Source organism: Mycobacterium montefiorense, assembly GCF_003112775.1.
In the GTDB taxonomy this organism is placed as follows: domain Bacteria; phylum Actinomycetota; class Actinomycetes; order Mycobacteriales; family Mycobacteriaceae; genus Mycobacterium; species Mycobacterium montefiorense.
Genome location: NZ_BFCH01000028.1, coordinates 1 through 56072, shown reverse-complemented (window position 1 = coordinate 56072; position 56072 = coordinate 1). Strand labels below are relative to the sequence as shown.

At 65.0% G+C, this 56072-nt stretch carries 55 protein-coding genes, 4 tRNA genes and 4 pseudogenes (1 of these 63 running past the window's edge); 24 read left to right on the top strand and 39 right to left on the bottom strand.

Annotated features, from left to right (window positions below; all coding sequences use genetic code 11):
• Together DB708_RS22835 and DB708_RS22830 are read left to right on the top strand one after the other, a co-directional pair.
• Positions 1-689: the 3' portion of an acyl-CoA dehydrogenase family protein gene (locus DB708_RS22835; protein ID WP_108925756.1), read on the top strand. Its footprint begins 133 nt before the window's first position; the window shows 689 of its 822 coding nt (coding positions 134-822); the start codon falls outside the window, past its left edge; it ends in the stop codon at positions 687-689.
• A 35-nt stretch (positions 690-724) separates the two neighbouring features.
• Complete coding sequence (locus tag DB708_RS22830; RefSeq protein WP_108925755.1) at positions 725-1039, top strand: DUF4190 domain-containing protein; 315 nt, start codon at positions 725-727, stop codon at positions 1037-1039.
• Here DB708_RS22830 and DB708_RS28345 read toward each other — a convergent pair.
• Together DB708_RS28345 and DB708_RS28340 are read right to left on the bottom strand one after the other, a co-directional pair.
• A pseudogene (locus tag DB708_RS28345) lies at positions 1036-1497 on the bottom strand (acyl-CoA dehydrogenase family protein); the annotation flags it as partial. The gene DB708_RS22830 and the pseudogene DB708_RS28345 overlap by 4 nt on opposite strands.
• A 60-nt stretch (positions 1498-1557) precedes the next feature.
• A pseudogene (locus DB708_RS28340) lies at positions 1558-2247 on the bottom strand (acyl-CoA dehydrogenase family protein); the annotation flags it as partial.
• A gap of 205 nt (positions 2248-2452) precedes the next feature.
• On the opposite strand from DB708_RS28340, the gene DB708_RS22820 reads away from it, so the two are divergent.
• Positions 2453-3103, top strand: a complete 651-nt coding sequence (locus DB708_RS22820) for a TetR/AcrR family transcriptional regulator (RefSeq protein WP_108925753.1) — start codon at positions 2453-2455, stop codon at positions 3101-3103.
• 270 nt (positions 3104-3373) lie between these two features.
• Complete coding sequence (locus DB708_RS22815; RefSeq protein ID WP_108925752.1) at positions 3374-4213, top strand: mycofactocin-coupled SDR family oxidoreductase; 840 nt, start codon at positions 3374-3376, stop codon at positions 4211-4213.
• 3 nt (positions 4214-4216) lie between these two features.
• Here DB708_RS22815 and DB708_RS22810 read toward each other — a convergent pair whose 3' ends face one another.
• Together DB708_RS22810 and DB708_RS22805 are read right to left on the bottom strand one after the other, a co-directional pair.
• The gene (locus DB708_RS22810; RefSeq protein WP_108925862.1) at positions 4217-4633 is read right to left on the bottom strand and encodes a DUF5313 domain-containing protein; all 417 of its coding nucleotides are present in this window, start codon (positions 4631-4633) and stop codon (positions 4217-4219) included.
• A 15-nt stretch (positions 4634-4648) separates the two neighbouring features.
• Positions 4649-5134: pseudogene (locus DB708_RS22805) on the bottom strand (MarR family winged helix-turn-helix transcriptional regulator); the annotation flags it as partial.
• 116 nt (positions 5135-5250) lie between these two features.
• On the opposite strand from DB708_RS22805, the gene DB708_RS22800 reads away from it, so the two are divergent.
• Together DB708_RS22800 and DB708_RS22795 are read left to right on the top strand one after the other, a co-directional pair.
• Entirely contained in the window at positions 5251-6090 is an 840-nt protein-coding gene (locus tag DB708_RS22800; RefSeq protein WP_108925751.1) for an SDR family NAD(P)-dependent oxidoreductase, read from the top strand.
• Positions 6091-6160: 70 nt separating this feature from the next.
• Entirely contained in the window at positions 6161-6721 is a 561-nt protein-coding gene (locus tag DB708_RS22795; protein WP_235616904.1) for a cupin domain-containing protein, read from the top strand.
• 54 nt (positions 6722-6775) lie between these two features.
• Here the strand turns inward: DB708_RS22795 and DB708_RS22790 are convergent, their stop codons facing one another.
• From DB708_RS22790 to DB708_RS22755, 8 genes are all read right to left on the bottom strand, one after another.
• Entirely contained in the window at positions 6776-9199 is a 2424-nt protein-coding gene (locus DB708_RS22790; protein ID WP_235616903.1) for a CaiB/BaiF CoA transferase family protein, read from the bottom strand.
• A 61-nt stretch (positions 9200-9260) separates the two neighbouring features.
• Entirely contained in the window at positions 9261-10388 is a 1128-nt protein-coding gene (locus DB708_RS22785; RefSeq protein WP_108925749.1) for a M24 family metallopeptidase, read from the bottom strand.
• Positions 10378-11622, bottom strand: a complete 1245-nt coding sequence (locus tag DB708_RS22780) for a M24 family metallopeptidase (RefSeq protein WP_108925748.1) — start codon at positions 11620-11622, stop codon at positions 10378-10380. Before DB708_RS22780 ends, DB708_RS22785 begins: the two co-directional genes overlap by 11 nt.
• Positions 11622-12683, bottom strand: coding sequence for an amidohydrolase family protein (locus DB708_RS22775; RefSeq protein ID WP_201263601.1), 1062 nt, complete (start codon positions 12681-12683; stop codon positions 11622-11624). The genes DB708_RS22780 and DB708_RS22775 overlap by 1 nt, the downstream gene beginning before the upstream one ends.
• 174 nt (positions 12684-12857) lie before the next feature.
• On the bottom strand, positions 12858-14102 hold the full coding sequence (locus tag DB708_RS22770; RefSeq protein WP_108925746.1) for a cytochrome P450: 1245 nt from the start codon (positions 14100-14102) through the stop codon (positions 12858-12860).
• Between the two features lies 1 nt (position 14103).
• A complete protein-coding gene (locus DB708_RS22765; RefSeq protein WP_108925860.1) occupies positions 14104-14298 on the bottom strand; it encodes a ferredoxin in 195 nt (64 codons plus the stop codon).
• An 11-nt stretch (positions 14299-14309) separates the two neighbouring features.
• Positions 14310-14975: a TetR/AcrR family transcriptional regulator gene (locus tag DB708_RS22760; protein ID WP_108925745.1), complete on the bottom strand. Its 666-nt coding sequence runs from the start codon at positions 14973-14975 to the stop codon at positions 14310-14312.
• A 132-nt stretch (positions 14976-15107) separates the two neighbouring features.
• The gene (locus DB708_RS22755; protein WP_108925744.1) at positions 15108-15917 is read right to left on the bottom strand and encodes an SDR family NAD(P)-dependent oxidoreductase; all 810 of its coding nucleotides are present in this window, start codon (positions 15915-15917) and stop codon (positions 15108-15110) included.
• A 137-nt stretch (positions 15918-16054) separates the two neighbouring features.
• On the opposite strand from DB708_RS22755, the gene DB708_RS22750 reads away from it, so the two are divergent.
• From DB708_RS22750 to DB708_RS22740, 3 genes are all read left to right on the top strand, one after another.
• On the top strand, positions 16055-16930 hold the full coding sequence (locus tag DB708_RS22750; RefSeq protein WP_108925743.1) for a hypothetical protein: 876 nt from the start codon (positions 16055-16057) through the stop codon (positions 16928-16930).
• Between the two features lie 81 nt (positions 16931-17011).
• Entirely contained in the window at positions 17012-17764 is a 753-nt protein-coding gene (locus tag DB708_RS22745; RefSeq protein ID WP_108925742.1) for an SDR family oxidoreductase, read from the top strand.
• A 108-nt stretch (positions 17765-17872) separates the two neighbouring features.
• Positions 17873-19549: a multicopper oxidase family protein gene (locus DB708_RS22740; protein ID WP_108925741.1), complete on the top strand. Its 1677-nt coding sequence runs from the start codon at positions 17873-17875 to the stop codon at positions 19547-19549.
• Here the strand turns inward: DB708_RS22740 and DB708_RS22735 are convergent.
• The 8 genes from DB708_RS22735 to DB708_RS22700 are packed head-to-tail and all read right to left on the bottom strand — an operon-like array spanning position 19546 to position 28658.
• Complete coding sequence (locus tag DB708_RS22735) at positions 19546-20370, bottom strand: alpha/beta fold hydrolase (RefSeq protein WP_108925740.1); 825 nt, start codon at positions 20368-20370, stop codon at positions 19546-19548. The genes DB708_RS22740 and DB708_RS22735 overlap by 4 nt on opposite strands.
• Positions 20370-21362, bottom strand: coding sequence for a cyclase family protein (locus tag DB708_RS22730; protein ID WP_108925739.1), 993 nt, complete (start codon positions 21360-21362; stop codon positions 20370-20372). The genes DB708_RS22735 and DB708_RS22730 overlap by 1 nt, the downstream gene beginning before the upstream one ends.
• Positions 21346-22176, bottom strand: a complete 831-nt coding sequence (locus DB708_RS22725) for a coniferyl-alcohol dehydrogenase (RefSeq protein ID WP_108925738.1) — start codon at positions 22174-22176, stop codon at positions 21346-21348. The genes DB708_RS22730 and DB708_RS22725 overlap by 17 nt, the downstream gene beginning before the upstream one ends.
• A 6-nt stretch (positions 22177-22182) precedes the next feature.
• A complete protein-coding gene (locus DB708_RS22720) occupies positions 22183-23490 on the bottom strand; it encodes an LLM class flavin-dependent oxidoreductase (protein ID WP_108925737.1) in 1308 nt (435 codons plus the stop codon).
• 18 nt (positions 23491-23508) lie between these two features.
• Positions 23509-25206 (bottom strand): FAD-binding protein, encoded by a 1698-nt coding sequence (locus tag DB708_RS22715; RefSeq protein ID WP_108925859.1) that lies wholly within the window; start codon positions 25204-25206, stop codon positions 23509-23511.
• An 11-nt stretch (positions 25207-25217) separates the two neighbouring features.
• Positions 25218-26135, bottom strand: a complete 918-nt coding sequence (locus DB708_RS22710; protein ID WP_235616902.1) for a 3-carboxyethylcatechol 2,3-dioxygenase — start codon at positions 26133-26135, stop codon at positions 25218-25220.
• On the bottom strand, positions 26083-27795 hold the full coding sequence (locus tag DB708_RS22705; RefSeq protein WP_108925736.1) for a bifunctional 3-(3-hydroxy-phenyl)propionate/3-hydroxycinnamic acid hydroxylase: 1713 nt from the start codon (positions 27793-27795) through the stop codon (positions 26083-26085). Before DB708_RS22705 ends, DB708_RS22710 begins: the two co-directional genes overlap by 53 nt.
• Entirely contained in the window at positions 27795-28658 is an 864-nt protein-coding gene (locus DB708_RS22700; RefSeq protein ID WP_108925735.1) for an alpha/beta fold hydrolase, read from the bottom strand. The genes DB708_RS22705 and DB708_RS22700 overlap by 1 nt, the downstream gene beginning before the upstream one ends.
• A gap of 127 nt (positions 28659-28785) precedes the next feature.
• Here DB708_RS22700 and DB708_RS22695 point away from each other — a divergent pair, with 127 nt between their 5' ends.
• Together DB708_RS22695 and DB708_RS22690 are read left to right on the top strand one after the other, a co-directional pair.
• Positions 28786-29463: an IclR family transcriptional regulator gene (locus tag DB708_RS22695; RefSeq protein ID WP_108925734.1), complete on the top strand. Its 678-nt coding sequence runs from the start codon at positions 28786-28788 to the stop codon at positions 29461-29463.
• A gap of 14 nt (positions 29464-29477) precedes the next feature.
• Positions 29478-31091: an FAD-dependent oxidoreductase gene (locus DB708_RS22690; protein WP_108925733.1), complete on the top strand. Its 1614-nt coding sequence runs from the start codon at positions 29478-29480 to the stop codon at positions 31089-31091.
• Between the two features lie 4 nt (positions 31092-31095).
• Here the strand turns inward: DB708_RS22690 and DB708_RS22685 are convergent, their stop codons facing one another.
• Positions 31096-32298: a sensor histidine kinase gene (locus DB708_RS22685; protein ID WP_201263596.1), complete on the bottom strand. Its 1203-nt coding sequence runs from the start codon at positions 32296-32298 to the stop codon at positions 31096-31098.
• Positions 32299-32411: 113 nt separating this feature from the next.
• On the opposite strand from DB708_RS22685, the gene DB708_RS22680 reads away from it, so the two are divergent.
• The gene (locus DB708_RS22680; protein ID WP_108925731.1) at positions 32412-33065 is read left to right on the top strand and encodes a response regulator; all 654 of its coding nucleotides are present in this window, start codon (positions 32412-32414) and stop codon (positions 33063-33065) included.
• Here DB708_RS22680 and DB708_RS22675 read toward each other — a convergent pair.
• The 3 genes from DB708_RS22675 to DB708_RS22665 all read right to left on the bottom strand — a co-directional run bounded on the left by DB708_RS22675 (position 33058) and on the right by DB708_RS22665 (position 35943).
• Complete coding sequence (locus tag DB708_RS22675) at positions 33058-33957, bottom strand: thiamine pyrophosphate-dependent enzyme (protein ID WP_201263595.1); 900 nt, start codon at positions 33955-33957, stop codon at positions 33058-33060. The genes DB708_RS22680 and DB708_RS22675 overlap by 8 nt on opposite strands.
• A 125-nt stretch (positions 33958-34082) precedes the next feature.
• The gene (gene meaB, locus DB708_RS22670; RefSeq protein ID WP_108925856.1) at positions 34083-34970 is read right to left on the bottom strand and encodes a methylmalonyl Co-A mutase-associated GTPase MeaB; all 888 of its coding nucleotides are present in this window, start codon (positions 34968-34970) and stop codon (positions 34083-34085) included.
• A 7-nt stretch (positions 34971-34977) separates the two neighbouring features.
• Positions 34978-35943, bottom strand: coding sequence for a thiolase family protein (locus DB708_RS22665; RefSeq protein WP_108925730.1), 966 nt, complete (start codon positions 35941-35943; stop codon positions 34978-34980).
• Between the two features lie 186 nt (positions 35944-36129).
• Here DB708_RS22665 and DB708_RS22660 point away from each other — a divergent pair, with 186 nt between their 5' ends.
• Positions 36130-37011, top strand: coding sequence for a proline iminopeptidase-family hydrolase (locus DB708_RS22660; RefSeq protein ID WP_108925729.1), 882 nt, complete (start codon positions 36130-36132; stop codon positions 37009-37011).
• Between the two features lie 218 nt (positions 37012-37229).
• Entirely contained in the window at positions 37230-37472 is a 243-nt protein-coding gene (gene mbp1, locus DB708_RS22655; protein ID WP_108925728.1) for a microaggregate-binding protein 1, read from the top strand.
• Positions 37473-37508: 36 nt separating this feature from the next.
• Here the strand turns inward: mbp1 and DB708_RS22650 are convergent, their stop codons facing one another.
• The 4 genes from DB708_RS22650 to DB708_RS22635 are packed head-to-tail and all read right to left on the bottom strand — an operon-like array spanning position 37509 to position 41651.
• Positions 37509-38276, bottom strand: a complete 768-nt coding sequence (locus DB708_RS22650) for an enoyl-CoA hydratase/isomerase family protein (RefSeq protein ID WP_108925727.1) — start codon at positions 38274-38276, stop codon at positions 37509-37511.
• A gap of 1 nt (position 38277) precedes the next feature.
• Positions 38278-39366: an acyl-CoA dehydrogenase family protein gene (locus DB708_RS22645; RefSeq protein ID WP_108925726.1), complete on the bottom strand. Its 1089-nt coding sequence runs from the start codon at positions 39364-39366 to the stop codon at positions 38278-38280.
• Entirely contained in the window at positions 39353-40258 is a 906-nt protein-coding gene (locus DB708_RS22640; RefSeq protein ID WP_108925725.1) for an acyl-CoA dehydrogenase family protein, read from the bottom strand. The genes DB708_RS22645 and DB708_RS22640 overlap by 14 nt, the downstream gene beginning before the upstream one ends.
• Entirely contained in the window at positions 40236-41651 is a 1416-nt protein-coding gene (locus DB708_RS22635) for a class I adenylate-forming enzyme family protein (protein WP_108925724.1), read from the bottom strand. The genes DB708_RS22640 and DB708_RS22635 overlap by 23 nt, the downstream gene beginning before the upstream one ends.
• A gap of 169 nt (positions 41652-41820) precedes the next feature.
• Between DB708_RS22635 and DB708_RS22630 the strand changes: the two genes are divergently transcribed.
• Genes DB708_RS22630 through DB708_RS22620 form a run of 3 tightly spaced genes read left to right on the top strand, consistent with a single transcriptional unit; the run spans position 41821 to position 43774 of the window.
• Positions 41821-42123 carry a 2Fe-2S iron-sulfur cluster-binding protein gene (locus DB708_RS22630; protein ID WP_201263594.1) on the top strand — a complete coding sequence of 101 codons (303 nt, stop codon included), beginning with the start codon at positions 41821-41823 and terminating at the stop codon, positions 42121-42123.
• Between the two features lie 30 nt (positions 42124-42153).
• Positions 42154-42468 carry a DUF4286 family protein gene (locus tag DB708_RS22625; RefSeq protein ID WP_108925855.1) on the top strand — a complete coding sequence of 105 codons (315 nt, stop codon included), beginning with the start codon at positions 42154-42156 and terminating at the stop codon, positions 42466-42468.
• Between the two features lie 40 nt (positions 42469-42508).
• A complete protein-coding gene (locus tag DB708_RS22620) occupies positions 42509-43774 on the top strand; it encodes an amidohydrolase family protein (protein ID WP_108925722.1) in 1266 nt (421 codons plus the stop codon).
• An 83-nt stretch (positions 43775-43857) separates the two neighbouring features.
• Here the strand turns inward: DB708_RS22620 and DB708_RS22615 are convergent, their stop codons facing one another.
• The 4 genes from DB708_RS22615 to DB708_RS22600 are packed head-to-tail and all read right to left on the bottom strand — an operon-like array spanning position 43858 to position 47848.
• Complete coding sequence (locus DB708_RS22615) at positions 43858-44892, bottom strand: CaiB/BaiF CoA transferase family protein (protein WP_108925721.1); 1035 nt, start codon at positions 44890-44892, stop codon at positions 43858-43860.
• Positions 44889-45845, bottom strand: a complete 957-nt coding sequence (locus DB708_RS22610; RefSeq protein WP_108925720.1) for an LLM class F420-dependent oxidoreductase — start codon at positions 45843-45845, stop codon at positions 44889-44891. Before DB708_RS22610 ends, DB708_RS22615 begins: the two co-directional genes overlap by 4 nt.
• A complete protein-coding gene (locus DB708_RS22605; RefSeq protein ID WP_108925719.1) occupies positions 45830-46270 on the bottom strand; it encodes a cobalamin-dependent protein in 441 nt (146 codons plus the stop codon). Before DB708_RS22605 ends, DB708_RS22610 begins: the two co-directional genes overlap by 16 nt.
• A complete protein-coding gene (locus DB708_RS22600; protein ID WP_108925718.1) occupies positions 46271-47848 on the bottom strand; it encodes a methylmalonyl-CoA mutase family protein in 1578 nt (525 codons plus the stop codon).
• A gap of 92 nt (positions 47849-47940) precedes the next feature.
• On the opposite strand from DB708_RS22600, the gene DB708_RS22595 reads away from it, so the two are divergent.
• Positions 47941-48765, top strand: coding sequence for an SDR family oxidoreductase (locus DB708_RS22595; protein ID WP_108925717.1), 825 nt, complete (start codon positions 47941-47943; stop codon positions 48763-48765).
• Between the two features lie 9 nt (positions 48766-48774).
• Here the strand turns inward: DB708_RS22595 and DB708_RS22590 are convergent, their stop codons facing one another.
• The 4 genes from DB708_RS22590 to DB708_RS28335 are packed head-to-tail and all read right to left on the bottom strand — an operon-like array spanning position 48775 to position 51728.
• On the bottom strand, positions 48775-49578 hold the full coding sequence (locus tag DB708_RS22590) for a methyltransferase domain-containing protein (RefSeq protein ID WP_108925716.1): 804 nt from the start codon (positions 49576-49578) through the stop codon (positions 48775-48777).
• Between the two features lie 60 nt (positions 49579-49638).
• Complete coding sequence (locus DB708_RS22585) at positions 49639-50328, bottom strand: M15 family metallopeptidase (protein ID WP_409347624.1); 690 nt, start codon at positions 50326-50328, stop codon at positions 49639-49641.
• A 36-nt stretch (positions 50329-50364) separates the two neighbouring features.
• Complete coding sequence (locus DB708_RS22580; RefSeq protein ID WP_235616900.1) at positions 50365-51465, bottom strand: FAD-binding oxidoreductase; 1101 nt, start codon at positions 51463-51465, stop codon at positions 50365-50367.
• A complete protein-coding gene (locus tag DB708_RS28335) occupies positions 51360-51728 on the bottom strand; it encodes an FAD-binding protein (RefSeq protein ID WP_201263592.1) in 369 nt (122 codons plus the stop codon). The genes DB708_RS22580 and DB708_RS28335 overlap by 106 nt, the downstream gene beginning before the upstream one ends.
• A gap of 124 nt (positions 51729-51852) precedes the next feature.
• Here DB708_RS28335 and DB708_RS22575 point away from each other — a divergent pair, with 124 nt between their 5' ends.
• From DB708_RS22575 to DB708_RS22555, 5 genes and pseudogenes are all read left to right on the top strand, one after another.
• On the top strand, positions 51853-52497 hold the full coding sequence (locus DB708_RS22575; protein WP_108925714.1) for a TetR/AcrR family transcriptional regulator: 645 nt from the start codon (positions 51853-51855) through the stop codon (positions 52495-52497).
• Between the two features lie 114 nt (positions 52498-52611).
• Positions 52612-53750: pseudogene (locus DB708_RS22570) on the top strand (LLM class flavin-dependent oxidoreductase).
• 18 nt (positions 53751-53768) lie between these two features.
• The gene (locus DB708_RS22565; protein WP_108925713.1) at positions 53769-54200 is read left to right on the top strand and encodes a tautomerase family protein; all 432 of its coding nucleotides are present in this window, start codon (positions 53769-53771) and stop codon (positions 54198-54200) included.
• A 180-nt stretch (positions 54201-54380) separates the two neighbouring features.
• Entirely contained in the window at positions 54381-54893 is a 513-nt protein-coding gene (locus DB708_RS22560; RefSeq protein WP_108925712.1) for a hypothetical protein, read from the top strand.
• Between the two features lie 67 nt (positions 54894-54960).
• Positions 54961-55416: a PPOX class F420-dependent oxidoreductase gene (locus tag DB708_RS22555; RefSeq protein ID WP_108925854.1), complete on the top strand. Its 456-nt coding sequence runs from the start codon at positions 54961-54963 to the stop codon at positions 55414-55416.
• Positions 55417-55431: 15 nt separating this feature from the next.
• Here DB708_RS22555 and DB708_RS22550 read toward each other — a convergent pair.
• The 3 genes from DB708_RS22550 to DB708_RS22540 form a co-directional block, all read right to left on the bottom strand.
• Positions 55432-55508, bottom strand: a tRNA-Phe gene (locus DB708_RS22550).
• Positions 55509-55534: 26 nt separating this feature from the next.
• Positions 55535-55611: transfer RNA gene (locus DB708_RS22545), tRNA-Asp, on the bottom strand.
• A 39-nt stretch (positions 55612-55650) separates the two neighbouring features.
• A tRNA-Glu gene (locus tag DB708_RS22540) sits at positions 55651-55723 on the bottom strand.
• Positions 55724-55834: 111 nt separating this feature from the next.
• Between DB708_RS22540 and DB708_RS22535 the strand changes: the two genes are divergently transcribed.
• Positions 55835-55907 (top strand) — tRNA-Lys (locus tag DB708_RS22535).
• Positions 55908-56072 lie beyond the last annotated feature (165 nt).

Here is a 56072-nt window from a genome sequence, read left to right as displayed (position 1 = left end):
TCCCGGATTTTGCAATCCCTCTGGTGTTTCGGCTACTCGGCGAGACCGGTGCGCACGCGCCAGTGCTCAACGACGTGGTGCTGCGTGCGGCCGGCAATACACCGGGCGGTGTCACCCCGCTTCCGTTCGCCGGCGGCTCCTGGGTGGTGTGGAAACGTGAAGACGCTCCAAGTTCGGCGATAGACGATCAGCTGCCGATACATCCTGTGGCAGAGGGGGATTCAGCTTCCCAGGCCGGACTTGCCGCCGGGCGGCGGGCATTGGGCTGGTGGCTGGTCGGCGCCGGCCGCGCGATGCTGACGCTAGCGCGCCAGCACGCCCTGGATCGTGTCCAGTTCGGCCGCCATATCAGCTCGTTTCAGGCGATCCGGCACCGACTGGCCGAGACGCTGGTCACGATCGAGGGCGCCGAGGCGACCCTGCACGCCGCCGGCACGGCATCCGATGATCCGGACGACCTGGCCAGCTTGCTGGCCAAGGCGGCGGCCGGCCAGGCGGCACTGACCGCGGCGCGTCACTGCCAGCAGGTGCTCGGTGGTATCGGGTTCACCGCCGAACATCAGTTGCACTGCCACGTCAAACGGTCGCTGATTCTGGACAGCCTGCTCGGCAGCGCACGAGAACTGACCGGGCAGGCTGGAGCGGCGTTGCGGGCCAACGGATCTGCACCACGGCTGGTGCAGCTGTAGCAGCGGCGGAAGCGGACTGCCTAGAATTGGCGCACATGCGCTACCCCGTAGAACCCCGAAATCAGGCCGGCGCCGCGTCGGTGATCCTGGGCGGGTTGGCAGTGGCCACCTGCTGGCTGCTGCTCGGAGTGCCCTTGGGTATCGCGGCCCTGCTGACGGGCGACATCGCCCGGCGGCGGGTCGGCCGCGGTGAAGCGACGAATCACCGGGCCGCAATAGCCGGCATGGTGTTAGGGACGGTGGCGATCGTGGCCGGGCTCATCGCCATCGGCTACTACTCCTGGCTGGACTCCCAGGATCCGGGCCGTCTGCAGCGGTGCCTGGACAACCCCGCCACCACCAACTGCTAACCGCGGGGCAGCCCCAGGACGCGCTCGGCAATGATGTTGCGCTGAACTTCGGAAGTGCCTCCCGCGATGGTCGCGGCGAAGGTGCGTGTGTAGCGGTCGAACCAGCTGCCGTAGTGGCTGTCCAAGTTGAGTGGCGCGAACGGGGCGGTGACCCCACGCAATACCAGGCCGTCGCCCCCCTTGGCGCCCAGAGCGTCCTCACAGGCACGTTGCATCGCCTCTGAACCCAGCAGCTTGAGCACCGATTGGGCGGGTACGTCCTCTTCACCGCGTGCGGCCTTGGCCAGAGTCGCCGACCCCAATAGCCGCATCGCGTAAAAATCCATCACCAGCGTCGCGTAGCGATCCCGCTGCACGGAACCCGATGGGCTGGACTCGACGGTCATCGCGTGCAGCATGTCCGCGTAATCCAGCCAGAGCATGGCGCGCTCGTGACCGAGCGAACCGGTGGCGACGCGCCAACCCGCGTTGAGCTCCCCCACCAAGTTCTCGGCCGATACCCGCGCATCGGTGAAAAAGACCTCGTTGAAGTCGACATCCTCGATGTCACCCACCGAGGCGAACGGCCGACAGACCACACCGGGAGTGTCGGTCGGAATCAGTAAAGCGCTGATACCCTTGTGTTTTGGTGCGTCCGGGCCGGTGCGCACGAATGTCAGCAGCACATCGGCGTGATGGGCACCCGACGTCCACACCTTCTGTCCGTTGACGACGAAGTCGTCGCCGTCAAGTACCGCCCGGGTTTTCAACGACGCTAGATCCGAACCGGCTCCGGGCTCGCTCATACCCAGCGACGCGGTCATCTCCGCGCGCAGAATCGGCACCGCCCAGCGCTGCTTTTGTTCCGGCGTGCCGAATGACAGCAGCGAGGCCGCGATGATGCCCACGCCCTGTGGATTGAAACTCTGATAGATCCGCCGTCGCGACAACTCCTCGAGGTACACGTATTGCTGCAACAGCGTGGCGTTGCGCCCACCGAACTCCGGCGGGTTGCTAGGCAGCAGCCACCCGTTGTCGAAGAGCAGCCGTTGCCAGCGGCGGGCCCACTCCGGAATGTCCGAACTCGACCGCGGCCGCTCGCCGGTCACCGCCGCGTCGAGAGGATTCGCGTCGAGGAAAGCCGCAAATTCCGCACGGAACTCCTCGACATCGGAGTCAAAGGTCAGCTGCACAGCACTCCCTGAGATATTCGCTAAGCGCGTGGGCATCGGTAGATCCGGGTTTCCGCCGACGGCGCGGTTCACTCTTGCTAATCCGCTTCTATACACACGTGTAGGAGAATAGTATTCTCGTGGCAAGGAAGTTACAATCTCCGACATATGTTCCATGAGGGGGTCGAGCGCACCGATGTCACGGCGTTCTCCGGTAGAGTCCAACCATGTTCTCCCCTCGCGGCAACCGTCCGAGTCCTCGGTGACCAATCCAAGCGAAGAGCCGGCCTGGAAGCAGCGCGCCGTCGAGCGTTCCATCAAGACTGCGAAACTGCGTGCGGCACAGCGCGTTCAGCGCTTCCTCGATGCGGCCCAGGCGATCATCATCGAGAAGGGCAGCACGGACTTTACCGTCCAGGAGGTCGTGGACCGCTCGCGCCAGTCGCTGCGGAGCTTCTACCTGCAGTTTGACGGTAAGCACGAACTGCTGCTCGCGTTGTTCGAAGATGCGCTGAGCCGCTCGGCCGACCAGATCCGGGCCGCGACTGAAAGCCATTCCGACCCGCTCGAGCGGCTCCAGGTTGCCATCGAGCTGTTGTACGAGGCCTCGCGACCGGACCCCGAAGCCAAGCGCCCGCTGTTCACCGACTTTGCACCGCGGTTGCTGGTAACACACCCGGCCGAGGTCAAGATCGCACATGCACCACTGCTTGCGTTGCTGACCGAGCTCATGGAAGCCGCCTACGACGCCGGCAAGTTGCGCGACGGACTCAATCCCCGCCGCATTGCCGCGATGGCAATGCAAACGGTCATGTTCATCGCGCAGTCCAGCGGCGGCCCCGACGACGCGACGATCCACCCGATCACCGCCGACGAGGTATGGGATTTCTGCTCGGCCGGATTCGTCGGCTAGCACTCACCAGCGCGGACCCCGAGAGGCCCGCCTCGCCCCTCTGACCTGAGCAAATAACGCACGCGATTTGCTTGATGAGAATATGATTCTCTAATATTTAGAATTACAAATAGCCAAAACGGATTCGCCGTTGACACCTATTGCCGGGTGATGACAGAGTTCAGTGGCGGCACCCGCCCCGCTCCCCTGGGAACGGGGCGCACGCGGTTCCTGCGAGCGCGGCAGTTCTGAGCGCAGACGTGCCGGTGCGATCAACGAATTGAGGTAGTGATGACTGGACGTGTTGAAGGCAAAGTTGCTTTCGTCACCGGCGCGGCGCGTGGTCAGGGGCGTGCACATGCGGTGCGGTTGGCCCAGGAGGGCGCCGACATCATCGCAGTCGACATCTGCAAGAAGATCGACACCGTGGATCTCATCGCCGCCTCCACGCCGGAGGATCTGGCCGAGACCGCAGATCTGGTGAAGGCACACAACCGTCGGATCTACACCGCCGAGGTCGACGTCCGGGACTACGACGCGCTCAAGTCCGCTGTGGACACCGGCGTCGAGCAGCTCGGCAAGCTCGACATCATCGTCGCCAACGCAGGCATCGGCAACGGCGGCCAGACGCTGGACAAGACCAGCGAGACCGACTGGACCGCCATGATCGACATCAACCTCGCCGGCGTATGGAAGACCGTGAAAGCCGGTGTGCCGCATATCCTCGCGGGCGGCAACGGCGGCTCGATCATCCTCACCAGCTCGGTCGGCGGCCTCAAGGCATATCCGCACACCGGCCACTACGTCGCCGCTAAGCACGGTGTGGTGGGCTTGATGCGCACCTTCGCCGTCGAACTCGGCGCGCAGAACATCCGCGTCAACTCCGTGCACCCGACCAACGTCAACACCCCTCTGTTCATGAACGAGGGGACCATGAAGCTGTTCCGTCCCGATCTGGAGAACCCGGGACCCGATGACATGAAGGTCGTCGGTCAGCTGATGCACACCCTGCCGATCGGCTGGGTCGAGCCCGAGGACATCGCCAACGCGGTGCTGTTCCTGGCATCCGACGAGGCGCGTTACATTACCGGCGTCACGCTGCCCGTCGACGGTGGCAGCTGCCTGAAGTAGCCGCTAGAACGGGCTGCTGTTGGACTGCCATTCGGCCTCTTCCGGCCGCGGCCCGTAACGGCGGGCGTAGTCCTCGTGCATCCGTGCCTGTTTCTGGCGGTTGATCACATCGACCAAGTTCGGGTCCAGTCCATGGACTGCCAGTCGGTGCCGTCGCCAAACCTTGTTCAGCGCAAAGGTTATCACCAGCGCCCAGGCGTAGAGCGGTACCGTCATCTCGGTGTGCACGTAGAGCGAGGCGGGTAGCAGCCAGAACGGGGCGAGGACGAACAGGGGCGGTATTGCCCACCTGATCATGTGCCGGCGGATGGCTCCCTCGCCGGCCAGGTCGTGTGCGACCCAGCTGTGCATCGAGTCGGGTAGGCGCCGGCCGTAGGCATAGCCGATGCGCTGCCAGAGACTGGGTTTCGCGGCGGTCATGGTGACTCCTGAGTATTGCAGTGCGCCCGCCGCCACGGCGGCGGCGTTGATTCGGGTCAGGACCTGATGCAGGTTCTCGAGTTCAGTCAGCTCGACACCCAGCCGTGCGGTGACGGCGGGTGGAATCTCAAGTGCGCGCTCGCGCAAGGCAATTCCGCGTTTGGTGAGCATGACGTCGGTGCTGCGCTCGTCGGAGGCATTCTTGGCGCGGTTGATCAGGCCAAGTCCGTCCAAGCGTTTGAGCATCGGCGAGAGCGTGGCCGAGTCCAACTGCAACGCGGCCGCGATCTGCTTGACCGACAGCGGCGACTGGTCGGCCCCGGGAGTCTTGCGGTGATCCCACAGCGCCAGCATCACCAGATATTGCGGATGAGTCAGGCCAAGCGGCTCCAGTAGAGGTCGGTACACCGCCAAAACCGCCCGGTTGGTCGTCGCCAGCGCGAAGCACACCTGGTGCTCGAGTGCCAGCGGATCGATCTCACGTGCGGTCAGCCTCGCCACGCTTACATCGTGCCCTAATAGTTCGTGTCCTATCAATATGGGTTCTCTCACATTGGTGAGGCGCAGGGTTGGACCGCGGTCAGGGCGTCGGATCTAGAGTAATACTCTCGCATTCCATGGACGGATTTGTTGGGCGCGGGGCAGTCATCACCGGCGGTGCAAGCGGAATCGGCTTCGCTACCGCCACCGAGTTCGCCCGCCGCGGAGCCCGCGTGATGCTGGCCGACGTCGACAAGGCAACGCTGGAGCGTGCCGTGGCACACCTGAATGGCGAGGGCGTCGAAGCCTACGGTGTGGAGTGCGACGTGCGGAATCTCGACGAGATGGTTCACCTCGCGGACGAGGCGTTCCGCCTGCTCGGTCAGGTCGACATCGTTTTCAGCAACGCCGGCATCGTTGTCGCGGGCCCGCTCGTGGCGATGACGCACGAGGACTGGCGCTGGGTGATCGACATCGATTTGTGGGGCTCAATCCACGCCGTCGAGGCGTTCGTGCCGAAGTTGATCGAGCAGGGCAAGGGCGGACACATCGCCTTTACCGCGTCGTTTGCCGGGCTGGTGCCCAATGCCGGCCTCGGGGCGTACGGCGTCGCCAAGTATGGCGTTGTCGGCTTGGCCGAGACGTTGGCCCGCGAGGTCAAGGACAACGGCATCGGCGTCTCAGTGCTCTGCCCGATGGTCGTGGAAACCAAACTGGTCTCCAACTCCGAACGCATCCGCGGCGGGGATTACGGTCTCGCCTCAGCACCCGACCTGACAGAGGGGTTCGGCCCGCTCCCGCCGACGCAGGACGAGGCAGTGTCGGTGGACGACGTGGCGCGGCTGACCGCGGACGCGATTGCGGCCAATCGGTTGTACATCCTGCCGCACGAGGCGGCGCGGGCCTCGGTCAAGCGCCGGTTCGAACGCATCGACCAAGCCTTCGACGAGCAGGCCGCCCAGGGGTGGAAGCACTAGCCCCCTTCGGCCAAATTGCCCTTGAACTCGTCAACACAGCGCCTCGTTCAGTAAGTATCGGCTGCGTCGTGTGAACGCGCCGGAAGGGGCGGGCATGCATTCTCAATCGGCAAACAGCGAACTACTGCACCGAATTGCGGCAGGAACCGCCAGAGAGACGTTCGAGGTGTTCGGTCCCAGCGTCGAGTTCGTAACTTGGTCCGACGATGAGCACGGTCAGTTCTGCGTCATGCGCGGCGTCATTCCGCCCGGCACAACCGTGCCGATCCACAGCCATCCCGACGCCGAGGACTTCCTCATCCTTTCCGGTACCCAGCAGGTACTGATCCAGACCGACCATGGACTCGAGTGGCACGATGCCCAAGCAGGGGATTACGTGCGGATACCTGGCGAAGTGCTACGTGCGCACCGCAATGTGTCGGACGAGCCGGCAGTGGATCTCGTCGTGACCACCTTGCGACTGGGCAATTTCTTCAAAGAGGTCGGCATACCGGCGACGGGCGAGCCCGTTCCCGTCACGGCCGAGCGCCTCGGGCATTTCATCGCCACTACAGAGAAGTACGGGTACGTACTCGCCAGCGCGGAAGAGAATGCGGCGGCGGGAATTGACCTGCCAGTGTTTTCTGGCTGACGGCGCCAAGCGCCGGCGGCATTGATTCAGATTGACGCACTACTGAATCGCCGGTCAGCTCCCCGTACGCATCGCCGGTGCGCTACCGATCACGCCGTCAGCTTCAAGGTCCGCGATCTCTGCGGGGCTCAGGCCTAATTCGGCCAGCAGCTCGTGGTTGTGCTGCCCCAGGGTGGGTGCGGGATTGGCGTGAAACAGCTCCGGCCCGCCCGAGAACCTCATCGGGATGGTGCCCAGGCGGGCTCGGCCGCTCACCGGATGCTCGACTTCTTCGAAGAAGCCGCGAGACGCCAACTGCTCCAGCTCGGTCTGCCGATGCGGTTGCAGGACTTTGGCCGCCGGCACGCCGGCCTCCCAGAGGACCGCTACGATGTCGTCGCGGCTGCGGCTTGCGCACCAGGCGCTGAGGTGTTCGTCGATCAAATCGTGTTGTGTGCTCCGGCCGGCCTCGGTGCACAGATCGGGATTGGTTGCCCACGAAGGTGATCCGAGTGCCTGGCATAACTTATGCCACTGCTCGTCGGTTGCCACGGCGACGGCGACCCAGCTGTCGAGCCGGCCGAATTCGTCGATGTCGGCGCTGCGGTACAAATTCTGGGGCGCGGCCGTTGGTCCCCGGTTACCGTCACGCTCCAGCAGCGCCCCGTACGCCGAGTACTCGATGATCTGTTCGGCGGAGATACTCAGTGCCGCATCGACCATCGCGGCTTCGACGAACACGCCCTCGCCGGTGCGCCGACGGTGTTCCAGCGCCAGCAGTATCGCGTTGAGCGCATGCACACCCGCGTTCGGATCACCGATCGAATAGGGGTCATACGGTGTGCGGTCCGGATAGCCGGTGAGCCAAGTTACGCCGGCCGCAGATTCGATGACGTAGGCGAATGCCGGGTTGTCGCGCCATGGCCCTTCGAGACCGAAACCGGGCATCCGCACCATCACCACGTCCGGCCGAATCGCTTGAATGGCAGCGAAATCCAGGCCCATCTGGTCCAGTACCCGCGGCGTGAAATTCTCCACGACCACGTCGCACGTTGCGATGAGCTGAAGTAGCAGCTCCCGCCCGCGGGGACTCTGCAGGTCGAGTGTCAGGCCCTTCTTATTGGTGTTCAGTGCCTCGAAGATGGGCGACTTTTCCCACCACTGGTCCTCGGTGACCGGTATGCCGGCGATCAGCCGAGTGCCATCCGGGCGACGGGTGGATTCGACGTGGATCACCTCGGCACCAAGCATGGCCAGAAAGTGGGTTCCGCACGGGCCGGCCCAGAATGTCGTCATGTCTAACACTCGAAGATCGCTGAACGGCAACGCTTTTGCAACCCCGTCCGGTTCGTGCCGCGGCGACAGATTCGCGGTGCGATAGTGCTGGGTGTGCTCCCCCAACCGCGGCGCCGGATGTGGCTGGCGCAATTGCGCGGGCCGCATCCGATAGGGGTGACTCGGCTGCTGGAAGCCGTAGCGCGGATTGCGGACGAATAAACCGCGCTCGGCGAACTGATCGAACGACGTCACGTTGGCACCGTTGGCGACGGGCGCGTTGGGAATCCGGAACGCCGTCGCCAGTTCCCGGATTTCGTCGACCGGCGTGGCGGCCAGCCAGGCGAAGATCTCGTCGGCGTAGATGTTGGCCAGTTCGGTGATCGACAGCGGCGACTCCTCGTCGATCCACTCCGGGTGACCGACCATCGCACACAAGTCAAACCACTGCTGCGCAGTTCCACACCCGAGATCCACCAGGCCGTCCTTCGCCTGAGCCACTCCGGGCACCGTCGGCCGCCGGGCATCTCGCCATGGCCGCCCGAGCAGTTCGAAGTAGGTGACCGGGTAATACGTTAGGCACAGGATCTGGGTTTCGAGCATCGACAGATCCAGCAGTTCGCCTGTCCCGCCGTCGATTCGGCGGTACCGAGACGTCAAGGTGGCCACGCTTGCGTAGGCGCCGGCCAGATACTCGCCGACCTGGCCACCGATGAAGACGGGCGCCCGCTCCTGCTCGCCACGGCCGAGCCCGACAATTCCGCCCGACCACGCCTGCAGCGTGAACTCGGTCGCGGCGCGGTCGCGCCAGGGGCCCTCGAGCCCGAACGGCGTAATCGCGGTGACGGTGAGATGAGGATGGCGGCCGCGGATGGCGTGCGGCGTAAAGTCCTGGTGCTCGGTGACTTTCGAACCGACAGACCAGACCACCGCGTCCGCCGACGCGAGCAGACGGTTCACGAGTTCGGCATCCTCGTTGGGATCGGCGACCACGCTGTGTTTTGCGCCGGACAGGAAACTGAACAAGGCGCCGTCACTGTCGGACGGGATGGCGGCACCCGAAGCCGACCACGCGCGCAGCGGATCACCTTCTGGTGATTCGACTTTGATGACATCGGCGCCGCCGTCGGCGAGCAGCTTGGTGCAGTACGCGCCCGCGATACCGGTGGACAGATCGATCACCCGGTATCCGGTCAGTGGCGGCTCGACGTGGTGCTGCGCCACTATTTCTTTCTCTTCGCTTTGACGTCCCTGCCGGCCGCCGGCTGGACGGGGTCGGGCATGGTCAGGGCTGCCAGAACGGGCTCGCGGTGAGCACTTCGGAGCCGTCAGCGGTGATCAGGACCGCTTCCCGGCCGAACACCGCGCCGACTCCCTCTTCCCACACGTAGCCCGTCACCGCGAGCACCATCCCCGGCTCCAGACGTTCCCGCACCGCGGTTGCGGGTAGGTGGTTGGAGACCACCGGCGGGTCAAATCCCATGCCCAAGCCGCGGGCCACCGGCATCGGCGGCTCCGGCTCTCCGGCTGCCTGGTAGGCGGCAAGGAGTTCGACGGCTCCCGAACCAGGGCGGCAGGCGGCGATCAGCTTGCCCCACAGGCTCTCCCAGCGACCGTACAGCGCCGCGGCGCCGTTGGGGACGTGCCTGCGGTCCGCCGGCCAGGTCCGGCCGACCTCACCGACATAGCCGCCCGCCAGGACTCCGGCGGAGAACGCCACCAGATCGCCATCCTGGATACGACCGTCACCATCGGCACGTCGCCAGGGGTGCGTCCGTGAAGTCACCCATGCCACATCTTGATTCGACGGGGTGCTCACGCCGCCGGCCGCCGAGGCCTCCAGTAAGACACCGGCCAGCGCCGGTTCGCGTACGCCGGGCCGCAACTCGGACACCGCGGCCGCCAGAGCCGCTTCGGCCACCGCGACGGATTCCCGCAGCGCCGCGATCTCCTCGGCCGTCTTGATCCGGCGAGCGGACCGCATGGCCAGCTCCCCGTCGACCAGTTGTGCATTGGGAAACGCTGTTGGCAGCAGCTGAGCCATCACCGGTGAAAGCGCATCGGTTCCGACCCGCCGGGCGGCTACCGCACCGTCGATGCGGCTCAGCGCCGCCATGGTGTTCACCGGATTCCACGAGATGCCGTAAAGGTTCTCGTGCGGGATGTCGTCGGGAACGCCCTCGTCCCAGGTGCTGAGGAGGTGCACGGCGCCGGTCTCGCGCACCAGCACACAGGTCGGCCCGAACGGCCGGGTACCGGCGACCCACAGTTGCGGCGCCCCGGTCACGTAACGGACGTTGGCCTGCCGGCCGAGGACCAGAACATCGAGATCGTGTGCCGCCATTTGGTCTAGCGCCCGCTGGCGACGCCCCAAGCGCAGCGTGCGCTCGTCGGGCAGGACTTCAGTTCCCATAAGGGTCATAGGGGTAGTTGGTCAAACGAATCCAGCCTTCCTCGGTAATCACCAGCACCTCTTCGCTGCGATAGCCGCCGGTTCCGTCTTCCCACACCACCGGCTCGAGGACCAGCACCATCCCGGCTTGCAGAACGAAACTCTCGTCGAAGTCCTGGCCGAGATCTGTTCCGATCATCGGCATTTCGGCGGCGTTGACTCCGATGCCATGACCCAGATAGAAGTGCGGCAGCCACGGCTTGGTGCCGCCGTTGGCCAAGATAGCGGCCCGGCCCAGATCTGCGGCGGTGGCACCGGCCTTGGCGACACCGAGCACCGCGCTGATGATCTCGAACCATTTGTCGAATTGCGCCTGCTGACGCGGCGACGGGTCACGGCCGACGATCCAGGTGCGCCCGAAGTCGGAGCAGTAACCCTGGTAGGTGATGCTGACGTCGGTCCACAGCACGTCACCTTCGGCCAGCTCACGCTCGGTGGTCAACAGTGGTAGCGCCAGATCGCCGTGCGTGGTCCACACGCCCTCGGCCTTGCTCGACGGCATCACCTGCCAGATCGGTTCGAGCATGCTGGCCGTTGCCCCCAACTCGAAGGCGCGGCGCAAAAAGCTTGCCGACAAATCGATCTGGCGGATTCCGGGGGCCAGCTGCTTCTGGACTTCGACCATGGCTTCGTCGGTGATCCGGATCGCGGTGCGCATGCACGACAATTCATCCGGAGTCTTGACCGACTTGGCCGCACTGACGATGGCCGCGGCATCGACGGGAGCGCCGCCCGGGAACAACAGATTCGCGGCACGAGACATCGCACCGGTGCACTCGTCGACCGCGATCACCGCTGCGGGCGGAATCAGGCCGGCGATCGTGCGTGCGAAATTGGCTACGCCTTCTTCGAATTCGAGATAGACCGGCCCGTGCAAGTGATCGGCGGGCAAGTCGGACTCCTGTGACGCTCCCTCGCGGAACGGCAGGAACAGGTGTGGCCACTCGTCATTGGCGACCACCACGGCCACCGGTCGCTCGACGTACGACAGGCCGGCGTCGCCGAGGGGCCAGCTGGCACCGGTGGCGTAGACCACGGCGTTGTTGCCCAGCAGGATCATCGCGTCGACGCCCCGGGCGGCCATGGCCGCCCGCAGCCGCGCCCCGGTCTCGCGACGTAAGCGAGGGAGGTCCGGCGTTTCGGGAATCACCAGGCCGTTGCCGGTGCTGGTGTCGAGTCGCGCGAATGTCGTCACTACAGACCCAAGAACTTCGTGATGTTGTCGCTGACGATCTTCTTCGCGTTCGCCGAACCGACGGCGTCGACAACGGCTTTCAGCGACTTCTCGGAATAGCCGTAAGTGCTTTCGTTGTGCGGATAGTCGCTGGACCACATCACCCTGTCCACCCCGATCTGGTCGATCAGTTGCAGACCCAGCGGGTCGACCATGAACGATGCGCTCATGTGGGTGTCCCAGTAGTAGCGCACATCGTGCTCGAGCGGCCGGTTGAACATATGCTGGTAGGACGCGACCAGGTGCTCGGCATCTTGCAAAGCCCAAGGCACCCAGGCGATCCCGCCTTCGAACCAGCCGATGCGCAGGCTGGGATGGTCGTCGAGAATTCCGGTGAAGAGGTACTTGGCGAACTGCTCGCGGAAGCCGTCGACGTTGATCATCATGCCGACCACCACGCTGTTGAACTGGCATGGAGTTTTCGGCGGCGTCTCGCCGATGTGGTGCGTGATGGGCAGGCCGGCGGCTTCGATCTCGTCCCACACCGGCTTCATCGCGGTGCTTCCGTAGTCGATCACGTTGCCGTCGTCATCCTTGCCCGGGTTGAGCGGCAGCAGGAAGGTCTTGAGCCCCAAGGATTTCAGCTCTTCCAGGGTCTTCCTGGCGCCCTGCGGGTCCCACCAGTTGATTAGGCCGGCTCCGTAGAAGTGGCCGTTCGAGCGTTCCTGCAGCTCGGCGATGTACTCGTTGTAGATGCGGAACGCGAGTTCGCGAAGTTGCTTGTCGGGGTAATGAAACAGCGCAAGTATCGCGTTGGGGAAGGCCAGTTCCTTCTCGACGCCGTCCTCGCGAAGCTCTTGGATCCGGGCCTCGATGTTGGTGCTCGCGGCACCGGGCAGGTCGTCGTACTGCATCAGCACGGCGCTGAAGTCGCCCGGCAGGAACGATTGCCCCTTACGGCCGACTTGGTAGGCACCGTCCTCGTACCAGATCCGCGGCGCCTTGTCCTTCAGGTCTTCCGGGAAGCGCTCGTAGAAGATGTCGTCGGCCAGCGAAATATGGTTATCGGCAGAGAAGACCACGGTCCCCTGCGGCAGCCCGACATCGCTGTCTGCGGCGTGACCGCGGCGATCCTTCGGGGCGCCATAACCTCCGGGCGGGTAAAGCGAAGCGGTGGTTGTCGGCGTTGACATTATTGACCCTCCGTTTGGATCGGCATTTCAGAAGTGATCATCGGGCTGTTCAATGGATTTCGCTCACCAGGTAATTGGGAGTTCGTAGACGCCGTAGGCGAGTCGATCGTGTTTGAAGGGGACGTCTTCGAACGGCACGGCCAGTTTCATGGTCGGGACGCGCCGCACGAGTGTCTGGAACACGATCTGCAGTTCCGCCCGCGCGAGTTGCTGACCCACGCATTGGTGACGGCCGTAACCGAATGCGACATTGCGGTCGGCCCCGGCGCGGTGCACATACAGCCGGTCGGGCTCGGGGAAGGCGTCGGCATCCCAGTTGGCGGGGGCGAGGTCGATGATGATGCCTTCGCCAGCACGAATGGTCTCGCCGGCGATGTGGATGTCGTCGACCGCGACGCGACGCTGACCGTTCTGGATGATGCTGAGGTAGCGCAGCAACTCCTCCACCGCGCTGGCAAGGACTTTCGGGTCTTCGGCGTCACGGATCACCGCGAGCTGAGTGGGATTCTCCAGTAGGGCAAGCACTCCGAGACCGATCATGTTGGCGGTGGTCTCGTGCCCGGCGATCAGCAATCCGGTGCCGAGCTGCGCGGCTTCTTTGACACTGAGCTCGCCGGCCTTGACGCGGTCGGCCAGGTCGGAGATCGCATCCTCGGCGGGGTTCTCCATCTTTGTTTCGACCAACTGAGCCAGGTACTTGTGCAGGCTCATCGCACCTTTCATGGTGTCCTCTGCAGCGGCGAAGCGCGCGAGGCCAACATTGGCGTGGTGCTGGAACATCTCGGCGTCCTCGTAGGGCACGCCGAGCATCTGGCTGATCACCAGGGATGGGACCGGAAGCGCAATGCCGGCAACGATATCCGCGGGCTGCGGGCCGGCCAGCATCGTGTCGATGTGGTCGTCGGTGATCTGCTGGATCGTCGGCCGCAGGCCTTCCACCCGCCGGAAGGTGAACGGTTTCGACAGCATCCGCCGATAGCGGGTGTGCTCGTCGCCGTCGGCGGTGAACACCGATCGGGGCCGCTTGTGCACGGTCGACAACATGCCTTCGTTCCAGTGCGGGAAGCCGGACACCCGGTCATCGACGCTGACCCGGGAATCGGAAAACAGCTCGCGCACTTGCTCGTAACCCGTGATGAGCCACGGCGTGCTGCCGTCCCAGATGCGAACCCGGGACAGTGGCCGCTCTTGTGCCAGGGCCATGACATCCGGGGGCGGGGCAAACGGGCAGCTCTCGTTGCGGGCCATCGGGTAGTCCGGAATCTCGGAAACGGCCGCGGCGGTCGTGCTTGTCAGTGCATCTGACATTTCATTCCTCGATGTAGATGGCCTGCGCAGGGCACGCCGCGGCGGCCTGGCGCACCCCGTCGGTCTGGTCGGCGGACGGCTGCTCAGTGAGCAGCTCGACGACACCGTCCTCGTCACGCTGGTCGAACACCTCGGGTGCATTCATCACGCAATTGCCCGAGGAGGCGCAAATGTTCTGGTCGACAGTCACTTTCATCTGCATGCTCTTCACTTGTACGGAGTTACCGGCGCCAGCCACAGGCCCACGATCGCGTCGATGAGGCCGAACGCGGCTGCGCGCCAGGAGGGCTGGGCCATCGCAGAGCCCGCGGCAAGCGCACGTTCGCGGTCGGCGCAGGTGTGCATCAACAGGTTTCGGGCCATGATGTTGCGTTCGAAGTGCACATCGGCCGGCAGGTTGGGCAGGCAGCGGTTGAAGCCATCGACCACCTGAACCAGCGACGGCGAGCTCAGCGCGCCCTTGACGACGATGTTGTAGTAAGCCGGATCGGTCATCGCCTGCGCGGCGAAGCGCGCGTACCAGGTGGGGTTGCCGAGGTCGTCCAGGTGGTCGGTGAGTGGGCGCACCAAGCAGGCCACCCAGGCTCGCAGTTCGCCCGACCCGCCCGACGCCTCCAGCTCGGTCACCATCTGCTCGCGCAGTTCCTCGACGGGCCCGCGGTGCTTCTCCTCGATGGCGCGCACCAGGTCGGCCTTGGTACCGAAGTGATAGCCGACCGCGGCGTTGTTGCCCTGCCCCGCGGCCTCGCTGACCTGCCTGTTCGACACCGCGAACATGCCGTGCTCGGCATACAGGCGTTCGGCCGCCACCAGGATCGCCTCCTGGGTGGAGCTGGCCCGTTCGGTACGAACAGCCCTGCCTGCCGCGGTCATTGGCCCAGTCAACCCCGTGGGCACGTTTAAGTCAAGCGCTTGATTTAAATGTTTTGACCGCGGACTCGAGCGTGACGCCGCAGTCACGCTGGACGCCGAACGTGACTGCAGCGTCACGCTCGAGCCGTTCGGTCATCCCTCGCGCTTCCTGGACTGGACGACCTTGCCCGCGACCGTCCCGCCGTCCACCGGCAGCACCGTTCCGGTGACGTAGCGCGACCGGTCGGTGGCGAAGTACAGGGCCGCCTCGGCGACGTCATCGGGCGTGCCGTCGCGCTTCAGCGGACGGTCGTCCCGCATGCCCTGGCGAATCCGCGCCTCGAATTCCTTCAGCTGCTCCGGGTCCAAACCGGCGGCCGACTTGCCCAAAATCGGCGTGGGAATGCTGCCCGGTGCAATGGCAATGACCCGAATCTCGTGGCGCGCCAGCTCAATTGCCGCGGACTTGGTGAACTGAATGACCGCCGCCTTGGACGCGCGATAGATCATCACGCCGCCGCCGGCCTGGATGCCGCCGATCGAGGTGATGTTGATGATGGATCCCCCGCCGTGTTCGGCCATGTGCCGCGCGGCATCTCGGGTGCCCGCCATCACGCCTAGCACGTTGACGCCCATGATGCGGTGGAAATCGGCGAGGTCGTCGTCGAGCAACTTCCGCAGGGCGCTAGAAACCCCGGCGTTGTTCACCATCACGTGCAAGCCGCCGAGTTTCTCGACGGCAGTGCTCACCAGCGCCCCCACCTGGTCGGGATCGGAGACATCCGTCGCCTGGTACAAAGCATTGACGCCAAGGCTCGCGGCAAGAGCCGCACCCCGGTCGGTGTCGACATCGGCGATCACGACCCGAGCGCCCTCGGCCACAAACCGCTCCACGAGGCCGCGACCGATGCCCGACGCCCCGCCGGTCACGATGGCAACCTTGCCGTCCAATTCATTAACCACACGACGAGTTAATCGGCGCCCACAGCTTTAAGTCAAGCAGTTGATTTAAGCCTGCGATCGTTACGTTAAAACAGCAAACTTTTGGCATCGTCGGCTCCAGGTCTGGCTAAGGTTTGGCGCATGAGTGAGCGGCGTCGATGAATCCCGATACCTCCTGCAGCTCCGATCAATGGAGCATGATCGCGTCGGCGTCGTCGACGTCGCAGCTCGCCGGTGTACTCGGCGGCTTCCTGATCACCGCAATCGCCTTGCTGTTCGACCGCAACAGCCGAGAAGGCGTGCACACGCTGGCATTGTTCTCGTCGGCGGTGCTGATCCTGATGCTCGACAGCTATCTGTTCAGCTTGATCAGCGGCACCCACCCGCCCGACAACGGTGATCGGCAGGCCATCTGCGCGATCGCCTGGACCCAGGGCAATTTGGCGACCGGGATGCTCGCGGCAGGCACCACCGCACTGTTCGGGGGGCTGGGCTGGATGCTCGCCAGTCACGCGGTAAACAAGGTGCCTACCGATGACCCCGCCGACATCCGCGCCTCCTGCTTCCTCGCCGACCTCGGCGGGTGGCTGACCTTCGGCGCCGCGATGGCGACAACGTTGATCATGAGCGAGACCAGCATCGACTACCTGCATTTTGTTCTCGGCCACCCGCCCGCGCTCTGGCTGACGGGAACGATCGTGACGTTCTGCGCGCTGGCCATCCTGCTCGATCTCGCGGTGGTCTACATCCGCACGAAAAACCTCAACCGCTCGCTGGCCGACACCACCGAGCCGACGCAGTTGGCGCTGCGGTCGATCAAGGTCGCCACGGTGGGAACCCTGTTCCTCGCCGTCGCAGCGTCCTGGCTTGCCGTGAGCCTGGCACGCTTTCCGATCGGCTGGCTGACGACACCTAACCGTGCGTTCGTCATGTTCGTTTTCGTACTCTCACTTCTCGTGCCAACGATCGTTTCGACCGCGGCCTGCTACTCGGTCGCCAGTACCGACGACGGGCTCGCCCGGCGCTTCGCCTAGCGGCTGTCGGGGGTTTCGCGCAGACGGCACAGACGCCATGCTGAACAGACCAGTTCATCGGGAAACTCGAAAGGCGCACTCATGAAGGTTTTGGTGGTCGGTGGCAGCGGGCTGATCGGATCGCAGGTTGTCGCCATGCTGACCGAGCAGGGCCATGAAGCTGTCCCGGCATCGCCGAGCTCGGGTGTCAACGCCATCACCGGGGCAGGCGTCGCCGAGGCCGTCGCCGGTGTCCACACGGTGGTGGATGTGTCCAACTCACCGTCCTGGGCCGACGACGACGTGTTGGAATTTTTCACCACCTCCACCCGCAACCTCCTCGAGGCAGAGCGCGCAGCAGGCGTAGCGCACCACGTCGCGCTCTCGATCGTCGGAGCCGAACGGTTGCCCGACAGCGGCTACATGCGGGCCAAGGTCGCCCAGGAGAAGGTGCTCAGGGAATCAGGATCTCCGCATTCGATCGTGCGGGCGACGCAGTTCTTCGAATTCGTTGGCGGCATCGCCGATTCGCTGGCCGACGGCGACACGGTCCGCGCGCCGCACGGGGCATTCCAGCCCATTTCTTCCGCGGATGTCGCCACGGCCGTCACCAGCGCGGCCACCGGCGATCCGACCAACGGGGTGATCAACATCGCCGGCCCAGAAAAACAAGGCATGGACGACTTCATTCGGACCTGGTTTGCCGCAACTGGCGATGCCCGCCAGGTGGTCACCGACCCCGATGCCCGCTATTACGGTGCCGTACTGGACGACAGCAGCATCGTCCCCATCGAAGGCGAAAAGGTAACCGTCTACCCCACCAACTTCAGCGATTGGATACCTTCGCGGGCTTGAACCGGCGCAGGCAGGCCAACCCTGGCATGTCAATGGTTGCGTTCTGGCTAACTCCCTAGCACGGTATAACTCGCCGGGCACGTATCGACCGACGACAAGGAGCCATCCATGCCGCTACCCACCAGTTGGGGTCCCATCGACGGGGGGCGGCTTACCCGGCGCGGCTTCATGGCAGCCGGTATCGCGGGTGGATTGACTCTGGCGGCGTGCGACCACTCCAAGCCGCAGGCACCCAGCAGTGCCAACAAGATGGCGGACGCGATCGCTGCCGCGGAAGCGGCGCGCCCGCACCGCGGCCGCACGGTGACCGCTAGTTTGACTCCGCAACTGACACAGATCGACCTGGGCGGGCCAGTCGTCCGAACCTTGGCCTTCGGCGACAAGCTGCCCGGGCCGCTGATCAGGGCCACCGTCGGCGACGAGCTTGTGGTCAAGGTCTCCAACAAACTCGACCATCCGACGTCGGTGCATTGGCACGGTATCGCGTTGCGCAACAACATGGATGGTGCGGAGCCGGCCACCCCGAATATCGAGGCCGGTCAAGAATTCACCTACCAGTTCTCGGTACCGAATTCGGGCACCTACTGGGCTCATCCACACACCGGCCTCGACGAAGACATGGGCCTGTACCTACCGGTCGTCATCGAGGATCCGACTGAGGGCGACTACGACGTCGAATGGGTTGTGGTCCTTGATGATTGGACCGACGGCGTCGGGAAGAGCCCGCAGCAGCTCTACCAGGAGCTCACTAACCCGAACAAATCCGGCATGCCCGGTATGCCCGGTATGTCCAACATGCCGGCCGCACCCGAGACGACGCCGACATCCCCGACCACCTCGACGACGTCCACGTCCGAGACGACGTCCACGTCCGAGACGACGTCCACGTCCGAGACGACGTCGACAACCGCGACCACCTCGACGAGCCCGCCCACGTCGGCAGCCGCGATGCCGCCGGCCAGGGTCGGTAGCAGCGAGCTACTTGGCGGCGACGCCGGCGACATCCCCTATCCCTACTATCTGATCAACGGCCGCATTCCTGCGGCTCCCACCACCTTCAACGCGAAACCGGGCCAGCGAATCCGGATCCGTTTCATCAACACCGGCTCCGACACCGCATTTCGCGTCGCGTTGGCCGGCCACACCATGACGGTCACCCACACCGATGGTTTCCGCGTCGTGCCCAGGCAGGTCGACGCCTTACTCATCGGGATGGCCGAACGGTACGACGTGATCGTGACCGCCGCCGACGGTGTCTTCCCACTGGTCGCGCTCGCGGAGGGCAAAGGTTCGCTGGCGCGCGCACTGCTGTCCACCGGACAAGGCAGCGTGCCCGATCCACTATTCCAACCGGCCGAACTCACCAAACGCGTGGGAACCATCGAGATGTTCACCGCCGCAACGTCGGCCATGTTGAGCCGACCCAAACCGGGTGTCAACCTACCGGTCGTCCTGGGCGGCAACATGGCCCAATACGACTGGACGATCAACGGCGAGCCCTACAGCCGGACTAATCCGCTACATGTACGGCAGGGGCAACGGCCCACCATCACGTTCGACAACACCACGATGATGTATCATCCAATCCACCTGCACGGGCACACATTCCAGCTGATCAACGCCGACGGATCTCTCGGCGCCCGCAAGGACACCGTGATCGTGCTACCTAAACAGAAGCTCCTCGCGGTTCTGGTGGCCGACAACCCTGGCGTGTGGCAGATGCACTGCCACAACACCTACCACCAAGTCGCGGGAATGATGACCCGATTGGAATACGTCTTCTAGGATGCGGCGCGGAGAAACTCCAGCAGCAAATCGTTGGTCGTCGACGCCTGCTCGATCTGCGGACAATGACCGGCGTCGGAGACCACCGCCGAGCGGGCGCCGTCAATCTGCTTGGCGATCTGCGCGGCCCAGCCCGACGGAAGCAGCTTGTCCTCTCCGCCTTCGATGACAAGCGTTGGCACACTGATGCGTTCGTAGGATCGCGTGGCCAACGGTGTCGGGGGCCGCGACGAGCCGGGACGGCGGAATCGAGCCGCGGCCACCGCTTCCCACGCCCCCGGCGCGGTGCTCGACTCATAGCGCCGGCCCACGTATTCCTCATCGGCCGGATAGCCGGCGTCGTGGAAGAGCGCCGCGACTATGCTCCGCATCCCCGAACGCGTCGCGTCGTACTCCTGCAGCGCCTCAAAGTGCTTGTTCTGCTGGATATCTCCGCCTCCACAGATGATCATCAAGCTGCGGACGGGCAGTCGCGGCGCCTCCGACGTGGCATCGTTGAGTAGGTTGATGGCGCCCATCGAGTTGCCGGCGAAATGCGCCGAGTCGACGCCGAGGGCCTCGCAGAAGCGAGCCACATGCCGAATCCGCATCCCCCGACCGTCGACGAAGTCGATCACCTTCGCCGAATTGCCATACCCCAGCATGTCCGGGGCCAGCACTCGATAGTGCGCGGCCAGCACGGAAATATTGCGCTCCCAACAGATTTCGGCGCTGGCTCCGAACTCGCCGCCGTGCAGCAGCACCACCGGATCGCCTTCACCGGCCTCTAGGTAGCCGGTGGTCAAGCCGTCAACCAGCATGCTCCTGCGCTCAAAGTCCATCACTTGATCGCGATCGGGTTGACCGGGGAGCCCACGGCCCCAACGACTCTCAGCGGCGGTGCGATGAGCTGGAATTCGTAGACGCCGTCGGCAGCACAGTCCTGCGCCAGCGCGGTGAGATCCCAGTATTCGCCGAAGATCATCCCCATGTCGCGCAGGCAGAGCAGGTGCAGCGGGAATGTGATCCCGTCGACCCCGGATTCCAGGTCTTCGACCTGAAGGTTGTCTGCGGCCACGGCGGCGATCTGGTGATCGTGTAGCCACTGGGCACACCGCCAGTCCAGTCCCGAATAGCCTTCCATCTTGTTCCCGGTCATGAGAAACCTTGTCCACCAACCGGTCCTGATCAGAACAATATCGCCTGGCCCGATGGTGACGCCCTGCGCACGGACCACGTCGTCGAGTTCTTCCGGGGATATCGGGTTGCCGGCCTCGAGGAAGACGTCGGCCCCCCGATGGCGAACCAAGTCCAGCAGCACACCTCGGGATGTGATGCCCTTGACGTCGACCTTGTCGATGCCGCAGTGGTAGGCACCCAGGCTGGTCACCGAATCCGCCGGGAACCCGTTGTAGAGGTGATCGTCGTAGTAGACGTGGGACAGCGCATCCCACTGGCTTGCCGCCTGCAACGGCATGATGATGATGTCATCGTTGAACCGGAACGGGTTGTCGGCAGTCATGTAGCTACTGAGCTGCTGGGCCACCGGATTACTCGGCCAGCTCGGCCCGTACTTGGCCAGCGTGTTCACATCTCCGCCGTCGACGGTCATGATGTGCACCGGGTTGTGCCGGAACTCGAAGGCGCCCTGCGGCCCGGAGGCGCCGAAGTCGACCCCGAGCGGAAACACCTTGCCGTGCTTGACCGGGCTCGCCGCTTGGGCGACCTTGTCCGCGGTGATGAAGTTCAGCGTGCCAAGCTCGTCGTCGTTCCCCCAGCGCCCCCAATTGGAGACGTCACTCGCGACCCGCCGGAAATCAGTCAAGTCGGCCATCGGCCCGTCCTTCCTCGAGTTCACGGGCGATCGCGGCACCCACGTTTCCGCCGTCGACCCAGAGGACCTGTCCCGTGATGTAGCTGGCTGCACGACTATTCAAAAAGAGCAACACCGCGGCCTGCTCGGCGGGGCCGGAAACACGGCCCAGGGGCTTGGGAATACCGTCGAGGAAGCCCTGCCCGTATGCGGTTCGCAGCTGATCGAGGATCGGGGTTTCGGTGACCCCGGGGCCGGAACAATTGATGCGGATACCGTTGGCGCCCAACGGTGTGGCGCTGCGCATGGTGTAAAAGATGATCGCTTCTTTGGACAGTTGGTAGCCGTTGCCCAGCTCGTCGGGATGGGCGTGACACCAGTCGATGCCCTGTTGCATCGTCGCGGTATCCAGCAACGGCACCACCGCGTCGGCATGCTCCCGATAGCCGGCCGCCGCGAGCGAGGAGACGCTCACGATTGAAGATCCCGCGCCCATCTTGGGCACCAGCGCCTCGGTGACGCGCCGCAGGCCCAGGAAGTTGATCGTGGCGACCAGGGTCGGGTCGCCGATCCCCGACGAGACTCCGGCGACGTTGAAAAGCGCGTCGACCCGCCCGCCGATGGATGCTACGGCACCTTCGATCGACTCCGGGTCGGCCAGGTCGACGTGATGAAACTCGTTGACCTCGAACGGCGGTCGGCGCTTATCCAGCCCGATGACTTCGGCGCCGAGGTCGGTGAGCTGTCGCCCCACATGTTCGCCGATACCCGACGCACACCCGGTGACCACGGCACGGCGGCCGTCATAGCGCCACAGCTCGTCGATGTCTGCCAAGGCCGTCTACTTCTTGTTCTGTTCTTCCTTTGCCCGCTGCGCTGCCTGGACCCGACCCTCGTTGATCTCCGCCATGGCCTCGGGGATCTCGCTGGCAGTGAACTTACCGCCACGACCGGTGGGCAGGCCGCCAAAGGAGTAGTTTTCATCAAATTTCGGTGCGGTCGACTTGGGCCGCCGCGCCTCGACCTTCTCGATGACGGGCGCCAGGCGCTTGGCCTTCTCCGCCACCGCCTTCTTGTCGCGCTCGATGAACTCGGGCAGCACCTCTTTGCCCATCAGCTCGATGGACTCCATGGTGCCCTCGTGGCTGCGCGGATTGAGCAGCAGGATGATCTCGTCGACGCCGCTCTCCTCGTAGCCGCGCAGGAACTCGCGCACGGTGGCCGGGGATCCGATCGCGCCACGGCCGGGCCCATAGGCCAGCGTCGGGTCTTTTTCCACCTCTTCGAGGTAGCGCTTCCACACTCCGGTCCGCCCGGGGGTGTGCACGCCGGTCATGTAGTAGTGCATGATGCCGAACGAAAAGAATCCGCCACCCTGGCCGAGGCGTTGCAGGGCCTGCTCGTCGGTCCTGGCGACCATCATCGACAGGTCACCGCCGATGGCCAGGATGTTCGGGTTGATCTGCGGCGTGACCGGCACGCCGTTCTCCTCGAATTCCTTGTAGTAACCGTTGACCCGCTCGGTTAGCGGACCGGGGCCGGTGTAAGCGAAACTCAAAGCACCGATGGCTTTTTGGGCAGCCATCTGCACGCTGGCCGGCCTGGTGCAGGCAACCCAGACGGGGGGATGCGGCTTCTGTAGCGGCTTGGGCACCACGTTGCGGGCCGGCATCTGGACGTGTTGGCCTTCGAACCCGGAAAAGGGCTCTTCGACCATGCAGCGGATCGAGACCTCGAGCGCCTCTTCCCACTGCGCGCGTTTGTCAGCGGGATCGATGTTGAACCCGCCCAGCTCACCGACGGAGGAGGATTCGCCGGTGCCGAACTCGACGCGTCCGTTGGACAGCAAGTCAAGGGTGGCAATGCGTTCGGCTACCCGCGCGGGGTGATTCACCAACGGCGGCAGGTGCATGATGCCGAATCCGAGCCGGATGTTCTTGGTCCGCTGGCTGGCCGCGGCCAGGAATATCTCCGGCGCGGTGGAATGGCAGTACTCCTCGAGGAAGTGATGCTCGGTCAGCCAGACGGTGGAGAATCCCGCCTTGTCGGCGGCTTCCACCTCGTCCAGGCAGTCCTGCAACATGACGTGCTCGTCCTCCGGTACCCACGGGCGTGGCAGGGCGAACTCGTAGAACAGTGAAATTTTCATTGTTACCTCCTCAAGAGACTAGGCCTGGCTGGCAAGGTGTTTCGCGGCGACAAAGCCGAAGGTCATGGCGGGACCGATGGTCGCTCCGGCGCCCGCGTAGCTGCGGCCCATCACCGGCGCGGAGGTGTTTCCCACCGCATACAGGCCGGGGACGACGGTGCCGTCGGGACGTACCACTCGGGCGTATTCGTCGGTCAGCAGGCCACCCGAGGTTCCGAGATCGCCGAGAACGATTCGGAACGCGTAGTAGGGCGGGTCACCCAGCGGATACAGATTGGGGTTGGGCAGGGTCGGATCGCCGTAATAGTTGTCGTACACGCTGTCCCCTCGGTTGAAATCGTCGTCGTGACCCTGGCGCGCGAGTTCGTTGAAACGAGCCGCGGTTGCACGAAGTTCGGTTGCCGGGACGCCGATCTTTGCGGCCATTTCGTCCCAACTGGTCGCCGCCTTCACCACGCCGGATTCCAGCCAAGCCGACGGAACCTTGCGGCCGGTGGGCACCGGGGCGCCGGGGATTTTCGGGATCGGCAGGTGGCCGCCGACGACGTAGCGGTTGAAGGATCGGTGATCGGTGATCAGCCAGCACGGGATGTGGGTGACCCCGGATTGCTGCCCGTCGATCATGGCGTGGCCGAAGTCCATGTACGGGGCGGCCTCGTTGATGAAGCGCTTGCCGTCGCCGTTGACGATGAATTGGGCCGGCATCATCCGCTCGTTCAGCATGAATTGCATTCGGCCGTCCGGCCATTGGATGGCCGGGAACCACCATGCCTCGTCCAGAAGATCGGTTGCGGCGCCCACCTTTTGGCCCGCACGGATGCCGTCGCCCATCGCGGCCGGATTGCCGAAGCTCCAGTCCTGGTCCACGACTGGGAGCTGCTCTTTGCGCCAGGCAAGGTCATGATCGAAGCCGCCTGAAGCCAGGATGACACCTCGGCGCGCGCCGATGCGCTGCTTGGCACAGTCGCGTTCGAGCACCGCTCCGGTCACCGATCCTCCTGCGTCGATGACTAACTCGGTCATCGGCGCGTCCAGCCACAGCGGGATGTCGTTCTCGCGCATCGCCAGCCGCAGCCGGGCGGCCAACGACTGCCCGATTGCGGCCATCCGCTCATCGAGGACTCTCGCCTTGACCATCCGCCAGATCAGTTTCAGTAGTACGCCCTTACCGGCCCACGACTGCCTGATCCGATAGAAGGTCCGAAGGTCTTTGGGGCCCAGCCAGATTCCCCGCGGAGCAAGCGCCAGTGGCGCCAGCAACGTCTTCTCGTCGGCGCCCAGCTTCCGCAGATCGATGGCCGGCACGTTGATGGTGCTACCGAGTTCCGAGCCGCCGGGCAGCTCCGGGTAGTAATCGGCATAGCCGGGCTTCCAGACGAATTCGAACCATCCCGAAAGCTCTTCGAGAAACTCCAGCATCTTGGGGGCCGACTCGACGTACTGCCGGATGCGCGCCTCGCTGACCAGACCCTCGGTGATCTTGAGCAGGTATTCGACCACGCCGTCGGGATCCGGACAGTAGCCGCCCCGGCGTTGCGAGGGCGCGCCAGGTACCCAGATGCCGCCCCCGGACAAGGCGGTGGAACCGCCGAAGTGGGAGGACTTTTCGACCACCAACGTGTCCAGCCCGGACGCATGCGCCGTCAGGGCCGCGGCCATGCCACCACCGCCGGACCCGACGACCAACACGTCGACAACGTGATCGAAGCCGTCCATCTCCGCACCGGTCATGTCGGCATCGCCGTCCTGATCGCGAAGCCAGCGATCAATTCTTCGGCCGGCTTGTAGTAGCGCAACGCCGTCTGGTACTCGCCTGCGGTTTCCAGCGCGGCGAAAGCCGCTATCCACGTGCGCACTTCGTGCGCGGAGGTACCGCCCTCGTAGAACACGAACGAGTTCGACCAGAGGTCGAACGCGGTGAGTCGGCCGGTGTCGATGATCTCCAGGAAGCGGTGGTCCCACGCCGGGTTGAGAGGTTGCAGGTCACTCTCGCCACCCGCGAAGGCCTTGGCCGCCTCGATGACAGCGGCCTGCCTGGCTTGGCGCTGCTCTTGTGTCATCGGCCGGCCCTGCACGATCCGCTCCAGCACCGCTTCAGGCGCGGTCGCCAGTGTCGGCACCGGAGGGCTATGCGAGAGTCCACCGGATCCGATCACCAGGACCCGCTTATCCAACGTGGCCAGAAAGGTGCCCACGGCCGCACCCAGCGCCCGGCACCGATGCAGCGGTCCCAGCGGCACCGCAACCGCATTGATGAAGACCGGTATCACCGGCCGCGACAGTGCGTCCCCGAACAGCTTCTCAAGCGGCTGGACGGTCCCGTGGTCCACGTCCATGCTGGCCGATACCGCCACGTCGATACCCGCGTCGAGCACGGCCTCCGCGCACTGCGAGGCCAGGTCCGTCGGCACATCCAGCGCACCGTCATGCGTGCCGTAGTCGCCAACTCCGTTGGCGTTCAGGCCGATACAGAACGGCGGCATCGCCTTGTAGAAGAACCCGTTGTAGTGGTCCGGAGAAAAGATGACCACGAGTTCGGGATCGTAATCGCGAACGAATTCCCGAGCCTGCGCGATGGCGCCTTCGATGTCGTCAAGCAGGTCCCGCGACGGCCCCGGAAGATTCAGGAGCGGGCTGTGGGACATACAGCACAGAGCCATTGCCACCGTCGACATCACCCCCTCCCGGGATGAGTGTGAGGGCGTCCAACAGCGATGCGCTGAGATCGGGAGAGAGCTGGGCGATGCAGGCACCCGCGATGCAGCGATCGGGACGCAGGAACACTACTGATTCGGAGTGCACATCGAACCAGGACTTGAGCCCGCCGGTGCGATCGCCCACGACGATGACATCCGGATCGTCGTGCCCAGGCCAGTTCAGCTGAGTCAGCGGCCGCAGCGCGACAAACCGTGCGCCCAGCGCTTTCCACTTCGCGAAAGCCTCGTCGCCGAGAATCTTGCGCGGGTTGTTGTTCCAGCACAGCACGGCGAACCACGGCCCAAGCACATCGTCCAGCAGGACATCTTGCTGAGTCCGGGTATCGACCCGGGGCTGAATGAACAGCGTGCCGACGGGCGATTCGGTGCGGTGCGGGGTCGAATGCACGACTGCCCCGTGCTCGTACCGCGGCATCGGCTTGAACCGCATCTCGAGCACATATCGCTTGAGCGTGGGCACAATTGACGCCGAACGCACCAGCAGGTCGCGTGCGGTGGCGACTCGGCGGTTGGTCGGCGAGATGACCCGGCCGACCATGGTGGAAAGGTCGATCATGGCCCGCGCGTGCTTGCGGCGCTCCATGTCGTAGCTGTCCAGCAATTTGTCGTCGGCCCGGCCGTTGACCACGGCGGCCAGCTTCCAGCCCAGGTTAGCGGCATCCCGGATGCCGCTGTTGTAGCCCTGCCCCTGCCACACCGGCATCAGGTGCGCGGCGTCACCGGCCAGCAGCAGCCGGCCGCTGCGGAACGCCCCGGCGATTCGCGAGTGGTGCGTGTACACCCGGCGCCGGATCACGTCGACCCGGTCGGGACGGGGCACCATGCGGGCCAGCATCTGCTCCAGGAACGCCGGGTCCTCCGCTTGCTCGTCGGTCTCGTCGGCGTGAATCATGAACTCGAAGCGCCGAATTCCGTGCGCGATCGAGATCGAGGCGTACGGGCGTTCGGGGTCGGCACCGACCTCACTGTTCGGATGGCCCAGCGGATCGTTGGCGATGTCGACCACCAACCAGCGCGTGGACGACGTCGTCCCGTCGAAGGACACGCCCATCACCCGCCGCGTCATGCTGCGGCCGCCGTCGCAGCCGACGACATAGCGGGCCCGCACCGTGCTGGGATCCCCCTCGCCGCCAAGCTCGACCGTGACCGCGTCGGCGGTTTCCTCGCAAGTCGTCATCGGGTGGCTCCAGCGCACCTCGACGCAGTCGAATCTGTCTAGACCGGCCAGTAATTCGGCGTCGACGAGCGGTTGGACGAATCCGTTGCGCTTCGGCCAACCGAAACGCGCATCGGGCGGGGCCATTTCGGCAAGCACCCGGCGCTTGGCGTCGAAGAAACGCAGAATCTGGTTAGGAACCGTGTGCGGCAGGACGCACTCGACCAGGCCGATCGACTGGAAGGTGCGCAACGACTCGTCGTCCAGGCCGACCCCGCGCGGGTAGTCGATCAGCGTGTCTCTTTCGTCGACCAATAGCGTTCGGACACCTTGCTGGCCAAGGATATTGGCCAGGGTCAGACCGACCGGGCCTGCGCCGACGATGACTACGTCGACATCGAGTCCTGGTGTCTGGTGCCCGTCGGTTCCCATCAGCGGCCTAGCAGGAAGTCGAGATGCAGTTGGTTGAAGGTCTTGGCGTCCTCGTACTGCGGCCAGCGGCCGCAACCGGGCATCACCTCGAACCGGGCGCCCGGAATCATCGACGCCATGCGGCGTCCCTCGGTCACGTCGGCGGTGGGGTCGTCACTGGTCCACAACACCAGCGTCGGCGCGACGATCGACCCGTATTCGTCCGGGCCGAGGATGTTGCGGGCCCGAATCTCGGGGTCCTGTAATGCCATGATGTCGCTCATCGCGGAGACGAATCCCGGTTGGCGATACACCCGTTGGCGACTGGCGACCAGGTCGTCGTAGCCCCTGGACTTGTCGGCCATCAGCCACTTGATCCGCGCCTGCACGGTCTCCCAGGTCGGGTCCTCGGCGGCGGCCATGGACAGCGTGATGATCCGTTGCATCACCACTGGATCGGCCTGGGAGCCGCCGGCGGTGTTAAGGACCAGTCGCTCAACCACATCCGGGTGGTCGACCGCGGTACGGGCGGCCACCCAGCCGCCGAGCGATTCACCGCTGATGAATGCGCGCTCCACCCCGATGGTGCGCAGCACAGCCATCAGGTGCTCGACGTAGTGGCTGACTTCCAGCGGGTGGCCCGGCTTGTCGGTGTACCCATGCCCCAGCATGTCGATCGACCAGGTCCAGAAATGCTCGGCGTGCGCGCCTAGATTGCGCACATAAGCCTCGGCGTGGCCGCCGGATCCGTGCAGCAGCATCAGTACCGGCTTACCGGGATCGCCGGCGCGCAGGTAACGGGTCTTGACTCCCCCGGCGTTGAGATAGCCCTGCTCAAACGCGACACCCTGAAGATCGCTCCAGATGCTCTCGAACTCGGCCACGGTTCCTCTCTGCCTACTACTGGTGGAAATCGCGTTCTCGTTTTAGACTTACCCGATGTGCAAATATCGCACACTCTCGTGCGTTATATATTAGAGCTTCGCTCTCGCTTGGAGGTATGTCAAGGCTGTGACGGGTTCGGGCACCGGCTCGCAGACGCTGGCCAGGGGAATCACCGCGCTGCAAATGGTTGCGGACTCCCCCACCGGGTTGACCGTGCAGCAGCTCGCCGACCAGGTCGGGGTGCACCGCACCATCGCCTATCGGCTGCTGTCAACGTTGGCCCAGTTCCGCTTGGTGGCCAAGGGCGAAGACGGGCGTTACCGGCCGGCCGCCGGGCTCGCGGTGCTCGGCGCGTCGTTCGACCGCAATGTGCGCCAACTGAGTCTGCCGACGTTGCGCGCCCTGGCCGACGATCTGGGCACCACGGTGTCGTTGCTCATCGCCGAGGGCGATCAACAGGTCGCGATCGCGGTGATCGTGCCGAGCCACGTCGCCTACCAACTGTCGTTCCACGAAGGCAGCCGGTACCCGCTGGACCGCGGCGCTGCCGGAATCGCCCTGCTCGCAAGCCTTCCGCCACGCCCGGGCGAGCGGGACCTGGTGTCGCGAGCACGCGAGCGCGGCTGGGTGACGACCTACGGAGAGATCGAACCGAATACCTACGGCCTGGCCGTGTCGGTCCACCGCTCGGCACCGTCTCCGCCGACATGCATCAACCTCATCTCCCACCGGGAAGACGTCGTGCTGCGCGGCAGGGATGCGGTCGTCAAAGCCGCGAACCAGTTGTCCGAGCTGCTGAGCTGAAGGGATAGCCGTTGATGTCTTGGGACTCCGAGGCCGATGTCGTCGTGCTCGGCACCGGCGGGGCCGGCCTGACCGCCGCACTGTCCGCGGCGTCTGCCGGCGCCTCCGTCGAGGTGTTCGAGAAGGCCCCGACCGTCGGCGGCACCACCGCGGTGTCGGGTGGAGTCGTGTGGATTCCCGCCCATAACCGTTCTCCCGACGGCGAATTGACTCAAGACGCCGCGCTGCAGTACTTGCGCGCGCAGTCCCTGGGCACCATGGACGACGCGCTGGTCGAAACGTTCGTGCGGACCGGCCCGGCCATGCTGGAATTCGTCGAGGGGCATAGCGGCCTACATTTCGAGATCGCGGCCGGCTTCCCCGACTACCGGCCAGAGCTGCCGGGTGGCCAGCCGACCGGAGGCCGGTCGCTGAGCGCGGGGCCGTTCGACCTGAACCAAATCGGTGAGTGGGGCGACCGGATCACCTCATTTCCCGCCGACTGGTCCAACGTCGGTTTCGATGCCGAAACCCGGGCACGCCTGCACGCGGCGATCGAGGAGGGCAGCGACCTGTGCGTCGCAGGCACCGCGCTAATTGCGGGGCTACTCAAGGGATTACTCGACGCCGGGGTGACACCGCACACCAACGCCCGGGCCGAGGAACTCGTTACCGAAGACGGCGAAATCGTCGGGGTGCGCATCGCGATGTCCGGACAGCGCATCAACGTGCGAGCGCGGCGTGGAGTCGTTTTGGGTGTCGGCGGATTCGAATGGGATCCGGGCTTGGTACAGGCGTTCCTTCGCGGGCCGATGCACGGTGCGGTCTCGCCGCCGAACAACACCGGTGACGGGCTGCGCATGGCAATGGCGCACGGCGCTGATCTGGCGAACATGGGCGAAGCGTGGTGGGTGCCGGTCGTACAAATCCCCGGCGACACCATCGAAGGCCAACAGCGCAGCCGCAGCGTGCGGCTGGAGCGAACTCGGCCGCGGAGCATCATCGTCAACCAGGCCGGGCACCGATTCGTCAACGAGGCCTGCGATTACAACTCGATGGCCGGCGCGTTCCACTACCTGGACCCTCGGGGCGGATACGTCAACGATCGCGGATGGATGGTCTTCGATTCAGTTCACTTGCAGCGCTATGGATTTCTGGGCATCGCGCCCGGTGAGCCGGTTCCGGACTGGTTCTGCGAGTCCGCGGACCTGAGCGAACTGGGTGCCAAGACCGGTATCGATGCCGAAGGCCTGATCCGCACGATCGACGAGTGGAACCGCCACGTGGCGAAGGACGCCGACCCCGACTTCGGCCGCGGTTCCAGTGCGTACGACGGCTATTGGGGCGACGACAGCGCCAGCACCGCGGCCGGGAAGACACTCGGCCCAATCGACACCGCGCCGTATTACGCGGTTCCAGTGTGTATCGGCGCGATGGGCACCAAGGGCGGGCCGCGCACCGACCACGACGGCCGGGTGCTCCACGTCAGCGGGGAACCTATTCCGGGCCTGTTCGCTGCGGGCAACACGATGGCCGGCGCGACCGGACGTGCCTATGGCGGTGCAGGTGGAACCATTGGTCCGGCAATGGTTTTCGGATATCGTGCGGGTTACGCTGCCGCCACCGGTAAGTCGGTCGACCTGCAGTAGCTGTTCACGACTTCAGCGGCACTTCCACGCAGATGTGGGTGCCCACCGCGGTGTCGAGGAAAACGAACACGCCGCCGGCGGCGTCCACCCGGGCGCGATGCGACGCCAGACCGATGTGGCCCTCCCCCAACCGGCGTGCCATGGTCTCGGTATTGAATCCCGCCCCGTCGTCGATCACATGCAAAACACATCTGTGGTCGGTGACCCCCAGCTTGATCGATGCCCGGCGGGCGTGCGAGTGCTGCACGACGTTCGACACCAATTCCCGAACCACACCGAACACGATCGGGTCGATCTCATCGCGGTTCGGGTAATCGATCTCCGTGGAGATCTGGATGCCCGAGCGCTGTGCCGAATCCGAGGCCAACTGATGCACCGCTGCCGCCAGCCCAACCTGTTCGAGCACGGCCGGGTGCAGCTCGAAAGTCGCCTGCCGCAGGCTGTGTGACGCGACTTGCAGACCGGCCAGCGCGCGCTCGACGCGCTCGTCACCCGGGAGCGTGGTCTCCAGCTCGACGAGTTCGTGACGCACCGCCAGGATGTCTTGCAGCGGTCCGTCGTGAATGGACTCCGAAATCCGGCGCTGCAACACATCCGACGCCGTCATCGTCTGAGCAAGCAATTCCTCGCGCAGCACGCTTAAGCCTGCGACCGAGCGCGTGTGCCGATCTGCGATACGGACCGCCATGTATGCAGTGGCACATAGGAACCCGTACAGCACAAAGCGAAAAGCGGCCTCGAACACCCCGATCGAGCGCAGCATCTCCGGGTCCTGGAGCACCGCGATCGCGAACCCCACCATGGAGAAGATCAGCACCAGCGCGGCGCGGCGCGAAGAGACGTCAAGGCCCAACAGGATGGGCAGCATGGTCATGATCAACAAGGGATAGACCGCGCCAGTGGACAGCAGCTGGAAGACGGTCAAGGCGATGACGTCGATGATGGTGAAAGCAACTGGTTCCAGCGCCCCCACCGCAACCCATTGACGAAACGGGAAAAATGCGAGCGCCGCGGCGCACAGTGCGATGACCGCGTACACCGCGATCAGTACACTCTGCTGCAGCCACTCGGACCGGCTGGTGCCGATCATCATGGCGGCGACCATCAACCCAACTACGCCGATCCGAACCACAGACGCGATTCGATACGAGCGCAGTTGGTGAATCCCGCGTACCCGATGCAACTCTGCATCGCTGGTATCCGCCACGCGAACACAGTATTCATCTGTACTCGCCACTCTGGGGCTAAATGGCAAAACCCGCATCAGGTTGTCCCCAATAGCAATCTGCGCAGGTACGGCGAACCGCTAGACTGTCCGCCATGGCCGGCGCAGCAACGCCCGAGAAGGTCCGCGTCGTTGTCGGCGATGATCACCCGCTCTTCCGGGAAGGCGTGGTACGAGCCCTGGCTCTCAGCGGCGAGGTAAACGTCGTCGGCGAGGCGGATGACGGCACCCAAGCGCTGGAACTGATCAAGGAGCACCTTCCCGACGTCGCATTGCTCGACTTCCGGATGCCCGGCATGGATGGCGCTCAGGTAGCCGCGGCGGTGCGAAGTAACGATCTGCCCACGCGCGTCCTGCTGCTGTCGGCGCATGACGAGGCCGCGATCGTGTATCAAGCGCTGCAGCAAGGTGCAGCCGGCTTTCTGCTCAAGGACTCGACGCGCACCGAGATCGTCAAAGCGGTGCTCGATTGCGCGAACGGAAACGACGTGGTGGCACCCTCGCTTGCCGGAGGGCTTGCCGCACAGATTCGGCAGCGAGCGGAGCCGACGGCTCCTGTCCTCAGCGCCCGGGAGCGCGAGGTGCTCAATCGGATCGCTCGCGGTCAAAGCATCCCCGCGATCGCAGGCGAGCTGTTCGTCGCACCCTCCACGGTCAAAACGCATGTCCAGCGGTTATACGAGAAACTCGGAGTCAGCGATCGCGCAGCTGCTGTCGCCGAGGCAATGCGGCAAGGTCTACTCAGCTAGCGGCAGGCCACACCTCCGGCTCCCGAATCGGCGCCGGCTGGTCATCCCACAGGATGACCTTCGCGAAGGCCTCAGCCTCGGCGACCAGGTGACGGGCTCGGCGCTCCACCTCGTAGAGGTGGGCGGCACTGACGCCGGCGTCAATCAGCCGCTCCCTTTCCAGAACCAGTGGGCCCACCCAGACGACACCATCCTCGCGCTGGGTCATCGCGTGAACCAGAACCGGACCTCCGCCCGCGCTCGCGCATCGCACGGCGCCGGCGACCGAATCACGAACCACCGCAACGTCGTTGCCATCGATTGATATCACTGGCAGCCCGTGACACTCGCTTACGTTGGCTTCCTCACGCGCATTTTCGACAACGAACACCACCGGAAGCTGCCAGGACAGGGCGATGTGCGCGGCCTCGGCGAAGTCTGCCGATTTCGCGTCACTACTTTCCATGACACAGACCGTGACCCCGCCGTCGTCCATCAGTTGCTTACCGTAGGCGTGCCCGACGGCCAGCAGCGGTGACTGCTGCAAAGCGCTTGAGAGAGAACATAACCCACGAACTGAAGCCACGAACGGGGCTTCCTCGTCGCCGTCAGGACCGAAATCCGGGCTGCTGAGCGCCGCGATGGCCGGGCCCAGCGGCAGCGCGCAACTGATCTGCTGGGCATGCTGCATGTGGATGATGGCGGTGGTCATGAAGTCGCCGGGACGAAGTGCCGCGGCGGTGCCGATTGCCACCGCCTCTTGGCCGAGCGCGGCCTGGACGGGTTGGTTGAGCCGACCGTCGATACGCATCTCCTCCACTGCCATGTCGAGCAGGCGCAAGACCCACATTTGGCGGTACAGCTCCAGTTGCTCACGCAACCATGCCGCTGACAGTTCGGGTGTGCGAGTCATGTTCGGTGGCTCCTAACTCGTCGTGGATACAAGAGTTAAGTTATGCGGGTGGCGCTGGGCCAACCTCCGCCGATCGGGTCGCAATCCAGATGAATTCCGTTCCCCCGATTGGGGGACAAGCGACCTCAATCCTTGCCCTGACCTGCGCCTAACAGCAGCTGCGCGGCCGCCGAATACGGGTCGGCCTGGCCGTCGACCACCGATTCCGCGAGCCGGTCAAGATCCGGCTGGCTGCGCAGCTGGGTTTGGGCCAGCGAAAGGATTTGCGCGCGGGCGCGAGTCACCCGGCGCTCACGGCTGTCGGTGCGGTGATGGTCGTCGATGGCGGCGACGAGATCGGCGACACCATCGCCCCGCGCAGCGATGAGGCTGACGATCGGGGCCTTGGTCTCGGCGCGCAGGTCCCGCACGGTCTGTTCGGCACCGTCCCGGTCGGCCTTGTTGACCGCCACGATGTCGGCAACCTCCAGCACGCCCGCTTTGGCGGCCTGGACCGCGTCGCCCGCACCGGGGTTGAGGATGACGATGGTGGGGTCGGCTACCGCGGCAATCTCGATCTCCGACTGTCCCACCCCGACGGTTTCCAGCAGCACCATGTCGTAGCCGATCGCACCCAGCAAACGGATGGCCGCAGGCACCGCGGCGGCCAGACCCCCGAGATGACCGCGGCTTGCCACCGAACGAATCAGCACGTCAGAGTCGTTGATATGGGCGGCCATTCGAATTCGGTCACCCAGCAGCGCGCCGCCGCTGAATGGCGACGACGGGTCCACGGCCAGCACGGCCACCCGGCAGCCGCGCTCGCGGTAGGCACCGACGAGGGCCGCGACCGTTGTCGACTTTCCTGCGCCGGGCGGTCCGGTGACACCGACGACACGCATCCGCAACGCGCTTGCGGGACCAATGCTGGCCAGCACCTCGTCGCGACGTTCACCTTCGACGAGGCTGAGCAGCCGACCCGCCGCGCGCGGAGATCCGTTGCGCGCTCCGGCAATTAGGTCGGCGATCGTCATGGACACATTATGGAGCCGGGACCTCGATGACCGTCGCGGAACCCATGCCGCCGCCGGCACACATGGCGGCGACACCGATTCCGCCGCCATGCCGCCGCAGTTCGTGCACCAGGGTGACCAGCATCCTGGCTCCGGTGGCCGCCACCGGATGTCCGAGACCGCGGCCGCTACCGCTACCGCTGACGTTCACCTTCTCGGGATCGAGTTCGAGCATCTTGATGGTCGCCACGCACATCGCCGCGAACGCCTCGTTGATTTCGAACAGGTCCACATCGGAGATCGAAATACCGGCACGGGCAAGGGCTTTCGGGATCGCAGCGACGGGCGCCAGACCGGTGATCGCGGGGTCGACGCCGACCGACGCCCAGGACCGTACGGTGGCCAGCGCGGGCAAACCTAGTTGGGCGCCCAGCCGGTCGCTTGCGATGACCAACGCCGCCGCACCGTCGTTGGCACCACACGCATTACCGGCGGTGATCGAAAAGCCCTCGATCTCGGGATGCAGCGGCTTGAGCGCGGCCAGTTTCTCCATCGTGGTGTCGCGACGCGGGTGCTCGTCGACCGAGAGCAGCCCGTGCGGCGTCTCGATCGCAACGATCTCTTCCTTGAAGCGACCTTCGTCGATCGCGGCGATCGCGTTGCGATGCGACCGCAACGCCCAGGCGTCCATCCCGGCGCGCATGCTGGCCGCCGCGCTCTGCATCGCCGCCTGCCCGGCCGCGCAATGCCGATTGTTGGCCAGACCGGGCACGTGGGACAGCCCCGCCGTGATCGCCGCATGGCGGGCGACCACGCCGCCGCCGTAGAGCCCCTCACCCAGGATCACGTCGTCGACCTGCGCCGGATCCAGGTCTGTGGCCGCCTCGGAAACGACGTGGTGTGCGAGGTCGAACGCGCTGGTGTCGCCCAGCGTTCCCGTCCGGGCGGTGCCGATCGGGGTGCGCAGCGCGGACACGATGTCAGCTTCAGGCACGGGTTTCTCCAGTTCAGCCAGCGCGGTGCGAAACGTCGAGAATCTGCCGCACGTTCATGAGAACACTATTCTCTCATTTCGAGAGTCTCAGTTGCAAGATGATCCGCCGCCGCCCGGCTCACCGCCGGACTCACCGACTACGATTTCGTGCCACTGCTCATCAGAGGTAGGAGGCGGCGGCCAGCCATGACTCAGTCGGAGGGGACCATCGCGGTCCCGGGCGGGAATGTTTGGTTCAAGCGCGTCGGCGGTGGGCCGGGTCGTCCGCTGCTTGCCATTCACGGCGGGCCCGGCGTACCGCACAACTACTTGCTTTCGCTTGAACGTTTGGCCAACGAGCGCGAAGTCATCTTCTGGGATCAGCTTGGCTGCGGAAATTCCGAGTGCCCGTCGAACCCTGACCTTTGGACGATCCAGCGTTCGGTCGCCGAAATGGACACCGTCATTCAGGCTCTTGGCTTACAGCGCTTCCATCTGTTCGGCAACTCGTGGGGTGGCATGCTGGCGCAGCAGTACGTACTCGACATCCCGTCGACCGCGGCCAGCGTGACCATCTCCAACAGCATCGCGTCCATACCCGCGTTTGCCGGCATGGTGGAACGGCTGAAGCGCGATCTCGACCCGGCCACCCAATCCGCCATTGACCACCATGAAGCCGCCGGTACGACGTACTCACCCGAATACCAAGACGCGATCCGCACCTGGAACGAGACGTATCTGTGCCGGGTACGCCCATGGCCGCGCGATCTCGAGGAGGCATTCATGCGCATGGGAGCCGAGAGTTTCGAAACATTGTTCGGCCCCAGCGACTTTCACATCGTCGGGACCATTCGCAGCTGGGATGTGTTCGACCGGTTGAGCGAGATCGCGCTGCCCACCCTCGTGATCGCGGGCAGGTACGACGAATGCGCCCACGAGCACATGTGGGAAATGCATCAGCGGATCGCGGACTCGCGGTTCGAGTTGTTCGAGTTGTTCGAGTCGAGTTCGCACATGCCTTTCATCGAGGAGCCGCAGCGCTTCGACGACGTGATGCGGGACTTCTTGCGGCACCACGACGACGGCTGAACTTCCAGGATTTCACCCGGCGATCGTCGCGGCTGCCGCGACACACCCACCCGACACGCCGAGCGCCGGGGAGTCACGGCCAGTCACACGGCCGCAGCGGTGCAGGCAGACGCCCACAGTGACCGACCCCACACCGGTGTCATCGGTTTAGACGTTGCGGCGCCGGACTCGTTGGGTACGGGTCAAAGGACCGACAACTTCACGAAAGGAGTTCCAGCATGAGTGAGCGCGACAATGGACTCGTGGAAGGCATCAAGGGCGTCATCGAGGACGCGATCGGGAAGACCAAAGAGATCGTCGGCATCCTGATCAATCACGAGAGTCTCCGCAAGGAAGGCCGCGCCCAGCAGGACAAGGCGAAGGCACAACGCGATGTGGCCAAAAAAGAGGCTCAGGCCGAGGCAGCGCGTGGTGCCGCGAAGACAGCCGAGGCCCGCGAGAAGGCCGCGGCAAAGAGCTAGTCACTCCCCGTCGAAGAACTGGGCCGCGAGTGCGGCTCAGTTCTTCGACGCGTTGAACTTCGCGACGTTGGCTCGGAAGTCCTCGGTCAAAAATGACTGACTCTCGGCCGAGAGGGCGTAGTCGAGGCTGGCGAGCACCGCGCGCTCGAGATGGATGTTGAGCACCCGCTTGGTGCTCTCGACAGCCTGCTGAGGTAGCTCCAAAATCTTTTTGGCGCAGGCGATTGCCTCGGCCAAGGGGTCGGCCGCCACGTGGTTGGCCAGTCCCAGTTCGACGGCGCGAGGGGCTTTGATCCGGGCACCGGTCAGCGCGTATTCCTTGGCCAGCAGCAGGCTGATGTGCAGCGGCCAAGTCAGCGGTCCGCCGTCGGCGGCCACCAACCCCACCTGTACATGCGGATCGGCTAGGTAGGCATCTTCGGCGATGTAGACGATGTCGCTCAGCGCAACCAGGCTGCAGCCCAGACCGACCGCGGGGCCATTCACGGCTGCTACCACTGGAATTCGGCACCGCGCCATGCCCAGCACGATTTCGCGCCCGTCCCGGATGGTCTTGGCCCGCAGGTCGGCGTCGTTCGCAAGTTCCTCGAGATAGCCGAAGTCGCCGCCGGCAGAGAACGCTCTGCCGGCACCGGTGATCACCGCCGCGCGGGCGGTGGGATCATCGGTTAACCGCTGCCAGATCCGTGCCAGCCCGGAGTGCAGATCGTCGTTGACCGAGTTCAGCGAATCCGGCCGGTTCAGCGTGATGATCCGTAGTGCACCGTCGGCACGCACGTCGATTTCAGCAGGCATGTCGTACACGTCAGACTCCCAATCCCAAGATTCGCGAAGCGATGATGTTCTTCTGTATCTGTGATGTCCCACCCATGACGCTCTGCGCACGGCTGTACAGGTAGGCGCTGAGCAGATCTGGATCACGGGTCCCGGTGACCGCCAATGCGGCGTGCCCCACCGATTGTTCGACCCAGGTCATCAGCAACTTGTCCAGCGAGCCTTCCGACCCGTGCGACACCCCATCCAGCTGTTCGGACAACCGCCGACGCACGTGATGCGTCAACATGTCCGACTGAACCGCGGCCCAGGCCAGCTCTTCGGACACCTCGCCGTCGTTGCGTGCCAACAGTTCTCGGACAAGCTTGCCGTATCGCGCGGCGTAGCCGAGGGTGGAGGGCTCGCGTTCGTGTCCGACGACGGTCATCGCCACGGCCCAACCGTCACCGGATGCACCCACCATCCGGTCGGCCGGCACCGTGGCGCCGTCGAAGAATACTTGGCCGAATTCATTGGTGACGCCGTTCATCATCTGTAGCGGACGTTGTTGCACCCCAGTCTGTTTCATGTCGAGCACGAATGCCGACAGGCCACGGTGCCGCTTGGCGTCGGGATCGGTGCGGGCCAGCAGCAGACAGTAATCGGCGACGTCGGAGTAGCTGGTCCAGATCTTGTGCCCGTGCACGACGTAGTTGTCGCCGTCCCGGGTGGCGGTGGTGGTCAGCGACGCCAGATCCGAGCCGGCACCTGGTTCGCTAAAGCCCTGGCACCAGCGTTCGGTGCCGTTGATAATGCCGGGCAGGAAGCGTTTCCGGAGCTCGTCGCCGCCATGCGCGCCGATGCCGTACACCAGATAGCCGACGCTGGGGCGCGGCGGGGCGCCGGCGCGTACCAGCTCCTCGTCGACGATGACGTCGTACACCGGCGCCAGGTCCTGGCCACCCCAATCGCGTGGCCAGGACAGGCCGAAAAAGCCGTTCTCGTACAGGGCTCGATGCCAGTCGGCCATGCGCGCCCAGTACTCGTCGCCGGAGCCGGAGAATTCCTTGGCGTGCGCCGAAAGCCAGGTGCGCAGCCGCTCCCGGAACGCCGTCTCGTCAGGTGAGTCACGAAAGTCCAAGATCGATCTCCTTCAACGTGACGGGCCACAGCTCTGTCGATGTCAGGGCGCGGCGCAAGTAGACATGCGCGATGCACTCCCAGGTATTGCCGATACCGCCGTGTACCTGAACCGAGGTCTCGCACACGGTTCGGGTGGCACGTGCGCAGTAGACCTTGGCGATTTGGGCGGCTCGGATGGCGTGCGCGGCTTCAAGTTCGTCGACACCCCACGCGGCATGCCGCAGCACGCTGACCGAACCTTCAATTAGGGCAAGGCTTTCGGCCAGCAGGTGAGCGATGGCTTGATACGAACCTATCTGCTTGCCGTACTGCTCGCGGATCTTCGCGTAGTCGCAGGCGACGGCCTGTGCGCCCCGGGCGATTCCGACCAGGTCCGCCGATGTGGTGACCAGCGCCAGCGCGTACCACCGGGCCGCTGCCTCGTCGGGCAGCTCTCCGAGTGTCTCACCAGATCCCCCCAATTCGGCTTCGGCTCTGGTTAAGTCGGCACCGTCGCGCACGGCCCCCAGCTCCGTGGCCAGCGCCGTGTTGCCGGACAGCGACAAGGCACGCCGGGCACCGCGCGCGTCGACCGCGCGGTCATCCACAGCAACCGTCGCCGCGTCGGCATCGGCACCGACGCGGTGTGCCAGGTCGTCGGCCAGCACCGGGCCGAGGAACGGCGTATCGACCAGCCGGCGGCCAAATTCCTCGGCGACGATCGCGACTTCGACGCCGGATGCCCCGTCCGAGCGCAGCGACCTGAAGCCCGTCGCCGCAATCTGCTTGTCCAGACGTGCGATTCGACTGTCGTCGGCGAGGTCCGCAACCGTGGCTGGACCCAGATCATCGGCCAGCTTCGCAGCGGCATCACGCAACTGTTGCTGTTCAGCTGTCAGACGTACATCCATAGCGCTCCTTCAGCACTCGGCGCAGCACCTTGCCCGACGGCAGGCGAGGAATATCAGACACGAACACGACCCGGCTCAGGTGTTTGTAGGAGGCCAGCCTCTCGTCCACCCGAGCGGTGAGGTCGGCGGCGACCGCTTCCATATCGCCGGGAGCCTCAGTGGCGACCGCGGCAACGACGGCTTCACCGTTGATCCCGTCCGGAACTCCAAACACAGCACAGTCTTTGACGGCAGGATGATCGTGCAACACCGTCTCGATTTCGGCTGGCGCGACTTGAAACCCGCGCACCTTGATCATCTCTTTGAGGCGGTCGGTGATCCGCAGCCAATTGTCGGCATCGAGGCACCCGACGTCACCGGTGCGATACCAGCCGTCGCACATCGCCTCACCGGTCGCCTCGGCCGGGAGATAACCGGCCATCAGCGAGGTCGACCGTGCCTGGATCTCGCCGACCTCCCCCGGGCCGACCGGCCGGCCGGTCTGCAGCGAGATGACCCGCACCTGGACCCCCGGCACCGGGCGCCCGACAGTATCGAGCCGCGGCTTGTCCGGCGGATTGCAGGCGATCACAGGCAGTTCCGTGGTGCCGTAGGCCGGAACCCAGCCGACGCCGGTGCGCCGGGTGACGGTCTCGGCGACGCTGGCGCTGACCGGCGTCGCTCCCCACATGATGAAGCGCAGCGACGACAGGTCGTATGACTCCAGCGTCGGGTGTGCGGCGATAGCCATCGCGATGGGTGCGACCGCCATTTCGATTGTGATGCGGTCTTTTTCGATGTGATGCAGCATCCGGTCGATGTCGAAGCGTGGATGTAGCCGCAGCTGGGCGCCGGTGCGCAGCGCCGTCACGATGTTGAGCAGGCCCAGGATGTGCGACGGCGGAGTGGCGACCTGAATCCGGTCTTGCCGGGTGAGTTGCAGCGCACCGCGCCAGTGCCGCACGGCATCGGCCAGGGCGGCGTGGGTGTGCCGGACGGCCTTCGGTAAACCGGTGGTGCCCGAACTGAACACCAGCACCGCGTCGGCGCGCGGCAACCGCGACATCGGAATCTGCTCCACGGGAGCGACCGGGTCGCCGAGGTGCAGCATCGGCATCAGCCCGGCCAGCACCGGATGGTCCCCGACCGCGTGGCTGGCGCTGGTCAGCGCCAGCGCGTGGTCGACCTCGTCGTGCTTCCAGGCGGGGCTGATCAGCACCGCCGTGGCACCGAGGCGCCAGATGCCCAGCAGGACGGCGACGAACTCCGGACGGTTGGAGGACATGACGGCAACCCGCTGGCCCGCAACGACGCCGCTTTTGCGCAGGGCCGCGGCCAGACTGTTGGCTAGCGTGTCGAGCTGAGGCAGGCTGAATTGCCGTTCCTCGAACACGAGCGCAGCCGGCTCGGTCACGTCCTGTCCTTCCCCGCAGGCCAGGCTGACCCGACATCGGCGCAGTAGAGAAGATGCTATCGCTTAGTGAGAATAGTATTCTCTATACTGAAGAACGCAAGTACGGGCGGGGCGCCCACGATGGGACCAGCGCGCGGCGGTCACCGCGACAATCGAGGAGACTCCAAGGGTGGCAGATCCCACATCGAACGGTGCCGAACCCGGCACGGTGACGATCTACCTGGACCGCAAGAGGGCAACGGTGCCCCTGGTTGCCGGCGAGACGCTCCTGGAGAGTGCCCGCCGGGCGGGGCTGGATCCGCCGTTCAACTGCGAGGCCGGCAACTGTGGCACGTGCATGGCCCGCCTTGAGAGCGGGCACGCGACGATGCGGATTAACGACGCTCTCGACGACGACGAAGTGGAAGACGGCTACATTTTGACGTGCCAGGGCGTACCCGATACGGATTCCGTCACGGTGCGCTACGAATAGTCACGAAAGAGGTGGCTCCAAATGTCCAAGATGGCCAAGGGCATCATCCTCGTGGAGAGTCGGCCCAGTTCGCCCGAACGCGACCGGGAGTACAACACCTGGTACGACGAAGTCCATCTGCCTGAACTCGTGGCCCTCGACGGATTCGTCTCGGCGCGACGGCTGCGTCCGGTCAACGGCGAGGGGCCATACGTCGCCATCTACGAAATCGAAGGCGACAACCTGCAGGCCGTGCTGGACAACATGATCGCCAATGCCGGCCAGCTGACCATGTCCGATGCATTGCTGCTGGATCCCGCGCCGATCCCCCGACTGCTGGAAACGACGACCGAGTGCGACGGGTAGCCGAATTCGGCTGCGCCGCTGTGTGGGAGAGGAAAGCTTGATGGATGTCGACGACCTGATCCTGGTGAGCATTGACGACCACGTGGTCGAGCCGCCGGACATGTTCCTGCGTCACGTGCCCGCCAAGTACAAGCCCGAGGCCCCGATCGTCGTGGTTGACGACAAGGGCGTCGACCAGTGGATGTACCAGGGCAGGCCGCAGGGCGTGAGTGGACTGAACGCCGTGGTGTCGTGGCCGGCCGAGGAATGGGGCCGCGATCCAGCCGGTTTCGCCGAAATGCGGCCTGGCGTCTACGACGTTCACGAACGCGTTCGCGATATGGACCGCAACGGCATCCTCGCGTCGATGTGCTTCCCGACGTTCACCGGGTTCTCGGCTCGTCACCTCAATATGCACCGCGAGGAGGCGACGCTGGTGATGGTGTCGGCATATAACGACTGGCACATCGACGAGTGGGCCGGTTCCTACCCAGACCGATTCATCCCCATCGCCATTCTGCCGACGTGGAATCCGGAGGCCATGAGCGCCGAGATCCGCCGGGTAGCCGCCAAGGGCTGCCGGGCGGTCACCATGCCGGAACTGCCTCACCTGGAAGGACTTCCGAGCTACCACGACGACGACTACTGGGGCCCGGTATTCCGCACCCTGTCCGAACAGAACGTGGTGATGTGTCTGCACATCGGCACCGGATTCGGCGCGATCAGCATGGCCCCCAACGCGCCGATCGACAACATGATCATTCTGGCGACACAGGTGTCGGCAATGTGTGCGCAGGATCTGCTGTGGGGCCCCGCGATGCGCAGCTACCCCGATCTGAAGTTCGCCTTCTCCGAAGGCGGCATCGGCTGGATTCCGTTCTATCTGGACCGCAGCGACCGCCACTACACGAACCAGAAGTGGCTACGCCGCGACTTCGGCGACAAGCTGCCCAGCGACGTGTTCCGCGAGCACTCGCTGGCCTGCTACGTCACCGACAAGACTTCGTTGAAGCTGCGCCACGAGATCGGCATCGACATCATCGCCTGGGAGTGCGACTACCCGCATTCGGACTGCTTCTGGCCCGACGCGCCCGAGCAGGTGCTGGCCGAGCTGAATGGCGCCGGCGCCGACGACTCCGACATCAACAAGATCACCTGGGGTAACGCCTGCCGATTCTTCGGCTGGGATCCGTTCGCCCGCACACCGCGTGAGCAAGCAACCGTTAAAGCCCTGCGTGCCAACGCGACTGACGTGGATGTATCCATCCGGCCGCGTGCCGAGTGGGCACAGCTCTACCAGCAGAAGCAAGCCGCCGCAGTGCGGTAGCGGCCGCCTGACGCCGAACGTGACGGTGCAGTCACGTTGGCGGCCGAATGTGACTGCACCGTCACACTCGGCGGCAATGGGGGTTAGGCCTGCGGCAGATCCGGGGGCGGTCGGTACTCGGGCTGATATCCGGAGACGTGGATCGGAGAGCCGACTAGGCGGAAATCGCCGGCCGTGACAATCACTTCCGGCGTTGCTTTGAGGGCCTCGGGCAGCGTCCGTACCGCCGCGGCGGGCACGCCCAGGGGGCGCAGCCGTCGTTCCCAGCTCGCCGCGGTGTCGGTCGCCAGCATCGCGGTGACGACGGCGAGCACCTCGTCGCGGCGGGCCACCCGTTCGGCCATGGTGTCGAAACCGCCGATACCCGCTTCGGTGGCAAAGGATTTCCAAAATCCATCGTGGGTGATGAACAGCGCCAGATATCCGTCGGAGGTCGGAAAGAGCTGGGCTGGGACGTAATACGAGTGTGCACCGTTCGGTCTGCGCTGCGGCTCGACGCCGCTGTTCAGGTAGGCCGACGCGTGATAGTTCAGCTGCGAGAGCATGACGTCGCGCAGCGACACATCGACTTGCCCGCCGGTTCCCGAAACGATCTTGGCTAAAAGTCCCAGTGCCGCGGTCATTCCGGTGGAGTTGTCGGCTGACGAGTAGCCCGGCAGCGTCGGCGGGCCGTCCGGATCGCCGGTCAGAGCAGCGATACCGTAGCCGGCCTGAACCACATAGTCGAAGGCCGGGTCGTCGCCGCCGTGCAGGCCGAAGCCGGTGATTGCGACGCAGACGATCCGTTCGTTGTGCCGCCGCAACTGGTCGTAGGTGAGCCCCAGGCGACGGATGGCCGACGGTTTCAGGTTCACCAGCAGCGCATGGGATTCCGATACCAGATCGCCCAGGCGCTGCTGTCCCGCATCGGAATTCAGGTCTAGGCAGATGCTGGACTTGTTTCGGTTGAGGCTGGCGAAATAAGAGGGCCCGACACCGCGCGAGATCTCGCCTCCGCGGGGTTCGATCTTGGTGACCTCGGCACCGAGATCGGCGAGCAGCATCGTGGCATAAGGTCCGGCCAGCATAGTGCCGACCTCAAGGATCCGTATTCCCGCGAGCGGTCCCCGGGAAGTCACCGCAGTTCCGTTGCGAGCGCCGCGATCATCTCACGCGTCCGGCGCTTGGAGGCGATCAGTTCATCGCGGTTTTCCCCGATGGGCAGCAGGCGCACCGACAGGTCGGTCACGCCGGCGTCGGCGAAAGAGCGGAATCGCGACAGAATCTGTTCCGAGTCACCGGCCGCACACAGATCGCCGACATCGCGCGCATCCCCACGGTCGAGCAAGCGCTGGTAGTTGGGCGACACCTCGGCCTCACCCAAGATACGGTTGGCCCGCTCCTTGGCCGCATCGACTTGTGCAGGCGCACAAAGGCATACCGGTATGCCCGCGACGATCCGCGGCGCAGGCCGACCGGCATCCGCGGCGGCCTTGGTGATCTTCGGCGCGATGTGATCGCCGATCGCGCGCTCGTCAGCCATCCACAACACCGTGCCGTCGGCGAGTTCACCGGCAATCTGCAGCATCACCGGTCCCAGCGCGGCGATCAGCACCGGCATCGGGGTATCGGCGCCGATCGCCATCGGGTTATGCACCGTGAACGAATCGTTCTCGACGTCAACCGACCCCGGACCGGCAATCGCGCTGTTGAGCACCTGCAGGTAGTCACGGGTGTAGGCGGCAGGCTTCTCGTATGGCAAGCCGAGCATGTCCCGGATGATCCAATGGTGTGACGGCCCGACACCCAGTGCCAACCGCCCAGCGGCCACCGCATGCGTCGAGAGTGCCTGGCGGGCAAGGGCGATCGGATGCTGAGCTTGCAACGGCACCACCGCGGTCCCCAGCTCGATGCGCGAGCTGTGCGCGGCCATCAACGACACCATGGTCAGGCAGTCGAAGTCGTTGGGCACCTGCGGCATCCAAGCGGTGTCCAGACCCGCAGCTTCGGCCCATTTGATATCGGAGGCCAGTTTGTCCACCTTGCGGGCCATATCGCCACGCTCGGCGCCGATCATCACTCCGACGCGCATGGTTCCTCCGTGGCGGGTTGCATCGGTTCAACTTCCTCCGTGCCGGTGAGTGCGCGGATTTCGCGCACCAGGTTGTCCAGCGGTGTCCCGGTGGGGAATACCGCAGCGGCACCGGCGGAGAGCAGCTTGGACACGTCGGCGTGCGGGATGGTTCCACCGACGACGACGGCGATGTCCGCGGCGTCGGCGGCGCGCAACGCTTCGACGGTCCGGGCGGTGAGCGCCAGATGCGCGCCAGACAGGATGCTCAGGCCGACGACGGCGACGTCTTCCTGGACCGCGATGGAGGCGATGTCCTCGATGCGCTGCCGGATACCGGTGTAGATGACCTCGAATCCGGCGTCGCGCAACGTGCGTGCGACGATCTTGGCGCCGCGGTCGTGTCCGTCGAGGCCGGGTTTGGCCACCAGAACTCGCACCGCCATTTAGAACACCACCGGTTGCTGGAATTCGCCCCACACCGCTTTGAGTGCGGAGACCATTTCCCCTATCGTGCAGTAGGCGTTGGCGCAGTCGATCAGCTTGTGCATCAGGTTGTCGTCTCCCTCGGCAGAGCGCGACAGTGCCGCAAGGCAGGATTGCACTGCAGCCGAATCCCTTTCGGCCTTTACCTTGGACAATCGCTTGAGCTGCAGGTCGCGTCCCTCGGCGTCGAGCTCGTAGCTGACGACGTCGTGTGCCGGCTCCTCGGTCACGAACCGATTGACCCCGACGACCGGTCGGCTGCCGGCTTCGACGTCCTGATGCATCTTGAAGGCTTCGTCGGCGATCAAGCCCTGCAAGTAGCCGTCCTCGATGGCATGGACCATTCCGCCGTGCCGCTCGAGGTCGGACATGATCTCGATGATGCGAGCCTCGGTGGCGTCGGTGAGCGCCTCGACGAAATACGATCCGCCCAGCGGGTCGGCGACGCTGCCCACGCCGGTTTCGTGCGCCAGGATCTGCTGGGTGCGCAGCGCCAGCGTGGTGGTTTCCTCGGTGGGCAGGGCGAACGGCTCGTCCCAGGCCGCGGTGAACATCGACTGGACACCGCCCAGCACCGCGGCCATCGCCTCGTAGGCCACCCGGACGATGTTGTTATGGGCCTGCGGCGCGTACAGCGATGCACCGCCACAGACGCAGCCAAAGCGAAACATTGCCGCCTTGGCCGTCGTCGCCCCGTAGCGCTCCTGCACGATGGTCGCCCAACGTCGGCGCCCCGCACGGTATTTGGCGATCTCCTCGAAGAAGTCTCCGTGCGTGTAGAAGAAGAACGAGATCTGGGGTGCGAATTGGTCGATCGTCATGCGGCCGCGCTCCACCACGGTGTCGCAATAGGTCACCCCGTCGGCCAGGGTGAACGCCATCTCCTGTACCGCGTTGGCTCCTGCATCGCGGAAATGCGCACCGGCCACCGAAATAGCGTTGAACCTCGGCACTTCGGCCGCGCAGAACTCGATGGTGTCGGCGATCAATCGCAGCGACGGCTCCGGCGGCCAGATCCAGGTGCCGCGCGAGGCGTACTCCTTGAGGATGTCGTTCTGGATGGTTCCGGTGAGCTTCGCCCGCGGTATGCCCTTTTTCTCGGCGGCGGCGACGTAGAACGCCAGCAGGATCGCCGCCGTTCCGTTGATCGTCATGCTGGTGCTGAGCTTGTCCAGCGGAATGCCGTCGAACAAGATCTCGAAGTCGGCCAGGGTGTCGACCGCGACACCGACCCGGCCGACCTCCTCGCCGAACTCCGGATCGTCGGAGTCGTACCCGCACTGGGTGGGCAGGTCGAGCGCGACTGACAGCCCTGTTCCGCCCTGGTCGAGCAGGTACCGGTAGCGGCGGTTGGACTCCTCAGCGGTGCCGAAGCCGGAGTACTGCCGGAACGTCCACAGCTTGCCGCGATAGCCGGACGCGAAGTTGCCCCGCGTGAAGGGGAACTCCCCGGGCGCCGGAGGCTCCGCGCTCCTATCCGCCGGCCCGTATACGGGCTGCAGCGGGATACCGGAGGGAGTGTGGGCCGTATTATCCATCGGTGAATAACGTACTTGCAAAAAAAGAGAATGCCAATACCACGTGGTTGACCAGGCTAAACACGTGACCGGGCTGGACAAAGGAGACTCCAATGGCCGACAACAAGCTCGCCGACCGCACGGTCGTGATCTCCGGCGGCAGCCGGGGCATCGGACTCGCGATCGGACTCGGCGCCGCCCGCCACGGCGCCAACGTGGTGCTGCTGGCCAAGACCGACACCCCGCATCCCCGACTGCCCGGAACGGTGCACACCGCGGCCGCCGAGGTCGAGGCCACCGGCGGCAAGGCGCTGGCGGTCGTCGGCGACGTGCGCCGCGAAGAGGACGTGCAGCGGGTGGTCGACGCCGCGGTGCAGCGGTTCGGCCGGATCGACGTCTGCGTCAACAATGCCAGCGCGATCGCGGTGGAACCGACGGCCGTGCTGGCGGCCAAGAAGTACGACCTGATGCAGGAGGTCAACCTGCGCGGCACGTTCCTGCTGACCAAGGCGTGTGTGCCGCACTTAAAGAAATCGGCCAACCCGCACGTACTCACCATCTCGCCGCCGGTGAACATGAACCCACGCTGGCTGGGCGCCCACCCGGCCTACACGCTGTCCAAGTATGGGATGACGCTGCTGTCGCTGGGCTGGGCCGCAGAATTCGCCGACGACGGGATCGGCGTGAATTGCCTTTGGCCGCAGACCTATATCGCTACGGCCGCGGTAGCGAACATGGCCGAAGGGGACCGGTTGGCCGAGTCGTCGCGCAACCCCGAGATCATGGCCGACGCCGCCGTCGAAATCATCTCTCGGCCCGCCCGGGAAGCCACCGGTGAATGCCACATCGACGCCGACGTTCTGCAGTCGGCCGGGGCCACGGATCTGTCTCGGTACGGCGGCGGAGATCAGCCGATTCCGGACCTGTTCTTGGACTGAAGCGTTAAATCATGTGCGGCAGATGATTTCGCCGTGCGGAATCGCTAGCCAACCGTCTTTCGCAGCGGCCCACTGCCCCCATGCCTGCGAGATCTCCTCGAGCTGCACGGTGGTGGCCAGGCCAAACCGCAGAATGTCGCGGGCGATCCCGGAATGCAGGATTCGGTCGGCCCACATGCCTCCCCACCATTCACGGGTCTCGGGCGTGGCATAACACCAGAGGCTTCCGGTGGGTGTGACGTCGTCGAACCCCGCTTCCAGCGCCCACGACAGCAGCCGCCGGCCGGCGTCCGGTTCGCCGCCATTGGAGCGCGCGGCCTGTTGGTAGATGTCACGCCAAAAGTCCAGTGCCGCAACGTGTGGATGCCAGACGAAGCCCGCGTAATCGGCGTCGCGAGCCGCCACGATTCCGCCGGGCTTACACACTCGGCGCATTTCCCGCAGCGCCTGCACCGGATTCGCGACGTGCTGCAGCACCTGGTGTGCGTGCACGACGTCGAAGGTGTCGTCGGGAAACTCGAGCCGCTCCACATCGGCGGTCACGAATGAGACGTTGGACAGATTGTGCTGCTGAGCCTCTTCGCGTGCCACGTCGAGCACATCGGCGAACTGATCGATGGCCGTGACCGATCCGGGCGCGACCCTGGCGGCTAGGTCCACGGTGATCGTCCCGGGACCACACCCCACGTCGAGCAGCGTGCACCCCGGCTTCAGATACGGCAGCAGATAGCCCGCGGAGTCCGCAGCGGTGCGCCGCTGATGACTGCGCAGCACCGACTCGTGATGTCCATGCGTGTACTTGATGTCGCTCATGACGCAGAGCCTACTGGCGTCTGGCCACAATATGAAACTAGTGTCTCACTATATGAGACACTAGTCGACCGGGACGTTGAGAATCGGACGGTCGACACCGGCCCCGGGGCCGTCGAAATGCCACCACTCACCGGAATACGGGGACAATCCGCCGTACTTCATCGCGTCGCGCAACCGAGCCCGGTTCGCCTGCGCATCGGCACTGACACCTTGCGTTGCGAATGCCGTTGCGCGCGGGGAGAAATCGTCGAAGTCGGTACCCATGTCGGCTAGGCAGAGCCCGCCCGCGTGACTTTCCGGCGGGCACTGCGGTGGCACGCTGGTGAACGTGACATCGACCGACCGCCCCGACTCGTGGCTGTGTGCAAACGATCCGGGCCGTGCCACCCAGGCCGGGTTAGGGACGACGTTGAACATCCTGACCTGAACATCGTGCGGCCGGTAGCAATCCCAGAACACCAATAGGTGCCCCTGCGCGCGCAGCGCCGACGCGGCATTCGCGAGGCCTTGGGACATGGATTGGTGCACCAGGCACCGGGCGTCGGAGGGATACAGCTGCGTGCCGGTGAAGTTGTTGGTCGTCGCGTAACGCAGGTCGACGATCGCGTCGGGAACGACGGTGCGGATGTCGACGAATCCGGCCGCGCGCGCCGCGTCGCTGACGGGCGGCACGTCGGGACTGGCCGGCGCGACGGCCACTTCGGACAGCGCAACGAAAGCAGCCAGCAGCAGCGGGAGAACCAGGCACATAGGACGCATCCAGCCATTGTCGCGGCTAACCGCCGGTTAGCCCGGTAAGGCAATGGCCGAAAACACGCCCTCGGGGTCGAACTGCTCCTTTGCGGCGCACAATCGCGCGGCGTTGCTGCCGTAGGCATGTGCTATCTGTTCGCGCTCGCCCGGCCCCAGCATGTTCGGATAGCCCCCGGGCAGGGCGTGCGGAGCCAGATCCGCGTCGAGGCGACCTGCCCAGCCGATGTGTGCGGCGGCGTCATCGCCGGGCTCCCAGGCCGCCACGATCTCGATCATGCGGTGCGGTATGCGCAGGCCGAACGCCGTGCTCGCGAGGGGAACCCGAGTGGCGGCGCCGTGAAAGTGATGCACGACAACGCCTGAGTACCTTGATGTTTGACGTTGACCCGCGTCGATCAGCGCCGCGATGACTTCCGGCGTGAAGTGGCTGACGTTTCGGGTCCGTGCTGCGTAGTGGCGCCCGTCGGTGACAAACGAGTCGAACTGCCGCAGCATTGCCAGGTAGCTGGTCGGTGCGACGCTTGTCGCCAGCGGTGTACCCAGCGATCGCAGCGGCGCGATGGCGCGCTCGCCGTCGGGCCGCTCGCCGCACCAGACCGGCGACAAGAAGACCGTCGGACCCCCGTCGGGGCCGGGCAGGATGCCGGTCTGCACGGTGAGCGCGTCCGGCGCCTCGGCGAGGATATCGTCCAACCGCGCCCACACCCCGGCGGCGGCAGACCACGGATACACGATGAGGCCCGCCAGAAGTTCGGGTACTGGATGCAGCCGCAGGCTTACCGACGTGACTACGCCGAAATTGCCACCGCCGCCGCGCAGGGCCCAGTACAGCTCGGGCTCCTCCGACGGCGTGGCCGTGACCGCGCGGCCGTCGGCGAGCACCACCTCGGCACCGAGCAGGTTGTCAAGCGCCAGGCCGTAACGGCCCAGCAGCGGCCCGTAACCACCGCCCAGGGTCAATCCAGTCATGCCGACTCCGCCGACGGTGCCCGCCGCGGCGGTCAATCCATCAGGCTCCGCCGCGCTGATCACGTCGCCGGCGGTGGCGCCGCCCTGCAAGGTCGCGACCCGGCTTTGCGGGTCCACGATGACGTGCGCCATCGCGGACAGGTCGATGCCAGCCCGCCGTGGCACAGTGCCCGGCCTGCCCAGTCGTGTCCGCCGCCGCGAACCGACACCGCCAGATTGTGCTGCCGCGCCGCAAGGACTGCGATTTGCACCTCGACGCGGGTGCGCGGACGCACGATCAATGCGGGCACGTGATCGATGGCGCCGTTCCAGATTCGGCAGCTCTGGTCGTAGGCGGGACCGGTTAGCAGGCGATCGCCAGGGAGCCGGCGATTGAGTTCGTCGGCGACGGCCGCTGCGGCCGCAGTCGTCGAAGGGCATGTCGACATGGGGCTTCCTTTGCTCACCCAACCGCAGGTTGGAGCACTACTTGAAATATTAGAGTGTGACTCTGATTCGCTAGGTTAGTGCTAGTCTCACTGGAGTGCAACTCCAACGAAGGGGCCACTGAACATGACGGATCGCAAGGCCACACCGACGTCGACCCGGGTCGTCAGCCGACGGGCGGAGTACGCCGAAGCGACGCGCCAAGCAGCCGTCGACGCCGCACGTCGCCTGTTTCGCGACAAGGGTTATTTCGCCACCACTGTCAACGAAATCGCTGCCGAGGCAAGGGTTTCCCCGGCCACCGTATATGCCGTCAACGGTGGCAAGCAGGGGCTCCTACGCGCGCTGATCGACGTGTGGTCGGCCGCACCCGTGGTCGCAGTGGCGGCCGAACACATCGCGGGCCTCGACGACCCCGCGGAGATTCTGCGCTACCTCACCGCGCTGACCAGGCAGATGCGGCAGGACTATGGCGACATCATGCGTGTCGTCATCGCCGCCGCCCCCCACGACAGCACCGCTGCCGAGGGGCTCGCCCTGGGCACGCGCCGTTACCGGGAAGGCAATGGGATCGCCGCCCGGCGCATCGCCGAATTGGGCGGCCTGCGCGACGGCATGGACGCCGCGGCGGCGCTCGACATCATGTGGTTCTACCTCGGCTATGCCGGGTTTTTCACCCTCGTCGACGACAACGGATGGAGCTATGCCAAAGCCGAAGAGTGGCTTTGCCACACCGTCAGCCAGGCGGTGCTGAAGCCCCACTACGACTGAGATAACGCCGCCACCGGGCGACGCGGCGGCCATTGATGAACCGCGGCCGATCACTTATCGTCCTGGATAGCCGATCGGCTAGTCTGTGGTCGACGGCTCGGAGGAGCTGTGGCGATGGCGAAGTTCGGCGTGGGTGTCATGCACAACACGATCAATTCGCGTTTCGGCCCAAAGCCTTTAATCCATGCCGATTACCTGACCGGACTAGCGTGCGGAGCCGACTCGTTCTGGGTCGCCGACCATCTGAATTCGGTGCTGCCACCGTCGATGTGGAAGCCCGAGCACGTCGGCGCCGCTCGCATCATCCGAAGATGGACGCGCACCTGGAGCCCTGGACGATGCTCGGCTACCTCGCCGGGCGCAACAAGGCCCGGATGCGACTCGGCGTCGCCGTCACCGACACCGGCCGCCGCAACCCCGCCGTCACCGCGCAGGCCGTGGCGTCGTTGCACCTGTTGACCAAGGGCCGGGCGGTGCTGGGCATCGGAACAGGCGAGCGCGAAAGCAACGCTCCCTACGGCGTCGACTGGTCGAAACCAGTGGCACGCTTCGAGGAAGCGGTGGCCACCATCCGAGCGCTCTGGGACTCCGGCGGTGAATTGGTCACCCGCGACTCGCCGTTCTTCCCTTTGCACAACGCGACTTTCGCGCTTCCGCCGTACCAGGGCAAGTGGCCCGAGATCTGGATTGCCGCCCACGGGCCCCGAATGATGCGCGCCACCGGCAGATACGCAGACGGCTGGTTTCCCGGTACCACGCGCGCGACCGAATACGGTGAGCAACTCGAGATCGTGCGCGCCGCGGCGTCGGATGCCGGGCGCGACCCACAGGCCATCACCCCGGCCCTCATTCGGTTCATCGTGACCGGACGGTCCCGCGACGAAATCGATGAGGTCGTCGATTCCGATATCGCCAAGGTGTTCACCCTCAACTCCCCCGCCAAAGACTGGGAACGCCACGGCGCGCAGCATCCGCTGGGGGCAGACTTCACCGGAGTCCAAGACCTGATTCCACAGTTGATCGACGAGCAGACCGCGCTGTCCTACGCGGCTAAGGTGCCGCGGTCGCTGGTCCAGGAATTGTTCGCGGTGGGCACACCCGATGAGGTCATCGAACAGATCGCGGAGTTCCGCGACCATGGGCTGCGCTACCTCGTGGTGGGCAATGCCGGTGCGATTCAACCGAGTATGCGCAAAAGCGCGTACGCGACCACGCCGTACGTCAAGGTCGTGCGAGGCCTGCGGAAGCTCTGAGCAAGGAGGCGGTTGGCAATGCCGATGATCGACCTGACGTTCGTGCGTGACTCCGTCGACGAGCCTGCGCTGCGCCGGCTCACCGACGAGTTGGTCACCGCGCTGCTACGCGCCGAACGCGCCCCTGACACACCGTTTCTGCGCGACAACACCTTGGTGTACCTGCATCCGATGGAGCCCGCCCAGCTCTCGGTCGGTGGCCGCGGCCCCGGCGGACCCCGGTTCCGGGTCGACCTGACCGTATTCGCGGGCGCGCTCGACAAGGACCGTAAGGAACAGCTCACCGCCGATGTGCACGCCGCGGTGTGTGCCGCGGCCGAAATCGAGCCGAAGGGTCCACGGGCATTTCACGTCTGGACGCTGATTCACGAAATCCCCGAAGGCAATTGGGGTGGCGGCGGCAAAGTCATCTACTACCAACAAGTGAAAGGCCTTGCCGCCGAGGACTAATGCCCGAGTGAACGGTTGACCTGGGCAATGATTTGATTATCAGTAAAAGCTCGCGCTCACGCCGCGTGTGAGCTGGATTGCATCCTGCCGGACATGTGATTTGCCTAACTGTCGGCTCAATTATAGGCGTCGACGTTCACTACCTTTGGTACGTTCGCAGCCTTAGCTTTCGCAGAAACAATGGGTCAGGAAAAAATGCAAAGAATCATCGCGCTGTTCTTCGTTGGCGCCAATATGCTTGCGACGGCGACATTCTGGGGCGCAACGGGCGTTGCCACGGCAGATGCCAGTTCCGCGGGCTCACTCGTCCCGCTGACTCCAAAGTTTCGGGCCTGCGACTTCACCTGGTCGGAAAATGTGCCGACCATGGGTAAGGGCAGCGGCCAGGCCGTCATTAGCAAGGCGGCATCCAACAGGGTGGTCGCGCAGGTGCAATTAATCGCGGCCGAACCGCAAGCCCACTACAACGTCAGGCTGATTCAGTCGCCCCGGAATTCCGCGGGCTGCGGGGCCGGAGATATCGGCGTCACCGCCGGCGGTATCGATACCGACGGCACCGGTGCGGGCACGATGACGCTCGAAGGCGCAATCTCTGCGAATTCCACCGGCGTCTGGGTTTTCGTTGACCGTCCGTCGGCGCACTCGCAAACACCGATTGATTTCTACACATCGGAAGTCATCACGCCGATCTAGTTGTGCCAGAAGGCATTGCGCTACAACGCCTAATCGATTCACTGCGCGGATCGCTACCATGGATTTCATGGCTCCCAAAGCGGCGACCGCGGACACGGTCAGTCTTTCCCAACTTCTCGAGTTCATCCGGCCGCGACACAAGATGCTGCTGACCACTTTTCGTTCGGACGGTTCGCTGCACAGTTCGCCGGTGGCCGGAGGCGTGGACGAGCAGGGCCGCATAGTGATCGCGACCTATCCCCAACGCGCCAAATGCGGCAATCTGCGCCGCAACCCGTCGGCGAGCGTGGTGGTTCTCTCCGATGAGTTCAACGGGCCCTACGTGCAAGTCGATGGGGAGGCCGAGGTAATCGACCTGCCCGACGCGATGGAACTGCTGGTCGACTACTACCGGGTGCTCGCCGGCGAGCACCCCGACTGGGCGGAATACCGCCGGGCCATGGTGGACCAAGGCAAGTGTTTGATTCGCATGACGCCGCGCCGCTGGGGGCCGGTAGCCACCGGCGGTTTCCCGCCGAAGTAGGCGCGCAATTCAGCGTGGTGGCCAGGGGCGGGATCGAACCGCCGACCTTCCGCTTTTCAGGCGGACGCTCGTACCGACTGAGCTACCTGGCCGGAAGGCAATGCGTGCCTCGCCGTTTTGGCGACCCTGACGGGACTCGAACCCGCGACCTCCGCCGTGACAGGGCGGCGCGCTAACCAACTGCGCCACAGGGCCTTGCTCTACTGCTCGCTCCGACGTTGCCGCCGCTGCGCGTACCCCCAACGGGATTCGAACCCGTGCTACCGCCGTGAAAGGGCGGCGTCCTAGGCCACTAGACGATGGGGGCCAAAGTCCAACTACCGTTGGGAGCCACGCCAGCTTAGGTCACCGCGGGCCTAATCCTCAAACGAGCGCCGTTCGAGCCGCGTTTGGAGCCCAAGTATCCTGAACGTTCGCCGCCCCTATAGCTCAGTTGGTAGAGCTACGGACTTTTAATCCGCAGGTCCTAGGTTCGAGTCCTAGTGGGGGCACAGACCAGACTGTATTAGCTCGGCTGATGCTTGACATTTCGTCTTCGGGTGATGGCTGACAGTGTTTCGGCTGATGGTTGACAGTTACTTCGGTTGATCCTTGACACTCCCTAGATGAGGGAGTTGAGCGTGGCCGAGCAGAGGTATCAGGCCGTGTTGGCGGTG

Bases quoted from the DNA above. Each gene is read 5' to 3' on its own strand.
- DB708_RS22830 (WP_108925755.1), top strand. From the start codon at position 725: ATGCGCTACCCCGTAGAACCCCGAAATCAGGCCGGCGCCGCGTCGGTG.
- DB708_RS22815 (WP_108925752.1), top strand. From the start codon at position 3,374: ATGACTGGACGTGTTGAAGGCAAAGTTGCTTTCGTCACCGGCGCGGCG.
- DB708_RS22810 (WP_108925862.1), bottom strand. From the start codon at position 4,633: ATGACCGCCGCGAAACCCAGTCTCTGGCAGCGCATCGGCTATGCCTAC.
- DB708_RS22800 (WP_108925751.1), top strand. From the start codon at position 5,251: ATGGACGGATTTGTTGGGCGCGGGGCAGTCATCACCGGCGGTGCAAGC.
- DB708_RS22785 (WP_108925749.1), bottom strand. From the start codon at position 10,388: ATGGGAACTGAAGTCCTGCCCGACGAGCGCACGCTGCGCTTGGGGCGT.
- DB708_RS22770 (WP_108925746.1), bottom strand. From the start codon at position 14,102: ATGTCAGATGCACTGACAAGCACGACCGCCGCGGCCGTTTCCGAGATT.
- DB708_RS22765 (WP_108925860.1), bottom strand. From the start codon at position 14,298: ATGAAAGTGACTGTCGACCAGAACATTTGCGCCTCCTCGGGCAATTGC.
- DB708_RS22760 (WP_108925745.1), bottom strand. From the start codon at position 14,975: ATGACCGCGGCAGGCAGGGCTGTTCGTACCGAACGGGCCAGCTCCACC.
- DB708_RS22750 (WP_108925743.1), top strand. From the start codon at position 16,055: ATGAATCCCGATACCTCCTGCAGCTCCGATCAATGGAGCATGATCGCG.
- DB708_RS22745 (WP_108925742.1), top strand. From the start codon at position 17,012: ATGAAGGTTTTGGTGGTCGGTGGCAGCGGGCTGATCGGATCGCAGGTT.
- DB708_RS22740 (WP_108925741.1), top strand. From the start codon at position 17,873: ATGCCGCTACCCACCAGTTGGGGTCCCATCGACGGGGGGCGGCTTACC.
- DB708_RS22735 (WP_108925740.1), bottom strand. From the start codon at position 20,370: ATGGACTTTGAGCGCAGGAGCATGCTGGTTGACGGCTTGACCACCGGC.
- DB708_RS22730 (WP_108925739.1), bottom strand. From the start codon at position 21,362: ATGGCCGACTTGACTGATTTCCGGCGGGTCGCGAGTGACGTCTCCAAT.
- DB708_RS22720 (WP_108925737.1), bottom strand. From the start codon at position 23,490: ATGAAAATTTCACTGTTCTACGAGTTCGCCCTGCCACGCCCGTGGGTA.
- DB708_RS22715 (WP_108925859.1), bottom strand. From the start codon at position 25,206: ATGGACGGCTTCGATCACGTTGTCGACGTGTTGGTCGTCGGGTCCGGC.
- DB708_RS22710 (WP_235616902.1), bottom strand. From the start codon at position 26,135: ATGTCCCACAGCCCGCTCCTGAATCTTCCGGGGCCGTCGCGGGACCTG.
- DB708_RS22705 (WP_108925736.1), bottom strand. From the start codon at position 27,795: ATGGGAACCGACGGGCACCAGACACCAGGACTCGATGTCGACGTAGTC.
- DB708_RS22690 (WP_108925733.1), top strand. From the start codon at position 29,478: ATGTCTTGGGACTCCGAGGCCGATGTCGTCGTGCTCGGCACCGGCGGG.
- DB708_RS22680 (WP_108925731.1), top strand. From the start codon at position 32,412: ATGGCCGGCGCAGCAACGCCCGAGAAGGTCCGCGTCGTTGTCGGCGAT.
- DB708_RS22675 (WP_201263595.1), bottom strand. From the start codon at position 33,957: ATGACTCGCACACCCGAACTGTCAGCGGCATGGTTGCGTGAGCAACTG.
- meaB (WP_108925856.1), bottom strand. From the start codon at position 34,970: ATGACGATCGCCGACCTAATTGCCGGAGCGCGCAACGGATCTCCGCGC.
- DB708_RS22660 (WP_108925729.1), top strand. From the start codon at position 36,130: ATGACTCAGTCGGAGGGGACCATCGCGGTCCCGGGCGGGAATGTTTGG.
- mbp1 (WP_108925728.1), top strand. From the start codon at position 37,230: ATGAGTGAGCGCGACAATGGACTCGTGGAAGGCATCAAGGGCGTCATC.
- DB708_RS22640 (WP_108925725.1), bottom strand. From the start codon at position 40,258: ATGGATGTACGTCTGACAGCTGAACAGCAACAGTTGCGTGATGCCGCT.
- DB708_RS22625 (WP_108925855.1), top strand. From the start codon at position 42,154: ATGGCCAAGGGCATCATCCTCGTGGAGAGTCGGCCCAGTTCGCCCGAA.
- DB708_RS22620 (WP_108925722.1), top strand. From the start codon at position 42,509: ATGGATGTCGACGACCTGATCCTGGTGAGCATTGACGACCACGTGGTC.
- DB708_RS22610 (WP_108925720.1), bottom strand. From the start codon at position 45,845: ATGCGCGTCGGAGTGATGATCGGCGCCGAGCGTGGCGATATGGCCCGC.
- DB708_RS22605 (WP_108925719.1), bottom strand. From the start codon at position 46,270: ATGGCGGTGCGAGTTCTGGTGGCCAAACCCGGCCTCGACGGACACGAC.
- DB708_RS22600 (WP_108925718.1), bottom strand. From the start codon at position 47,848: ATGGATAATACGGCCCACACTCCCTCCGGTATCCCGCTGCAGCCCGTA.
- DB708_RS22595 (WP_108925717.1), top strand. From the start codon at position 47,941: ATGGCCGACAACAAGCTCGCCGACCGCACGGTCGTGATCTCCGGCGGC.
- DB708_RS22590 (WP_108925716.1), bottom strand. From the start codon at position 49,578: ATGAGCGACATCAAGTACACGCATGGACATCACGAGTCGGTGCTGCGC.
- DB708_RS22585 (WP_409347624.1), bottom strand. From the start codon at position 50,328: ATGTGCCTGGTTCTCCCGCTGCTGCTGGCTGCTTTCGTTGCGCTGTCC.
- DB708_RS28335 (WP_201263592.1), bottom strand. From the start codon at position 51,728: ATGTCGACATGCCCTTCGACGACTGCGGCCGCAGCGGCCGTCGCCGAC.
- DB708_RS22575 (WP_108925714.1), top strand. From the start codon at position 51,853: ATGACGGATCGCAAGGCCACACCGACGTCGACCCGGGTCGTCAGCCGA.
- DB708_RS22565 (WP_108925713.1), top strand. From the start codon at position 53,769: ATGCCGATGATCGACCTGACGTTCGTGCGTGACTCCGTCGACGAGCCT.
- DB708_RS22560 (WP_108925712.1), top strand. From the start codon at position 54,381: ATGGGTCAGGAAAAAATGCAAAGAATCATCGCGCTGTTCTTCGTTGGC.
- DB708_RS22555 (WP_108925854.1), top strand. From the start codon at position 54,961: ATGGCTCCCAAAGCGGCGACCGCGGACACGGTCAGTCTTTCCCAACTT.